General features: G+C 66.6%; 53 protein-coding genes, 1 other RNA gene and 1 pseudogene (1 of these 55 only partly in view). 38 read left to right on the top strand and 17 right to left on the bottom strand.

Annotation, left to right across the window (positions count from 1 at the left end):
• From N5D30_RS21265 to N5D30_RS21250, 4 genes are all read left to right on the top strand, one after another.
• Positions 1–350, top strand: the 3' end of a protein-coding gene (locus N5D30_RS21265) for a cytochrome bc complex cytochrome b subunit (protein ID WP_220813972.1). The gene continues 862 nt to the left of window position 1, outside the view; 350 of the gene's 1,212 nt are visible here — the last part of the coding sequence; the start codon falls outside the window, past its left edge; it ends in the stop codon at positions 348–350.
• Positions 350–1,132, top strand: a complete 783-nt coding sequence (locus tag N5D30_RS21260) for a cytochrome c1 (RefSeq protein WP_220813918.1) — start codon at positions 350–352, stop codon at positions 1,130–1,132. The genes N5D30_RS21265 and N5D30_RS21260 overlap by 1 nt, the downstream gene beginning before the upstream one ends.
• A gap of 89 nt (positions 1,133–1,221) precedes the next feature.
• Positions 1,222–1,839, top strand: a complete 618-nt coding sequence (locus N5D30_RS21255; RefSeq protein WP_220813919.1) for a glutathione S-transferase N-terminal domain-containing protein — start codon at positions 1,222–1,224, stop codon at positions 1,837–1,839.
• Between the two features lie 16 nt (positions 1,840–1,855).
• Positions 1,856–2,275, top strand: a complete 420-nt coding sequence (locus N5D30_RS21250) for a ClpXP protease specificity-enhancing factor (protein WP_220813920.1) — start codon at positions 1,856–1,858, stop codon at positions 2,273–2,275.
• A 246-nt stretch (positions 2,276–2,521) separates the two neighbouring features.
• On the opposite strand, the gene N5D30_RS21245 is transcribed toward N5D30_RS21250, so the two are convergent.
• The 4 genes from N5D30_RS21245 to N5D30_RS21230 all read right to left on the bottom strand — a co-directional run bounded on the left by N5D30_RS21245 (position 2,522) and on the right by N5D30_RS21230 (position 5,933).
• On the bottom strand, positions 2,522–3,055 hold the full coding sequence (locus N5D30_RS21245; RefSeq protein WP_279904711.1) for a BON domain-containing protein: 534 nt from the start codon (positions 3,053–3,055) through the stop codon (positions 2,522–2,524).
• Positions 3,052–3,645: a phosphoheptose isomerase gene (locus N5D30_RS21240; protein WP_220813922.1), complete on the bottom strand. Its 594-nt coding sequence runs from the start codon at positions 3,643–3,645 to the stop codon at positions 3,052–3,054. The genes N5D30_RS21245 and N5D30_RS21240 overlap by 4 nt, the downstream gene beginning before the upstream one ends.
• 124 nt (positions 3,646–3,769) lie before the next feature.
• Entirely contained in the window at positions 3,770–4,135 is a 366-nt protein-coding gene (locus tag N5D30_RS21235) for a YraN family protein (protein ID WP_279910604.1), read from the bottom strand.
• Positions 4,122–5,933, bottom strand: a complete 1,812-nt coding sequence (locus tag N5D30_RS21230; protein WP_279910595.1) for a penicillin-binding protein activator — start codon at positions 5,931–5,933, stop codon at positions 4,122–4,124. The genes N5D30_RS21235 and N5D30_RS21230 overlap by 14 nt, the downstream gene beginning before the upstream one ends.
• Before the next feature lie 92 nt (positions 5,934–6,025).
• Between N5D30_RS21230 and rsmI the strand changes: the two genes are divergently transcribed.
• The 18 genes from rsmI to lpxC all read left to right on the top strand — a co-directional run bounded on the left by rsmI (position 6,026) and on the right by lpxC (position 25,382).
• The gene (gene rsmI / locus N5D30_RS21225; protein ID WP_279910593.1) at positions 6,026–6,922 is read left to right on the top strand and encodes a 16S rRNA (cytidine(1402)-2'-O)-methyltransferase; all 897 of its coding nucleotides are present in this window, start codon (positions 6,026–6,028) and stop codon (positions 6,920–6,922) included.
• A 40-nt stretch (positions 6,923–6,962) separates the two neighbouring features.
• An RNA gene (rnpB, locus tag N5D30_RS21220) (RNase P RNA component class A) lies at positions 6,963–7,310 on the top strand.
• Between the two features lie 297 nt (positions 7,311–7,607).
• On the top strand, positions 7,608–8,063 hold the full coding sequence (gene mraZ / locus N5D30_RS21215; RefSeq protein ID WP_220813925.1) for a division/cell wall cluster transcriptional repressor MraZ: 456 nt from the start codon (positions 7,608–7,610) through the stop codon (positions 8,061–8,063).
• Between the two features lie 2 nt (positions 8,064–8,065).
• A complete protein-coding gene (gene rsmH / locus N5D30_RS21210) occupies positions 8,066–9,007 on the top strand; it encodes a 16S rRNA (cytosine(1402)-N(4))-methyltransferase RsmH (protein WP_279910592.1) in 942 nt (313 codons plus the stop codon).
• The gene (ftsL, locus tag N5D30_RS21205) at positions 9,004–9,297 is read left to right on the top strand and encodes a cell division protein FtsL (protein ID WP_220813927.1); all 294 of its coding nucleotides are present in this window, start codon (positions 9,004–9,006) and stop codon (positions 9,295–9,297) included. Before rsmH ends, ftsL begins: the two co-directional genes overlap by 4 nt.
• On the top strand, positions 9,294–11,045 hold the full coding sequence (locus N5D30_RS21200) for a penicillin-binding transpeptidase domain-containing protein (protein WP_220813928.1): 1,752 nt from the start codon (positions 9,294–9,296) through the stop codon (positions 11,043–11,045). The genes ftsL and N5D30_RS21200 overlap by 4 nt, the downstream gene beginning before the upstream one ends.
• Complete coding sequence (murE, locus tag N5D30_RS21195; protein ID WP_279910591.1) at positions 11,045–12,508, top strand: UDP-N-acetylmuramoyl-L-alanyl-D-glutamate--2,6-diaminopimelate ligase; 1,464 nt, start codon at positions 11,045–11,047, stop codon at positions 12,506–12,508. Before N5D30_RS21200 ends, murE begins: the two co-directional genes overlap by 1 nt.
• Positions 12,501–13,874, top strand: a complete 1,374-nt coding sequence (gene murF / locus N5D30_RS21190) for a UDP-N-acetylmuramoyl-tripeptide--D-alanyl-D-alanine ligase (RefSeq protein WP_279910589.1) — start codon at positions 12,501–12,503, stop codon at positions 13,872–13,874. Before murE ends, murF begins: the two co-directional genes overlap by 8 nt.
• Positions 13,875–13,876: 2 nt before the next feature.
• Positions 13,877–14,959, top strand: coding sequence for a phospho-N-acetylmuramoyl-pentapeptide-transferase (gene mraY / locus N5D30_RS21185; RefSeq protein ID WP_220813931.1), 1,083 nt, complete (start codon positions 13,877–13,879; stop codon positions 14,957–14,959).
• A 6-nt stretch (positions 14,960–14,965) separates the two neighbouring features.
• On the top strand, positions 14,966–16,312 hold the full coding sequence (murD, locus tag N5D30_RS21180) for a UDP-N-acetylmuramoyl-L-alanine--D-glutamate ligase (RefSeq protein WP_279910588.1): 1,347 nt from the start codon (positions 14,966–14,968) through the stop codon (positions 16,310–16,312).
• Between the two features lie 2 nt (positions 16,313–16,314).
• Complete coding sequence (ftsW, locus tag N5D30_RS21175) at positions 16,315–17,532, top strand: putative lipid II flippase FtsW (protein WP_279904751.1); 1,218 nt, start codon at positions 16,315–16,317, stop codon at positions 17,530–17,532.
• Positions 17,522–18,592 carry an undecaprenyldiphospho-muramoylpentapeptide beta-N-acetylglucosaminyltransferase gene (gene murG / locus N5D30_RS21170; protein ID WP_279910587.1) on the top strand — a complete coding sequence of 357 codons (1,071 nt, stop codon included), beginning with the start codon at positions 17,522–17,524 and terminating at the stop codon, positions 18,590–18,592. Before ftsW ends, murG begins: the two co-directional genes overlap by 11 nt.
• Before the next feature lie 34 nt (positions 18,593–18,626).
• Positions 18,627–20,033: a UDP-N-acetylmuramate--L-alanine ligase gene (murC, locus tag N5D30_RS21165; protein ID WP_279910602.1), complete on the top strand. Its 1,407-nt coding sequence runs from the start codon at positions 18,627–18,629 to the stop codon at positions 20,031–20,033.
• The gene (locus tag N5D30_RS21160; RefSeq protein ID WP_279910586.1) at positions 20,030–20,971 is read left to right on the top strand and encodes a D-alanine--D-alanine ligase; all 942 of its coding nucleotides are present in this window, start codon (positions 20,030–20,032) and stop codon (positions 20,969–20,971) included. Before murC ends, N5D30_RS21160 begins: the two co-directional genes overlap by 4 nt.
• A gap of 3 nt (positions 20,972–20,974) precedes the next feature.
• Positions 20,975–21,847, top strand: a complete 873-nt coding sequence (locus tag N5D30_RS21155; protein ID WP_220813935.1) for a cell division protein FtsQ/DivIB — start codon at positions 20,975–20,977, stop codon at positions 21,845–21,847.
• Between the two features lie 22 nt (positions 21,848–21,869).
• Positions 21,870–23,114, top strand: a complete 1,245-nt coding sequence (ftsA, locus tag N5D30_RS21150; RefSeq protein WP_220813936.1) for a cell division protein FtsA — start codon at positions 21,870–21,872, stop codon at positions 23,112–23,114.
• 53 nt (positions 23,115–23,167) lie between these two features.
• Entirely contained in the window at positions 23,168–24,364 is a 1,197-nt protein-coding gene (ftsZ, locus tag N5D30_RS21145; protein WP_279910585.1) for a cell division protein FtsZ, read from the top strand.
• A 106-nt stretch (positions 24,365–24,470) separates the two neighbouring features.
• On the top strand, positions 24,471–25,382 hold the full coding sequence (lpxC, locus tag N5D30_RS21140) for a UDP-3-O-acyl-N-acetylglucosamine deacetylase (RefSeq protein WP_220813938.1): 912 nt from the start codon (positions 24,471–24,473) through the stop codon (positions 25,380–25,382).
• Positions 25,383–25,444: 62 nt separating this feature from the next.
• Here the strand turns inward: lpxC and N5D30_RS21135 are convergent, their stop codons facing one another.
• Positions 25,445–25,897, bottom strand: coding sequence for a DciA family protein (locus N5D30_RS21135; protein ID WP_279910584.1), 453 nt, complete (start codon positions 25,895–25,897; stop codon positions 25,445–25,447).
• A 247-nt stretch (positions 25,898–26,144) separates the two neighbouring features.
• Here N5D30_RS21135 and secA point away from each other — a divergent pair, with 247 nt between their 5' ends.
• From secA to N5D30_RS21115, 4 genes are all read left to right on the top strand, one after another.
• A complete protein-coding gene (secA, locus tag N5D30_RS21130) occupies positions 26,145–28,886 on the top strand; it encodes a preprotein translocase subunit SecA (RefSeq protein WP_279910583.1) in 2,742 nt (913 codons plus the stop codon).
• Positions 28,887–28,984: 98 nt separating this feature from the next.
• Positions 28,985–30,202 (top strand): bifunctional glutamate N-acetyltransferase/amino-acid acetyltransferase ArgJ, encoded by a 1,218-nt coding sequence (gene argJ / locus N5D30_RS21125; RefSeq protein WP_279910582.1) that lies wholly within the window; start codon positions 28,985–28,987, stop codon positions 30,200–30,202.
• A 130-nt stretch (positions 30,203–30,332) separates the two neighbouring features.
• The gene (locus N5D30_RS21120) at positions 30,333–30,965 is read left to right on the top strand and encodes a glutathione S-transferase family protein (RefSeq protein WP_279910580.1); all 633 of its coding nucleotides are present in this window, start codon (positions 30,333–30,335) and stop codon (positions 30,963–30,965) included.
• On the top strand, positions 30,962–31,903 hold the full coding sequence (locus N5D30_RS21115; protein ID WP_279910578.1) for a Nudix family hydrolase: 942 nt from the start codon (positions 30,962–30,964) through the stop codon (positions 31,901–31,903). The genes N5D30_RS21120 and N5D30_RS21115 overlap by 4 nt, the downstream gene beginning before the upstream one ends.
• 59 nt (positions 31,904–31,962) lie before the next feature.
• Here the strand turns inward: N5D30_RS21115 and N5D30_RS21110 are convergent, their stop codons facing one another.
• The 4 genes and pseudogenes from N5D30_RS21110 to N5D30_RS21095 all read right to left on the bottom strand — a co-directional run.
• A complete protein-coding gene (locus tag N5D30_RS21110; protein WP_279910576.1) occupies positions 31,963–32,544 on the bottom strand; it encodes a cob(I)yrinic acid a,c-diamide adenosyltransferase in 582 nt (193 codons plus the stop codon).
• Entirely contained in the window at positions 32,544–34,565 is a 2,022-nt protein-coding gene (locus N5D30_RS21105; RefSeq protein ID WP_220813946.1) for an ATP-binding protein, read from the bottom strand. The genes N5D30_RS21110 and N5D30_RS21105 overlap by 1 nt, the downstream gene beginning before the upstream one ends.
• Before the next feature lie 43 nt (positions 34,566–34,608).
• Positions 34,609–35,520, bottom strand: coding sequence for a putative 2-dehydropantoate 2-reductase (locus N5D30_RS21100; RefSeq protein WP_279910575.1), 912 nt, complete (start codon positions 35,518–35,520; stop codon positions 34,609–34,611).
• Positions 35,517–36,494: pseudogene (locus N5D30_RS21095) on the bottom strand (response regulator); the annotation flags it as partial. The gene N5D30_RS21100 and the pseudogene N5D30_RS21095, both read right to left, overlap by 4 nt.
• A 139-nt stretch (positions 36,495–36,633) precedes the next feature.
• Here N5D30_RS21095 and N5D30_RS21090 point away from each other — a divergent pair.
• Both N5D30_RS21090 and N5D30_RS21085 read left to right on the top strand, forming a co-directional pair.
• Positions 36,634–37,113 (top strand): YajQ family cyclic di-GMP-binding protein, encoded by a 480-nt coding sequence (locus tag N5D30_RS21090; RefSeq protein WP_220813949.1) that lies wholly within the window; start codon positions 36,634–36,636, stop codon positions 37,111–37,113.
• A gap of 122 nt (positions 37,114–37,235) precedes the next feature.
• Positions 37,236–38,081 carry a mechanosensitive ion channel family protein gene (locus N5D30_RS21085; protein ID WP_220813950.1) on the top strand — a complete coding sequence of 282 codons (846 nt, stop codon included), beginning with the start codon at positions 37,236–37,238 and terminating at the stop codon, positions 38,079–38,081.
• On the opposite strand, the gene N5D30_RS21080 is transcribed toward N5D30_RS21085, so the two are convergent.
• Both N5D30_RS21080 and N5D30_RS21075 read right to left on the bottom strand, forming a co-directional pair.
• Positions 38,082–39,698: an AmpG family muropeptide MFS transporter gene (locus tag N5D30_RS21080; protein ID WP_279910574.1), complete on the bottom strand. Its 1,617-nt coding sequence runs from the start codon at positions 39,696–39,698 to the stop codon at positions 38,082–38,084.
• Between the two features lie 140 nt (positions 39,699–39,838).
• Positions 39,839–40,210, bottom strand: coding sequence for an MGMT family protein (locus N5D30_RS21075; protein ID WP_279910573.1), 372 nt, complete (start codon positions 40,208–40,210; stop codon positions 39,839–39,841).
• A gap of 196 nt (positions 40,211–40,406) precedes the next feature.
• On the opposite strand from N5D30_RS21075, the gene N5D30_RS21070 reads away from it, so the two are divergent.
• A complete protein-coding gene (locus N5D30_RS21070; RefSeq protein ID WP_279910572.1) occupies positions 40,407–41,414 on the top strand; it encodes a DUF481 domain-containing protein in 1,008 nt (335 codons plus the stop codon).
• Positions 41,415–41,914: 500 nt separating this feature from the next.
• Here N5D30_RS21070 and N5D30_RS21065 read toward each other — a convergent pair whose 3' ends face one another.
• From N5D30_RS21065 to N5D30_RS21045, 5 genes are all read right to left on the bottom strand, one after another.
• A complete protein-coding gene (locus tag N5D30_RS21065) occupies positions 41,915–42,715 on the bottom strand; it encodes a cyclic nucleotide-binding domain-containing protein (RefSeq protein WP_279910570.1) in 801 nt (266 codons plus the stop codon).
• A 105-nt stretch (positions 42,716–42,820) separates the two neighbouring features.
• Positions 42,821–43,093, bottom strand: coding sequence for a TfoX/Sxy family protein (locus N5D30_RS21060; RefSeq protein ID WP_279910569.1), 273 nt, complete (start codon positions 43,091–43,093; stop codon positions 42,821–42,823).
• 25 nt (positions 43,094–43,118) lie between these two features.
• A complete protein-coding gene (locus N5D30_RS21055; protein ID WP_279910568.1) occupies positions 43,119–43,880 on the bottom strand; it encodes a class I SAM-dependent methyltransferase in 762 nt (253 codons plus the stop codon).
• Positions 43,881–43,891: 11 nt separating this feature from the next.
• Complete coding sequence (locus tag N5D30_RS21050) at positions 43,892–44,236, bottom strand: pentapeptide repeat-containing protein (protein WP_279910567.1); 345 nt, start codon at positions 44,234–44,236, stop codon at positions 43,892–43,894.
• Positions 44,237–44,291: 55 nt separating this feature from the next.
• A complete protein-coding gene (locus N5D30_RS21045) occupies positions 44,292–45,854 on the bottom strand; it encodes a bifunctional aminoglycoside phosphotransferase/ATP-binding protein (RefSeq protein WP_279910565.1) in 1,563 nt (520 codons plus the stop codon).
• A gap of 118 nt (positions 45,855–45,972) precedes the next feature.
• Here N5D30_RS21045 and mrcB point away from each other — a divergent pair, with 118 nt between their 5' ends.
• Genes mrcB through N5D30_RS21030 form a run of 3 tightly spaced genes read left to right on the top strand, consistent with a single transcriptional unit; the run spans position 45,973 to position 49,368 of the window.
• Positions 45,973–48,291 carry a penicillin-binding protein 1B gene (gene mrcB, locus N5D30_RS21040; RefSeq protein ID WP_279910563.1) on the top strand — a complete coding sequence of 773 codons (2,319 nt, stop codon included), beginning with the start codon at positions 45,973–45,975 and terminating at the stop codon, positions 48,289–48,291.
• 22 nt (positions 48,292–48,313) lie between these two features.
• Positions 48,314–49,039: a tetratricopeptide repeat protein gene (locus N5D30_RS21035; RefSeq protein ID WP_279910561.1), complete on the top strand. Its 726-nt coding sequence runs from the start codon at positions 48,314–48,316 to the stop codon at positions 49,037–49,039.
• On the top strand, positions 49,039–49,368 hold the full coding sequence (locus N5D30_RS21030) for a YqcC family protein (protein ID WP_279910559.1): 330 nt from the start codon (positions 49,039–49,041) through the stop codon (positions 49,366–49,368). The genes N5D30_RS21035 and N5D30_RS21030 overlap by 1 nt, the downstream gene beginning before the upstream one ends.
• 20 nt (positions 49,369–49,388) lie before the next feature.
• Here N5D30_RS21030 and N5D30_RS21025 read toward each other — a convergent pair whose 3' ends face one another.
• Entirely contained in the window at positions 49,389–49,829 is a 441-nt protein-coding gene (locus N5D30_RS21025) for a DUF4124 domain-containing protein (protein ID WP_279904742.1), read from the bottom strand.
• A gap of 409 nt (positions 49,830–50,238) precedes the next feature.
• Between N5D30_RS21025 and N5D30_RS21020 the strand changes: the two genes are divergently transcribed.
• The 6 genes from N5D30_RS21020 to msrQ all read left to right on the top strand — a co-directional run.
• The gene (locus N5D30_RS21020; protein WP_220813962.1) at positions 50,239–51,969 is read left to right on the top strand and encodes an acetolactate synthase 3 large subunit; all 1,731 of its coding nucleotides are present in this window, start codon (positions 50,239–50,241) and stop codon (positions 51,967–51,969) included.
• Between the two features lie 2 nt (positions 51,970–51,971).
• Entirely contained in the window at positions 51,972–52,463 is a 492-nt protein-coding gene (gene ilvN / locus N5D30_RS21015) for an acetolactate synthase small subunit (protein WP_220813963.1), read from the top strand.
• A gap of 48 nt (positions 52,464–52,511) precedes the next feature.
• Positions 52,512–53,528, top strand: a complete 1,017-nt coding sequence (ilvC, locus tag N5D30_RS21010) for a ketol-acid reductoisomerase (protein WP_279904743.1) — start codon at positions 52,512–52,514, stop codon at positions 53,526–53,528.
• 159 nt (positions 53,529–53,687) lie between these two features.
• Positions 53,688–54,503 carry a CDP-diacylglycerol--serine O-phosphatidyltransferase gene (gene pssA / locus N5D30_RS21005; protein ID WP_220813965.1) on the top strand — a complete coding sequence of 272 codons (816 nt, stop codon included), beginning with the start codon at positions 53,688–53,690 and terminating at the stop codon, positions 54,501–54,503.
• 63 nt (positions 54,504–54,566) lie between these two features.
• Positions 54,567–55,568, top strand: coding sequence for a protein-methionine-sulfoxide reductase catalytic subunit MsrP (gene msrP / locus N5D30_RS21000; protein WP_279910557.1), 1,002 nt, complete (start codon positions 54,567–54,569; stop codon positions 55,566–55,568).
• The coding region (msrQ, locus tag N5D30_RS20995) for a protein-methionine-sulfoxide reductase heme-binding subunit MsrQ (protein WP_279910555.1) at positions 55,568–56,199 on the top strand (632 nt) is incomplete at its 3' end. The genes msrP and msrQ, both read left to right, overlap by 1 nt.

Raw genomic sequence — 56,199 nt, 5'->3', positions numbered from 1 at the left:
CTCCGGTGTGGTACTTCACCCCGTTCTACGCCATCCTGCGCGCCGTTCCGGACAAGCTGCTGGGCGTGATCGCCATGGGCGCCGCCATCGCCGTGCTGTTCGTGCTGCCGTGGCTCGACCGTAGCCCGGTCAAGTCCATGCGCTACAAGGGCTGGCTGAGCAAGATCTGGCTGCTGGTGTTCTGCGTGTCCTTCGTGATCCTCGGCGTGCTGGGCGTACTGGCACCGACTCCGGGCCGTACCCTGCTGTCGCAGATCTGCACCGCGCTGTATTTCGCCTACTTCATCCTGATGCCGTTCTACACCCGGATGGAGAAGACTAAACCGGTTCCGGAAAGGGTGACTGGCTGATGAAAAAGCTATTTGCTGCATTTGTTTTCGCTGTTCTGCCGGCCTTCTCCTTTGCTGCCGGCGGCCACGGCGTCGAGCTGGACAAGGTCGACATCGACCTGACCGACAAGGCCGCCCTGCAGGACGGCGCGCGTACCTTCGCCAACTACTGCATGGGCTGCCACAGCGCCAAGTTCCAGCGTTACGAGCGCGTTGCCGATGACATCGGCATCCCGCACGAGCTGATGCTGGAGAACCTGGTGTTCACCGGCGCCAAGATCGGCGACCACATGAAGATCGGCATGAAGCCGGAAGACGCCAAGGCCTGGTTCGGCGCCGCACCGCCCGACCTGACCCTGGTCGCCCGCGTACGTGGCACCGACTGGCTGTACACCTACCTGCGCACCTTCTACGAGGACCCGACCCGTCCGCTGGGCGCCAACAACAAGGTGTTCCCGAACGTCGGCATGCCCAACGTGCTGGTCGGCCTGCAGGGCCGCCAGGTAGTCGGTTGCAAGCAGGTGCAGGTGGTCGAGAACGGCAAGAAGCAGTACGACCCGCTGACCGGCGCGCCGATCACCCATGAAGCCTGCGACCAGCTGACCATCGTGCCGAACACTGGCAAGCTGACCGAGGCCGAGTTCGACGAGAAGGTGCACAACCTGGTGACCTTCCTGGCCTACTCCGCCAACCCGGTCAAGCTGGAGAGCCAGCGCATCGGTACCTACGTGCTGCTGTACCTGGCCTTCTTCTTCGTGTTCGCCTATCTGCTGAAGCGCGAATACTGGAAGGACGTGCACTGATACACTGCGTCACCGCTGTCAACGCACGCGCCCCTCAAGGGCGCGTGCGTTTTTCTGCTTCTGCCATTTCGAAAAACGAGGAGGGCGCTATGGCCGCGACCAATAAGCTGGCCTGTTATTCCGACCCTGCCGACCACTATTCCCATCGTGTGCGTCTCGTGCTGGCCGAGAAGGGCGTCAATGCCGAGATCATCGACGTCCAGGCCGGGCGCTGCCCGCCCAGGCTGGCCGAGGCCAATCCCTACGGCGGCGTGCCGACCCTGGTCGACCGTGACTTGGCCCTGTACGAGTCGACCGTGGTGATGGAGTATCTCGACGAGCGCTACCCCCATCCGCCGCTGCTGCCGGTGTATCCGGTCGACCGCGCCAAGAGCCGCCTGCTGATGCACCGCATCCAGCGCGACTGGTGCAAGCTGGTCGACCTGATCCTTGATCCGCGCACCAAGGAGGCGGACAAGGCCGTGGCGCGCAAGGAGCTGCGCGAGAGCCTGACCGGCGTATCGCCGCTGTTCGCCGACAAGTCCTTTTTCCTCAGCGACGATATGAGCCTGGTGGATTGCTGCCTGTTGCCGATCCTCTGGCGCCTGCCGAAGCTGGGTATCGAGCTGCCACGCCCGGCCAAGCCGTTGCTGGACTATATGGATAGGGCGTTCGCCCGCGAGGCCTTCCAGGCCAGTCTGTCCACCGTCGAGCGCGACATGCGCTGAGCCGAAGGAGGCCAAGATGAATTCCAGCCGTCCCTACCTGGTACGCGCCCTGTACGAGTGGATCGTCGACAACGACTGCACGCCGCACCTGCTGGTCAATGCCGAGTTCGCCGGTGTGCGCGTGCCGCCCGGCTACGCCAACGACGGGCAGATCGTCCTCAACGTCTCGCCCGGTGCCGTGCGCAACCTGCACATGGACAACGAGGCCGTGAGCTTCGAAGGGCGCTTCGGCGGGGTCGCCCACGTCCTGTACATCCCGACCGGCGCCATGCTGGCGATCTACGCCCGGGAGAACGGCCAGGGCATGGTCTTCGAACTGGAGCCGCCGGTGGACGACGAAGAGGCCGATGCCGGTCCGGAAGACGATGGCCCCGATGGTGGTGGCGACGAGCCGCCGCGACCGAGCGGGCGGCCGAGCCTGAAGGTGGTCAAGTAGCTGCAGTCATAGGCTCGGGGCAGTCGGGCGAAGCAGGGTTTTACGCCCCTGTCGTCCCCGCGAAGGCGGGGGCCCAGAAACGCGATGTTCTGACCTGCTGATGGATTCCCGTCTGCGCGGGAATGACGGGGTTCCCCAGGGGGCTTCACCTGATCGTCCCGGCCATGAGTGACAAACCGCAAGTAACGGCAACAACAAAAACGGGCGCCCTTGGGCGCCCGTTTTTTTCTTGCGGCTCGCGACGCTTCAGTTGGTGTACTGGTAAAGGGTCACGATCTTCTGTACGCCGGACACGCTCGACACCAAGCTGGTGGCCGCGGCGCCCTCGGCGCGGCTGACCAGGCCCAGCAGGTAGACGATGCCGTTCTCCGTCACCACCTTGATCTTGGCGCTGGGCACATTGCTGTCGGCCAGCATCAGGGTCTTGATCTTGCTGGTGATCAGCGCGTCGTTGCTGCGCGCCAGGGCGCTGGTGGGTTTCATCACCTGGATTTCGTTGTGCAGCTTCTTCACGCCCTGCACGCCGTTGGCCACCTGGCCGGCCTGCTCCTTCAGGTCGGCGCGCGGAGTCTGCCCGGCCAGCAGGATCACGCCGTTGTAGGCGGTGACCACGATGTGCGAGGTGGGGCCGGTCAGGTCCGCGTGCGCGCGGGACACGGCGCTGGACACATTCGGCTCGAGGAACTGGTCATCGATCTTGTTGCCGATGCTGCGGTTGCTGCAGCCGCCCAGAACCAGGCTCAGGGCGAGGGTGGCGAGGATCAGTGGATTGCGGGTCATTCTTCACTCCCGAACAGTTGACGATCAATCAGGTCGCACAGGCAGTGGATGGCGAGCAGGTGCACTTCCTGGATGCGCGCGGTGACCTTGGATGGCACGCGGATCTCCACGTCTTCCGGCAGCAGCAGCGAGGCCATGCCGCCGCCGTCGCGGCCGGTCAGGGCGACCACCACCATCTCGCGGTCGTGGGCGGCCTGGATGGCCTGGATCACGTTGGCCGAGTTGCCGCTGGTGGAGATCGCCAGCAGCACGTCGCCGGGCTGGCCGAGGGCGCGGATCTGCTTGGAGAACACCTCGTTGTAGCTGTAGTCGTTGGCGATCGAGGTGATGGTCGAGCTGTCGGTGGTCAGGGCGACGGCCGGCAGGCTGGGGCGCTCGCGCTCGAAGCGGTTGAGCAGCTCGGAGGAGAAGTGCTGGGCGTCGCCGGCCGAGCCGCCGTTGCCGCAGGTGAGGATCTTGCCCTCGTTCAGCAGCGAATGGACCATCACCTGGCTGGCGTGCTCGATGAAGGGAACCAGCACTTCCATGGCTTGCTGCTTGGTATCGATGCTGGCCTGGAACATCTGGCGAATGCGGGACTGCATATCCATGGGACGAAACCTTAGGTGTGCTGGCTGAGACAGCCGGAAATGTCGAAAGTCGCCGAAGCGCGGTGAGCGGGGTTGTACATGACGGGGCGCTGGAGGTCGACTGGAAATACTTGATCGGGCCTATTCACGTTTCGAAAGCGTTGCGCAGCCAGCTCAATCCGGCGTCGCCGGGACCTATCGCGACCACGTCGAAGCGGCAGGGCTGCCTGCCCCAGCGGCTCTCGCGCTGCAAGAACAGCTCGGCGGCGAGAACCAGGCGCTGGCGCTTGCGCCCGTCGACGCTTTCCAGCGCGCCGCCCCAGGCGGCGTGCTTGCGATAGCGGACTTCGACGAATACTACTGTATCGCCGTCCAGCATGACCAGATCGAGCTCGCCGCCGCGGCAGGTCCAGTTCTGCGCCAGCAGGCGCAGGCCGTGCTGCTGCAGGTGGTCGCGCGCCAGGTGTTCGGCGGCGCGGCCACTGTCGCGGCTGCTCTTAATTGAAGGTATCCGGCAGGCGCTGGACCTGGCCGTTGCGGAACTCGGCCCAGGGCAGCTGGCGCTCGATGCGCTGGGACTGGTTGAGGGTCAGGTTGCCGGACAGGCCTTCGACCTGGCTGTCCGGCAGTGCCTGCAGCTGGCCCAGGCGCGGGGCCAGGCGGAAGGCGTCCACGCCCATGGCGTAGAGCCGGCCGAGGCTGCCCGCGGCCTGCGGCCACTGCTGGTCGACCTGCTGGCGCAGCGGGTCGTTGGCTTCCAGCAGCCAGGGGGTCTCGCAGAAGCGGATGCCTTCCAGGTCGCGATACTGCGCCGGGTTCTGGCCGCCGGTGTAGAGGTGCGAAGTCGCGTACACCGGCAGGTCGCCGGCGTACTGGAAGGCCAGGGTCGGCTTGATCTGCTGGGCCTGCTGCGGGGTGGCGGCGAGGAAGATGAAGTCGATGTCCTGGCGGCGCGCCGGCAGGGCGGCCAGCTGGGTGCCCAGGGTGCTCTGCAGGCGCTTGGCGCGGGCTTCGCTCTGGCGCAGTTGCAGCAGGTCGGCGATCTGCCGGGCCAGCTCCACCGGCTGGTCGACATGCTCGGCGGCGATCAGGTTGCCACCGGCCGCCTGCCAGCTCTGCTGGAAGGCGGCCAGCACGCGGTTGCCCCATTCGCCGCTCGGCACCAGCGCCACGGCGCTGCGCATGCCGTCGGCCCAGGCGCGACGGGCCACCTCGCGGGCCTCGTCCTCGGCGGCCAGGCCGAACTGGAACAGCTGGGCGGGCGCTTCGCGGCCGGCGTCGCTGTAGTTCAGGGCGAGGGTGGTCAGCGGCAGTTGCGGGCGCTCGCTGAGCTGTTTGACCAGCGGCTTCTCCAGCGGGCCGACCACCAGTTGCGCGCCATCGGCCTGGGCCTGGCGGTAGAAATCGTCCAGCGAGGACAGGCGCGAGCTGTCGTACAGCAGGATTTCCGGCGGATTCTCTCCCGCCTGCTGCGCCTGGTAGTGGGCGGCGAGGAAACCGTCGCGCAAGGCGCGGGCCACCGATGCCAGCTGGCCTTCGTGGGGCAGCAGCAGGGCGATCTTCTGCAGCGGCTGGCCGGCCAGTTCCTTCAGCTTGCTCAACGGCTGAGGCAGCTGCTCGGCGGCGGGATGCTGGGGATGCTGGCTCTTCCACTGTTCGATGGCGGCCAGCTGCTGGTCGGGCGTGCCGGCACTCTTGCTGGCCAGGGCCAGGCTCATCCAGCCATCCAGGTCGCTGTCGCCGGAGCCGACCAGCTGGCTCTTCGGCAGGCTGGAGACCAGGCTCCAGATGGCCTCGTGGTTGGCGGTGGCGGCGTTGCCGCTGAGCAGCGGGGCGATGAATACCCGCTCGCGGGCAGCGGCCAGGGCCTGGCCGTCGGCTTCCAGCGCGCGGGCGCGGACCAGCTGGGTGCGGATCTGCTGCTCTACCGGCAGCTCGCCCAGGCGCTCCAGGCTGGGGTGCTGCAGGGCCTTGAGGGCGCTCTTCGGCTTGTTGCGGGCCATGGCCAGTTCCGCCTCCAGGGTGGCGGCGAACACCTGCTGGGCGGGCTTCAGGCTATCCCGGGGGATTTCGCCGATGATGCGTGTGGCGCGGCCGAAGTCCTGTTGGCGGTACGCCTGCTCGGCGGCCGAAAGGCGCAGCACGGCAGCCTGCTCCGGCTTGCTCTGGCTGGCCTGCTGCAGCAGTTGGTCGATGCTGGCCTGGGGCGTGCGGGGCAGTTCGCCGAGGCTGTTCGAAGGCGTGCTGCCGCAAGCGACGAGCAGGCCGGCGAGGCAGAGTGCGGAGAGCGGGCGCAGGCAGGCGATCATCTGGGGCGTTCCTGATACGGGTCACGAAGGAAGCCGGGATTGTACCCAAGGCCCGCGGCAGGCGCGATGCCGCTGCCCTGAAACGGGCTACAATGCGCGTTTTCCGCAACCGAGGTGCGACCGTGAGCGCTTCCGCTGTTCCCTCCGCCGGCACGCTGTACGTGGTCGCCACGCCGATCGGCAACCTGGACGACATCAGTGCCCGGGCGCTGCGCACCCTGGGCGAGGTGGCATTGATCGCCGCCGAGGACACCCGTCACTCCGCGCGCCTGCTGCAGCACTTCGGTATCGCCACGCCGCTGGCAGCCTGCCACGAACACAACGAGCGCGAGCAGGGCGGGCGCTTCCTCACGCGCCTGCAGGCCGGCGAGGACGTGGCACTGATTTCCGATGCCGGTACGCCGCTGATCTCCGACCCCGGCTTTCATCTGGTGCGGGCTGCGCGTGCCGCCGGCATTCGCGTGGTGCCGGTGCCTGGAGCGTGCGCACTGATTGCTGCGTTGTCGGCGGCGGGGTTGCCGTCCGATCGTTTTGGTTTCGAAGGCTTCCTGCCAGCCAAGACGGTCGGGCGCCGTAGTCGTCTGGAGCAGGTCAGGGAAGATGGTCGCACCCTTATCTATTATGAGGCGCCGCATCGCCTGCTCGAATCCCTCGCCGATATGCGCGACATCTTCGGTGCGGGCCGGCTGGCGGTGCTGGGGCGCGAACTGACCAAGACCTTCGAGACGCTCAAGGGGTTGCCGCTGGGTGAGCTGCACGACTGGGTGGCCGCCGATAGCAACCAGCAGCGGGGCGAGTGCGTGATCCTGGTCGCCGGCTGGCAGGCGCCCGAGGGCGACGAGGCGGTGAGCGTCGAGGCGCTGCGCGTGCTCGACCTGCTGCTGGCCGAACTGCCGCTCAAGCGCGCGGCGGCGCTGGCGGCCGAGATCACCGGCGTGCGCAAGAATCTGCTGTACCAGGCCGCGCTGGACCGACAGAAATCGTCCTGAGCTTGTTCTTGATCGCGCGCCTCGCTACCCTTGCCGGCGGAGAGTCGATCGGACAGTCGCTGCCTTCGCAAGAAGGGGGAGGAAAGTCCGGGCTCCATAGGGCGGAGTGCCAGGTAACGCCTGGGAGGCGCGAGCCTACGGAAAGTGCCACAGAAAACAACCGCCTAAGCACGCAAGTGCCGGTAAGGGTGAAAAGGTGTGGTAAGAGCGCACCGCGCGGCTGGTAACAGTCCGTGGCTAGGCAAACCCCACTCGGAGCAAGACCAAATAGGGTTCCATCGGCGTGGCCCGCGCTGGAACCGGGTAGGTTGCTAGAGGCGTGCAGCGATGTACGTCGTAGAGGAATGACTGTCCTCGACAGAACCCGGCTTACAGATCGACTCTCCTCTTTTCCCTTCTATACGCTTCGCTTTCCAATACCGAAAAAATCTTACTCTTGAGAAATTACTTTAAGTTCGAGGCTTAGCCTTCTGAGCTTGAAGAAATTCGTCCCCGAAAAGCCTTCATTTTTCCCTCCTCGAAGCCCCTCTTGGTTCGCTAAATCTCCGTCCCATAAGGATTTTTCCCCATTTCCGCGCCTTGACGCTGGGCTATGCGCATTCCTATAGTGTGCCGAAGTGGCACAAAGTGGAAAAAAGTGGGTCAAAGGGGCACGGAAAGCTAATAACAGTGGGGAAACGCAGCCTTGTTTCGCGGAGCTAACGCCATCAGTCTCGACGCCAAAGGGCGACTCGCGATGCCGAGCCGGTATCGTGACGAGCTCGTTTCGCGTTGCGAAGGCCAGCTCATCGTGACCATCGATGCCGTGGACCCCTGCCTGTGCGTCTACCCCCTGCCGGAGTGGGAGCTGATCGAAGCCAAGCTCCGCGACCTGCCTTCCCTGCGTGAAGAGACCCGCCGCCTGCAGCGCCTGCTGATCGGTAATGCCGTGGATATCGAGCTGGATGGCAGTGGCCGCTTCCTCGTGCCGCCGCGCCTGCGCGCGCATGCGGGCCTGGACAAGCACGCGATGCTGGTCGGCCAGCTGAACAAATTCCAACTGTGGAACGAAGATGCCTGGAACGCGCTTGCCGATGCGGACCTAGCGGCCATCAAACAACCCGGCGCACTGCCGGACGACCTGCGCGACCTGATCCTGTGACCATGACCAGCAGCTACCGCCACATCACCGTGCTGCTCGACGAGGCCGTCGAGGCCCTCGCCGTGCGCGCGGGCGGCTGCTACCTGGACGGCACCTTCGGGAGGGGTGGGCACAGCCGGCTGATCCTCGAAAGGCTCGGGCCAGACGGTCGGCTGCTCGGGTTCGACAAGGACCCACAGGCGATCGCGACGGGGAACGCACTGGCGGCCGAAGACGGCCGCTTCGTCGTTGTGCAGCGCAGCTTCGCCGAGCTGGGCGAAGAGGCGGCCGCGCGTGGACTGGCCGGCAAGGTCGATGGCGTGCTGCTCGACCTTGGCGTGTCCTCGCCGCAGCTGGACGATGCCGAGCGCGGTTTCAGCTTCCTCAACGACGGCCCCCTGGACATGCGCATGAACCCGGACGCGGGCACCAGTGCCGCGCAGTTCATCGCCACCGCCAGCGCCGACGAGATCGCCCGGGTATTCAAGGACTATGGTGAAGAGCGCTTCGCCAAGCGCATGGCGCGTGCGGTGGTCGAGCGGCGCGAGCAGAAACCGTTCGAGCGTACCGCCGACCTGGCCGCCGTGCTGACCGAGGCCAATCCGGCTTGGGAGAAGGGCAAGAACCCGGCGACCCGTGCCTTCCAGGGCCTGCGCATCCACGTCAATAACGAGCTGGGCGATCTGGAGCGTGGTCTCGATGCCGCGCTGGAGACCCTGGCCGTCGGCGGCCGCCTGGTGGTGATCAGCTTCCACTCCCTGGAAGACCGCATCGTCAAGCAGTTCATGAAGCGCCAGGCCAAGGGCGAGGCGGACAAACTGCCGCGCGACCTGCCGATCATCCCCAAGGCCTTCGAGCCGCGCCTGAAACTGCTGGGCAAGCCGATCTATGCCGGCGACGCCGAGCTCAAGGCCAACCCGCGCTCGCGCAGCGCGGTGATGCGCGTGGCGGAGAAGCTGCGATGAGCCGCCAGTACGCCAAGCCCCTGCCACCCGGCAGCCTGCTGCTGGCGCTGCTGTTCGGCGGCGTGCTGCTGTCGGCCATCGCCGTGTCCTACAGCGCGCACTGGAATCGCCAGCTGCTCAATGCTCTCTATACCGAGCTCAGCGTGCGCGACAAGATCCAGGCCGAATGGGGGCGCCTGGTGCTGGAGCAGAGCACCTGGACCGCCCACAGCCGTATCGAGACCCTGGCCGCCGGCCAGTTGAAGATGCGTATTCCCGAGCCGACCGAAGTCCGGATGGTGGCGCCATGATCGGCCTCGAAGGCGCGCTCTATCCCTGGCGCTTCCGCCTGGTGCTGGCCCTGCTCGCCCTGATGGTCGGCGCCATCGCCTGGCGCATCGTCGACCTGCACGTGATCGACCATGATTTCCTCAAGGCCCACGGCGACGCGCGCAGCGTGCGGCACATCCCGATTCCGGCGCACCGCGGCCTGATCACCGACCGCAACGGCGAGCCGCTGGCCGTCAGTACCCCGGTGACCACCCTGTGGGCCAACGGCAAGGAGCTGTTCCGGGCCCAGGACCGCTGGGCCGATCTCGCCGCCGCTCTCGGCCAGGAGCCCAAGTCCTTCGCCCAGCGCCTGAGCCAGGCCCAGGAGCGCGAGTTCATGTACCTGGTGCGCGGCCTGACGCCCGAGCAGGGTCAGCGCATCCTCGATCTCAAGGTGCCGGGCGTGTATGGCCTGGAAGAATTCCGCCGCTTCTACCCGGCCGGCGAAGTGACCGCCCACGTGGTCGGCTTCACCGATGTCGACGACCGTGGCCGCGAGGGCGTGGAGCTGGCGTTCGAGGAATGGCTGGCGGGCGTGCCGGGCAAGCGCCAGGTGCTCAAGGACCGCCGTGGCCGCCTGATCAAGGACGTGCAGGTGGCGCAGAATGCCAAGGCCGGCAAGACCCTGGCCCTGTCCATCGACCTGCGCCTGCAGTACCTGGCCCACCGCGAGCTGCGCAACGCGCTGATCGAGCAGGGCGCCAAGGCCGGCAGCCTGGTGATGATCGACGTGAAGACCGGCGAGATCCTCGCCATGGTCAACCAGCCGTCCTACAACCCGAACAACCGCCGCAGCCTGCAGCCGGCCGCCATGCGCAACCGCGCCATGATCGACGTGTTCGAGCCGGGCTCGACGATCAAGCCGATCTCCATGGCCGCCGCCCTGCAGAGCGGGCGCTGGAAGCCCGAGGACAAGGTCGAGGTCGGCGGCGGTTCGCTGCAGATCGGCCGCTACACCATCAAGGACGTGTCCCGGACCCAGGGTCCGATCCTCGACCTGACCGGCATCCTGATCAACTCCAGCAACGTCGGCATGAGCAAGATCGCCTTCGACATCGGCGGCGAATCGATCCACGACATGATGGGCAAACTCGGCTTCGGCCAGGACACCGGCCTGGGCTTCCCTGGCGAGCGCGTAGGCGAGCTGCCCAACCACCGCGAGTGGCGCAAGGCCGAGACCGCGACCCTGTCCTATGGCTACGGCGTGTCGGTGACAGCCATCCAGCTGGCCCACGCCTACGCCACCCTGGCGAACAACGGTCAGGTGCTGCCGCTGTCCATGACCCGTGTCGACCGCAAGCCGGTCGGCGCCCAGGTGGTGCCGGAAGACGTGGCCAAGACCCTGCAGGGCATGTTGCAGCAGGTGGTCGAGGCGCCGCGTGGCGTATTCCGCGCCCAGGTGCCGGGCTACCACGTGTCCGGCAAGAGCGGCACGGCGCGCAAGGCCAGTGTCGGCACCAAGGGCTACACCGCCAACGCCTATCGCTCGATGTTCGCCGGCTTCGCGCCGAGCGCGAACCCGCGCATCGCCCTGATGGTGGTGATCGACGAACCGAGCAAGGGCGGCTACTACGGCGGCCTGGTGTCTGCGCCGGTGTTCAGCAAGGTGATGGCCGGTTCCCTGCGCCTGATGAACATCACCCCGGACAACCTGCCGCCGGTCGATCCGGCCGCAGCGCCGCAGCCGCAGACCGCCGACGCCGCGGCCAATCCGGGAGGGCGCATCTGATGCCCATGCCCCTCAATCAACTGCTGCCGCAGGCAAGCGGCGCCACGCTGATCCGCGAACTGACCCTGGACAGCCGCAAGGTGCGCCCGGGTGATCTGTTCCTCGCCGTGCCGGGCCTGGCCCAGGACGGCCGCGCGCATATCGCCGACGCCATCGCCCGTGGTGCCGCCGCCGTGGCCTACGAGGCCGAAGGCGCCGCCGCGATGAGCGCGCAGAGCGCCGAGCTGGTGCCGATCAAGGGGCTGGCCGGCCAGCTGTCCGCCATCGCCGGGCGCTTCTATGGCGAGCCCAGCCGTGGCTTGCGCCTGGTCGGCGTCACCGGCACCAATGGCAAGACCAGTGTCAGCCAGCTGGTAGCCCAGGCCCTGGACCTGCTGGGCGAGCGCTGCGGCATCGTCGGCACGCTGGGCACCGGTTTCTTCGACGCGCTGCAGAGCGGCCGCCACACCACGCCGGACCCGGTCGCCGTGCAGGCCACCCTGGCCGACCTGAAGCAGGCCGGCGCCCGCGCCGTGGCCATGGAGGTCTCTTCCCACGGCCTGGATCAGGGCCGCGTGGCGGGCCTGGACTTCGACGTGGCGGTGTACACCAACCTGTCCCGCGACCACCTGGACTATCACGGCTCGATGGAGGCCTACGGCGCGGCCAAGGCGCGGCTGTTCGCCTGGCCGGAGCTGAAGTGCCGGGTGATTAACCTAGACGACGACTTCGGTCGTCAGCTGGCTACCCAGTCCCAGGAATCCCGTCTGATCGGCTACAGTCTCAGCGATGCGTCTGCCTACCTGTTCTGCCGCGAAGCCCGTTTCGACGACCATGGCGTGCAGGCCCAACTGGTCTCGCCCCAGGGCGAAGGCCTGCTGCGCAGCCCGCTGCTCGGTCGCTTCAATCTGAGCAACCTGCTGGCCGTGGTCGGCGCGCTGCTCGGTCTCGGCTACCCGCTGGACGAAGTGCTGCAGGTGCTGCCGCGCCTGCACGGGCCGGTCGGGCGCATGCAGCGCTTCGGCGGCGAGCGCCTGCCGCTGGTGGTGGTCGATTACGCCCACACCCCGGATGCCCTGGAGAAGGTGCTGGAGGCCCTGCGCCCGCACGTCACCGGCCGCCTGCTGTGCCTGTTCGGCTGTGGCGGCGATCGCGACCGCGGCAAGCGCCCGCTGATGGCCCAAGTGGCCGAGCGCCTGGCCGATGCGGTGCTGGTCACCGACGACAATCCGCGCAGCGAAGACCCGGCGCAGATCCTAGCCGATATCCGTGCCGGTTTCGCCAGCCCGGAGGCTGCCGAGTTCGTCCACGGCCGTGGCGAGGCCATTGCCCGCCTGATCGCCTCCGCTCAGCTCGGCGACGTGGTGCTGCTGGCCGGCAAGGGCCACGAGGATTACCAGGAGATCGGCGGCGTGCGTCATCCGTTCTCCGACCTGGACGAGACCACGAAGGCCCTGCAGGCCTGGGAGGTCGCCCATGCTTAAGCCGTGGCTGCTGAGCGAGGTGGTCCAGGCGCTGGAGGGCCGCGTGGTGGGTGCCGACGTGGCGTTCTCGGCTGTCTCCACCGACAGCCGCAGGATCGAGGCCGGCCAGCTGTTCATCGCCCTGGTCGGGCCGAACTTCGACGGCCACGACTACCTGGGCGAAGTCGCCGCCAAGGGCGCCGTCGCCGCCCTGGTGCAGCGCGAAGTGCCGGGCGCGCCGCTGCCACAGCTGGTGGTGGCCGACACCCGCATCGCTCTCGGTCAGCTCGGCGCGTTGAATCGCGCTGCCTTCGCCAAGCCGCTGGTCGCCGTCACCGGCTCCAGCGGCAAGACCACGGTCAAGGAGATGCTCGCCAGCATCCTGCGTGCCGGCCTCGGCGGCCCGGTACTGGCCACCCGTGGCAACCTGAACAACGACCTTGGCGCGCCGCTGACCCTGCTGGAGCTGGCGCCCGAGCATGTCGGCGCTGTGATCGAGCTGGGTGCCAACCACATCGGCGAGATCGCCTACACCGTCGGTCTGACCCGCCCGGACGTGGCCATCATCAACAATGCCGGGCTGGCCCATGTAGGCGAGTTCGGCGGGCCGGAGAAGATCGTCGAGGCCAAGGGCGAAATCCTCGAAGGCCTGGGCGAGCAGGGCATCGCCGTACTCAACCGCGACGACAAGGCCTTCGCCACTTGGCAGGCCCGTGCCAACGGCAGGAAGGTGCTGAGCTTCGCCCTGCGCGACCAGGCTGCCGACCTGCATGCCAGCGAACTGTGGCGCGACGCCCGTGGCTGCGCCGGCTTCGCCCTGGCCGGCAGCGCCGGCGAGGCGCGCATCCAGCTCAACCTGCTGGGCGAACACAGCGTGGCCAACGCCCTGGCCGCCGCCGCCGCCGCGCATGCCCTCGGCGTGCCGCTGGTCGGGATCAGGGCCGGCCTGGAAAGCCTGCAACCGGTCACCGGCCGCGCCGTGGCTGAGCTGGCGCCGAACGGCGTGAGGGTGATCGACGACAGCTACAACGCCAACCCGCTGTCCATGTGCGCGGCAGTGGATATACTCGCCGCCTTCTCCGGCCGCACCGTCCTGGTGCTGGGAGACATGGGCGAACTGGGCGAATGGGCCGAGCAGGGCCATCGCGACGTCGGCGTCCATGCCGCCGGCAAGGTCGATGCGCTCTATGCCGTGGGGCCGCTGATGGCGCATGCCGTCGCGGCTTTCGGTGCCGATGGCCGCCATTTCGCCGATCAAGCCAGTCTGATCGAGGCGCTTCGCGCCGAATCGGGCGACACCACCATTCTGATCAAAGGCTCGCGCAGCGCGGCGATGGACAAGGTCGTCGACGCGTTGCTGGATCGGGCATCCGGGGAGGCTCACTAATCATGCTGCTGCTGCTGGCCGAGTACCTGCAACAGTTCCACACCGGCTTCGGGGTCTTCCAGTACCTGACCCTGCGCGGCATCCTCGGCGTGCTCACCGCCCTGGCCCTGTCGCTGTGGCTCGGGCCGTGGATGATCCGCACCCTGCAGATCCGCCAGATCGGCCAGGCCGTGCGCAACGATGGCCCGCAGTCGCACCTGTCGAAGAAAGGCACGCCGACCATGGGTGGCGCGCTGATCATCACCGCCATCGCCGTCAGCACCCTGCTCTGGGCCGACCTGACCAACCGCTACGTGTGGACCGTGCTGGCCGTGACCCTGCTGTTCGGCGCCATCGGCTGGGTCGACGACTACCGCAAGGTGATCGAGAAGAACTCGCGCGGCCTGCCGAGCCGCTGGAAGTATTTCTGGCAATCGGTGTTCGGTCTGGCCGCCGCCATCTTCCTTTATATGACCGCGCAGAGCCCGGTGGAGACCACCCTGATCGTGCCGGTGCTCAAGGACGTCGCGATTCCCCTGGGCGTGGGCTTCGTGGTGCTGACCTACTTCGTCATCGTCGGCACCAGCAACGCGGTGAACCTGACCGACGGCCTGGACGGCCTGGCCATCCTGCCGACCGTGATGGTGGCCGGCGCGCTGGCGATCTTCTGCTATTTGTCGGGCAACATCAAATTCGCCGAATACCTGCTGATCCCCTACGTGCCGGGCGCAGGTGAGCTGATCGTGTTCTGCGCCGCGCTGGTCGGCGCCGGCCTCGGCTTCCTGTGGTTCAACACCTACCCGGCCCAGGTCTTCATGGGCGACGTCGGCGCGCTGGCCCTCGGCGCCGCGCTGGGCACCATCGCCGTGATCGTCCGCCAGGAGATCGTGCTGTTCATCATGGGCGGCGTGTTCGTCATGGAAACCCTGTCGGTGATGATCCAGGTCGCCAGCTTCAAGCTGACCGGCAAGCGCGTGTTCCGCATGGCGCCGATCCACCACCACTTCGAACTCAAGGGCTGGCCGGAGCCGCGCGTGATCGTGCGCTTCTGGATCATCACGGTGATCCTAGTGCTGGTCGGCCTTGCCACCCTGAAACTGAGGTAACAGAGCGTGTCGCTGATCGCTTCCGACCAGTTCCGCATCGTTGTCGGCCTCGGCAAGAGCGGCATGTCCCTGGTGCGCTTCCTCGCGCAGCAGGGTGTGCGCTTCGCCGTGGCCGACACGCGCGCGAACCCGCCGGAGCTGGCGACCCTGCAACGCGACTATCCCGAAGTGGAAGTGCGCTGCGGCGAGCTGGACGTGGACTTCCTGTGCCGCGCCTCGGAGCTGTACGTGAGCCCCGGCCTGGCCCTGGCCACCCCGGCGCTGCGCGAAGCGGCCGAGCGCGGAGTGAAGATGTCCGGTGACATCGACCTGTTCACCCGCCATGCCAAGGCGCCGATCATCGCCATCACCGGCTCCAACGCCAAGAGCACTGTCACCACACTGGTGGGCGAGATGGCGGCAGCGGCCGGTCGTCGCGTGGCCGTAGGCGGCAATATCGGCACCCCGGCGCTGGACCTGCTGGCCGACGATGTCGAGCTGTACGTACTGGAGCTGTCCAGCTTCCAGCTGGAGACCACCGAGCGCCTGAATGCCGAGGTCGCCACCTGCCTGAACGTCAGCGAAGACCACATGGACCGCTACGCCGGCATGCAGCACTACCACCTGGCCAAGCACCGCATCTTCCGCGGCGCCCGGCAGGTGGTGGTCAACCGTGACGACGCCCTGTCGCGGCCGCTGATCGCCGACCAGGTGCCGTGCTGGTCGTTCGGCCTGGGCAAGCCCGACTTCAAGCGCTTCGGCCTGGTCGAAGAGAACGGCGAGAAGTACCTGGCCTTCCAGTTCGAGACGCTGATGCCGACCGCCGAACTGAAGATCCGTGGCGCACACAACCAGTCCAACGCGCTGGCAGCTTTGGCTCTCGGCCATGCCGTCGGCCTGCCGTTCGAGGCCATGCTCGACACCCTGCGCTGTTTCGCCGGCCTGCCGCACCGCTGCCAGTGGGTGCGCGAGCTGCGTGGCGTGGGTTACTACGACGACTCCAAGGCGACCAACGTCGGCGCCGCCCTGGCCGCCATCGAGGGCCTGGGCGCGGACATCGCCGGCAAGCTGGTGCTGATCGCCGGCGGCGATGGCAAGGGCGCCGACTTCTCCGCCCTGAAGGCGCCGGTGGCCAGGTTCTGCCGCGCCGTGGTGCTGCTCGGCCGCGATGCCGAGCTGCTTGCCGCCGCCATGGGCGACGCCGCGCCGCTGGTGCGGGTGGCGACCCTGGACGAGGCCGTGCGCTGCAGCGCCGAACTGGCCCAACCGGGCGACGCGGTGCTGCTGTCGCCGGCCTGCGCCAGCCTCGACATGTTCAAGAACTTCGAAGAGCGCGGACGCCTGTTCGCCCAGGCAGCGGAGGCACTGGCATGAGCCTGCTCGCCCGACTGCTCGCCGCCCCGTCGCCGCTGCGCACCCGTCGCGGCATCGACCTCGACTTCCCGCTGCTGGCCGGTTGCCTGGCGCTGCTCGGCCTGGGCCTGGTGATGATCACCTCGGCCAGTTCGGAAGTGGCCGCGGCCATGTCCGGCAACCCGCTGTACCACATGATCCGCCACCTGATCTATCTCGGCCTGGGCATCTCTGCCGCGCTGCTCACGCTGCTGATTCCCATGGCCATGTGGCAGCGCTTCGGCGCCACTTTGCTGCTGGTCGCCTTCGTCCTGCTGATCCTGGTGCTGCTGCCGGGCATCGGCCGCGAAGTGAACGGCGCCAAGCGCTGGATCGGCTTCGGCATGTTCAACGTGCAGCCGTCCGAACTGGCAAAGCTGTTCACCGTGGTGTTCATCGCCGGCTACCTGGTGCGCCGCCAGGAAGAGGTGCGCGAGAAGCTCTCCGGCTTCCTCAAGCCGATGCTGGTGCTGGCGCCCATGGCCGCTCTGCTGCTGGCCGAACCGGACTTCGGCGCCACCGTGGTGCTGGTCGGCTCCTGCATCGCCATGCTGTTCCTCGGCGGTATCAACCTGGTGCGCTTCATCCCGCTGGCCGCCGCCGTGCTCGGCGCCGGGGTGCTGGTGATGACCGCGCAGAGCTACCGGATGGAGCGCCTGACCAACTTCGTCGATCCCTGGGCCGACCAGTTCGGCGCCGGCTACCAGCTGAGCCAGGCGCTGATCGCCTTCGGCCGTGGCGAGTGGTTCGGTGTGGGCCTGGGCAACAGCGTGCAGAAGCAGTTCTACTTGCCGGAGGCGCATACCGACTTCGTGTTCGCCGTGCTGGCCGAGGAACTGGGCATGGTCGGTGCGCTGGTCACCGTCGGCCTGTTCGTCTTCGTCGCCGTGCGCGCCCTGTACATCGGCCTGTGGGCGGAGAAGGCCAAGCAGCTGTTCTCGGCCTACGTCGCCTACGGCATCGCCATGCAGTGGATCGGCCAGGTGCTGATCAACATCGGTGTGAACGTCGGCCTGCTGCCGACCAAGGGCCTGACCCTGCCGTTCCTCAGCTACGGCGGCAGCTCGCTGATCATCTGCTGCGTCAGCCTGGCCATGCTCCTGCGCATCGAATGGGAACGGCGCACCTCGCTGGGCAGCGAGGAGGTCGAGTTCAGCGAAGCGGACTTCTTCGACAACGAGGAGGTCAAGCATGCGCGGTAACGTCCTGATCATGGCCGGCGGCACCGGCGGCCACGTATTCCCGGCCCTGGCCTGCGCCCGCGAGTTCAAGGCGCGCGGCTACAGCGTGCACTGGCTGGGCACGCCGCGCGGCATCGAGAACGAACTGGTGCCGGCGGCCGAGCTGCCGTTGCACCTGATCCAGGTCAGCGGCCTGCGCGGCAAGGGCAGGTTGTCCCTGCTCAAGGCGCCGTTCCAGCTGGTCCGCGCCCTGTTCCAGGCGCGCAAGGTGATGCGTGAGCTGCAGCCGGTCTGCGTGCTGGGCATGGGTGGCTATGTCACCGGCCCGGGAGGCCTGGCGGCCAGGCTCGACGGCGCGCCGCTGATCATCCAGGAGCAGAACGCCGTGGCCGGCACTGCCAACCGCAGCCTGGTGCCGTTCGCCCAGCGCGTGTGCGAAGGCTTCCCCAACACCTTCGGCGACAGCGCCAAGCGCCGTACAACCGGCAACCCGGTGCGCGAGGAGCTGTTCCTGGAAACCCCGCGCGACACCCTCGCGGGCCGCAAGCCGCGCCTGCTGGTGCTGGGCGGCAGCCTGGGCGCCGAGCCGCTGAACAAACTGCTGCCCGCGGCCCTGGCCAAAGTGCCGGCCGAGCTGCGCCCGCAGGTGTTCCACCAGGCCGGCAAGCAGCACGATCAAGTCACAGCGGAGCGTTATCGCGAAGTTGCGGTCGAAGCCGAGGTCGCGCCCTTCATCAAGGACATGGCCCGGGCCTATGCCTGGGCCGATCTGGTGATCTGCCGCGCCGGCGCGCTGACCGTCAGCGAGCTGGCCGCCGCTGGCCTGCCGTCGTTCCTCGTGCCGCTGCCGCACGCGATCGACGACCACCAGACCCGCAATGCCGAATATCTGGCGAAGGAGGGCGCCGCCATCCTTCTGCCGCAACATGCAACCGACGCGGACAAGCTCGCCGCGCAGTTGACCGAGGTTCTGATGCACCCTGAAAAACTCGAGGCCATGGGCCGCACCGCGCGCAGCCTGGCCAGGCCGGACGCCACCCGCACGGTGGTCGACATCTGTCTGGAGGTGGCCCGTGGCTAAGTCTCCCGCCGCCGCCCGTTCGGAAATCCGCCGCATGCGCCGCATCCGTCGCATCCACTTCGTCGGTATCGGCGGCGCCGGCATGTGCGGCATCGCCGAGGTGCTGCTGAACCTGGGCTACGAAGTCTCCGGTTCCGACCTCAAGGCCTCGGCCGTGACCGAGCGCCTGGAAAGCTTCGGCGCCATCGTCTACATCGGCCACCGCGCCGAGAACGCCGAGCAAGCCGACGTGCTGGTGGTGTCCAGCGCGATCAATACCTCCAACCCGGAAGTCGCCACCGCCCTGGAGCGCCGCATTCCGGTGGTGCCGCGCGCCGAGATGCTCGCCGAGCTGATGCGCTACCGCCACGGCATCGCCGTGGCCGGCACCCATGGCAAGACCACCACCACCAGCCTGCTGGCCTCGGTATTCGCCGCCGGTGGCCTGGACCCGACCTTCGTCATCGGCGGCCGCCTCAATGCCGCCGGTACCAACGCCCAGCTCGGCGGCAGCCGCTACCTGATCGCCGAGGCGGACGAGAGCGACGCCAGCTTCCTGCACCTGCAGCCGATGGTCTCGGTGGTCACCAACATCGACGCCGACCACATGAGCACCTACGGCGGCGACTTCAACGTCCTCAAGAAGACCTTCATCGAGTTCCTCCACAACCTGCCGTTCTACGGCCTGGCCGTGCTCTGCGTGGACGACCCGGTGGTGCGCGAGCTGCTGCCCCAGGTGGCCCGCCCGACCGTGACCTACGGCTTTGCCGAGGACGCCGACGTGCGCGCCATCAACGTGCGCCAGGACGGCATGCGCACCTACTTCACCGCCCTGCGCCCGGGCCGCGAGCCGCTGGACGTCTCGGTCAACATGCCGGGCAACCACAACGTGCTGAACGCGCTGGCGACCATCGCCATCGCCGCCGACGAGGGCATCGAGGATGCCGCCATCGTCCAGGGCCTGTCCGGCTTCCAGGGCGTCGGCCGGCGCTTCCAAGTCTACGGCGAACTGCCGGTAGGCGACGGCAGCGTGATGCTGGTGGACGACTACGGCCACCACCCGCGCGAAGTGGCCGCGGTGATCAAGGCCGTGCGCGGTGGCTGGCCGGAGCGCCGCCTGGTGATCCTGTACCAGCCGCACCGCTACAGCCGTACCCGCGACCTGTACGAAGACTTCGTCCAGGTGCTCGGCGACGCCAACGTGCTGCTGCTGATGGAGGTGTACCCGGCCGGCGAGGAGCCGGTGCCCGGCGCCGACAGCCGTCACCTGTGCCACAGCATTCGCCAGCGCGGCCAGCTCGACCCGATCTACGTCGAGCGCGGCGCCGACCTGGCACCGATCATCAAGCCGCTGCTGCGTGCCGGCGACATCCTGTTGTGCCAGGGCGCCGGCGATATCGGCGGGGTGGCCCCGCAACTGATCAAGCACCCGCTGTTTGCTGTTCAAGGTGAGTCGAAATGAGCCTGCATTCCACCCTCGATCCCAAGGCCTTCGGTCGCGTCGCCGTGCTGTTCGGCGGCAAGAGCGCCGAGCGCGAGGTGTCGCTGAAGTCTGGCGCCGCCGTGCTCGAGGCCCTGCGGAGTGCCGGCGTGGACGCCTTCGGCATCGACGTGGGCGACGATTTCCTGCAGCGCCTGACCAGCGAGAAGATCGACCGCGCCTTCATCGTGCTGCACGGCCGTGGCGGCGAGGACGGCTCCATGCAGGGCCTGCTGGAGTGCGCCGGTATCCCCTATACCGGCAGCGGTATCCTCGCCTCCGCCCTGGCCATGGACAAGCTGCGCACCAAGCGCGTGTGGTTGAGCCTGGGCCTGCCGACGCCGAACCACGCGGTGCTGGCCAGCGAGGCGGACTGCCGCGCGGCCGCCGATGAGCTGGGCTTCCCGCTGTTCGTCAAACCGGCCCACGAAGGCTCCAGCATCGGCATGGCCAAGGTCGCCGATGTCGATGCACTAATTGCTGCCTGGAAGGATGCCGGTCGCTACGACTCGCAGGTGCTGGTCGAGCAGATGATCGACGGCCCCGAGTACACCATCGCCATGCTGCGCGGCCAGGTGCTGCCGCCCATCGGCCTGGGCACCCCGCACACCTTCTACGACTACGACGCCAAGTACCTGGCCAGCGATACCCAGTACCGCATCCCCTGCGGCCTCGCGGCCGACAAGGAAGCCGAGCTGAAGGAGCTGACCGCACGCGCCTGCGAGGCCGTGGGCACCCAGGGCTGGGCGCGCGCCGACGTGATGCAGGACGCCAGCGGCAAGTTCTGGCTGCTGGAAGTGAACACCGTACCGGGCATGACCGATCACAGCCTGGTGCCGATGGCCGCGCGCGCCGCCGGCCTGGATTTCCAGCAACTGGTGCTGGCGATCCTGGCCGACAGCGTCGAGGCGAGGGGCTGAGCCATGGTCGCCACTCTCCGTCATCCGCAGCCCCTGGGGGGCGCCACCCGGCGCCAGCCCCCGGCTGCGCGCGGAGCGAGCCGGATGGTGGCCAGGGAACCGCTGGCGGCGCGCCTGCCGAAGCCGGATTTCAGCGGCCTGGCGCGCGCCATCAAGCGCCTGGGCTGGCCGCTGATGCTGATCGCCCTCGGCCTGGGCACCTACGAGGGCGCCCAGCGCCTGCTGCCCTACGCCGACCGGCCTATCGCCCGGGTCAGCGTGCAGGGCGAGCTGAGCTACATCAGCCAGCAGGCGGTGCAGGAGCGCATCGCGCCCTACGTCTCGGCCAGCTTCTTCACCATCGACCTGGCCAGCCTGCGCGCCGAGCTGGAGCACATGCCCTGGATCGCCCATGCGGAAGTGCGCCGGGTATGGCCGGACCAGGTCTCCATCACCCTGGAGGAGCAACTGCCGGTGGCCCGCTGGGGCGACGGCGCGCTGCTCAACAACCAGGGCGAGGCCTTCGCCCCGCGCGAGGCGGCCAATTACGAACACCTGCCGCTGCTGTCCGGGCCGAAGCGCGCCCAGCAGCAGGTGATGCAGCAGTACCAGGTGCTCAGCCAGCTGCTGCGGCCGATGGGCTTCACCATCAGCAGCCTGGAGCTGCGCGAGCACGGCAGCTGGTTCATCAGCAGTGCCCAGGGCGTGGAAATCCTCCTGGGCCGGGATCACCTGGTCGACAAGATGCGCCGGTTCGCCAGCATCCACGACAAGGTGCTCAAGCAGCAGATCGCGAATATCGCGCGCATCGACCTGCGCTACGCCAACGGCCTGGCCGTGGCCTGGCGCGAGCCGGTGGCGCCGGCGGCGACCGAAACGACGGTCGCCGTCCAGTGAATCGAGGAGAACAGTAGAGACCATGGCAAGCGTGCAGAGCGGCAAGATGATCGTCGGCCTGGATATCGGCACCGCCAAGGTGGTGGCGCTGGTGGGCGAGGTGACCGCCGATGGCGAGCTGGAGATCGTCGGGATCGGCACCAGCCCGTCGCGCGGCCTGAAGAAGGGCGTGGTGGTGAACATCGAGTCCACCGTGCAGTCGATCCAGCGTGCCATCGAGGAGGCGCAGCTGATGGCCGGCTGCCGCATCCACTCGGCCTTCGTCGGCATCGCCGGTAACCACATCCGCAGCCTGAACAGCCACGGCATCGTCGCCATCCGCGACCGCGAAGTGAGCCCGGCCGACCTGGAGCGCGTGCTCGACGCCGCCCAGGCGGTGGCCATCCCGGCCGACCAGCGGGTACTGCACACCCTGGCCCAAGACTACGTGATCGACAACCAGGAGGGTGTGCGCGAGCCGCTGGGCATGTCCGGCGTGCGCCTGGAGGCCAAGGTGCACGTGGTCACCTGCGCCACCAACGCCGCACAGAACATCGAGAAATGCGTGCGCCGCTGCGGCCTGGAAGTGGACGACATTATTCTGGAGCAGCTGGCTTCCGCCTACTCGGTGCTGACCGAGGACGAGAAGGAGCTGGGCGTGTGCCTGGTCGACATCGGTGGCGGCACCACCGACATCGCCATCTTCACGGAAGGTGCGATCCGTCACACGGCGGTGATTCCGATCGCCGGCGACCAGGTCACCAATGATATTGCAATGGCATTACGCACCCCGACCCAGTATGCCGAGGAAATCAAGATTCGATATGCTTGCGCCCTAGCCAAACTGGCCGGTCCCGGGGAAACCATCAAGGTTCCCAGCGTGGGCGACCGGCCACCGCGGGAGCTGTCCCGCCAGGCGCTGGCCGAGGTCGTGGAGCCCCGTTACGACGAGCTCTTCACGTTGATCCAGGCCGAGCTGCGGCGCAGCGGCTACGAGGACATGATCCCGGCCGGGATCGTCCTCACCGGCGGCACCTCCAAGATGGAAGGCGCCGTCGAACTGGCCGAAGAGATCTTTCACATGCCGGTACGGCTGGGCGTGCCCCACAGCGTCAAGGGACTGACCGACGTCGTGCGTAATCCGATCTATTCCACGGGCGTGGGCCTGCTGATGTATGGGCTGCGCAAGCAGTCCGACGGCTACCACGCGCCTGGAATTCAATATGGCGATGAGCCCCGAACACCGGTACTGGAACGGCTGAAACGCTGGGTCCAGGGCAATTTCTGATGTGAAACCCGCGGTAGCTGTAGGCGATAACTAAAAAAGGAAGGAGAGGGGAAATGTTCGAACTGGTAGATAACGTCCCGCAAAGTGCAGTCATCAAGGTGATCGGCGTGGGTGGCGGCGGTGGCAACGCCGTGAACCACATGATCAAGAACAACATCGAAGGCGTGGAATTCATCTGCGCCAACACCGACGCGCAGGCGCTGAAGAACATTGGCGCGCGCACCGTGCTGCAGCTCGGCCCGGGCGTGACCAAGGGCCTGGGCGCCGGCACCAATCCGGAAATCGGCCGTCAGGCCGCCATGGAAGACCGTGAGCGCATCGCCGAGGTGCTGAACGGCGCCGACATGGTCTTCATCACCACCGGCATGGGTGGCGGCACCGGTACCGGTGCGGCGCCGATCATCGCCGAAGTGGCGAAGGAAATGGGCATCCTCACCGTTGCTGTGGTGACCCGTCCGTTCCCGTTCGAGGGCCGCAAGCGCATGCAGGTCGCCGACGATGGCATCCGTGCACTGTCCGAGTGCGTCGACTCACTGATCACCATCCCCAACGAGAAGCTGCTGACCATCCTCGGCAAGGACGCCAGCCTGCTGTCCGCCTTCGCCAAGGCCGACGACGTGCTGTCCGGTGCCGTGCGTGGCATCTCCGACATCATGCAGCGTCCGGGCCTGATGAACGTCGACTTCGCCGACGTGAAGACCGTGATGGGCGAAATGGGTATGGCGATGATGGGTACCGGCTGCGCCAGCGGTCCGAACCGTGCCCGCGAGGCTACCGAGGCGGCCATCCGCAACCCGCTGCTGGAAGACGTCAACCTGCAGGGCGCGCGCGGCATCCTGGTCAACATCACCGCCGGTCTCGATCTGTCGCTGGGCGAGTACGCCGCCGTGGGCGAGATCATCGAGGCCTTCGCCTCCGAGGCGGCTACCGTCAAGGTGGGCGCGGTGATCGACGCCGACATGCGTGACGAGCTGCACGTGACCGTGGTTGCCACCGGCCTGGGCGCGCGCATCGAGAAGCCGGTCAAGGTGATCGACAACACCGTGCCGACCGCCGTGGCCACGCCGTCCACCACCGTCAGCGCCGCGCCGCGCGCCGCCGAGCAGCCGGCCGTCAACTACAAGGAGTACGAGCGCCCGACCGTTCAGCGCCAGAGCCTCGCCGGCAGTGCCGCCGCGGCCAAGCTGAACACCCAGGACGACCTGGATTATCTGGATATCCCGGCCTTCCTGCGTCGTCAGGCTGATTGAGGCAATTTATCAGGAGTATGAAGGTGATTGGTGTTCAGCAAAGGGCGGTTCTGCTAACATTGCCGCCCATTGTTGAAAACAGTTCGCAACAAGCGCAGCCAAAACCATGATCAGACAACGCACCCTGAAGAACATCATCCGAGCCACCGGCGTTGGCCTGCACTCGGGGGAGAAGGTTTACCTGACCCTCAAGCCGGCTCCGGTGGATACGGGTATCGTGTTCCGTCGCACCGATCTGGATCCGGTCGTGGAAATCCCCGCCCGCGCCGAGAATGTCGGTGAGACCACCATGTCGACCACCCTGGTCAATGGTGACGTCAAGGTGGACACCGTCGAGCACTTGCTTTCGGCCATGGCAGGCCTGGGCATCGACAACGCCTACGTCGAGCTGTCGGCGTCCGAAGTCCCGATCATGGATGGCAGCGCTGGTCCCTTCGTGTTCCTGATTCAGTCTGCTGGCCTGGAAGAGCAGGAAGCACCCAAGCAGTTCATCCGCGTACTGCGCGAAGTGACGGTGGAGGAGGGCGACAAGCGCGCCACCTTCCTGCCCTTCGACGGTTTCAAGGTGAGCTTCGAGATCGATTTCGATCACCCGGTGTTTCGTGGTCGCACCCAGACCGCCAGCGTCGACTTCTCCAGCACTTCCTTCGTCAAGGAAGTGAGCCGCGCACGGACCTTCGGGTTCATGCGCGACATCGAGTTCCTGCGTTCGCAGAACCTGGCACTCGGCGGCAGCGTGGAAAACGCCATCGTGGTGGACGAGTTCCGCGTGCTCAACGAAGACGGCCTCCGTTACGAGGACGAGTTCGTCAAGCACAAGATCCTCGATGCCATCGGCGATCTCTACCTGCTGGGCAACAGCCTGATCGGCGAGTTCCGTGGCTTCAAGTCGGGCCACGCGCTGAACAATCGTCTGCTGCGCACCCTGATCGAGCAGAAAGATGCTTGGGAAGTGGTGGTCTTCGACGATGCCAGCACCGCACCGATCTCCTACATGCGCCCGGTCGCGGCCGTGTAAGCAATACCCCTTCCTTCTGTTGTATTCAGGCCACCCTCGGGTGGCCTGTTTTTTGGGGCTATCTATTCGCGCCGGGCATTTCGCGCCAGGCGCTCCAGGGCGGCGCGCAGCTTCGGGTCGCCGATGCCTTCGGCGGCGCTGCACAGGCTGTCGGCGGCGGCCTCCGACAGCTCGACCCGGTTCGCCTCATAAGCCACCTGGCCGCTGGGCGGGCGTACCTTGATCTGGATCTTCTCCAGCCCGGCGAACTCCGGCAGCACCTGCAGCAAGCGCTGCAGACGACGCTGCTGGTAGTGCAGCCGGGTTGCCCAGTGACCGTTGCTGGTCACCAGCAGCAGGCGGCCCTCGCTCCAGCTCGCCACCTGGCAGTGCTCGCGGGCGGCCGGCTCCAGCTGCGCCTCCACCAGCGCCTGCAGTCTGCCCAGGCGCTGTGCCGCGCTGAACAGCGCCTGCAGAGGCTTGTGCTCGCGCAGCAAGGCGTTTGGGGTCTTGGCGAAGGGGGGGCGAAAGCTCATGGGAAAGGATTCGTGCGGTTGTGCGCAGCATGTTAGCAAAGGGCCTTGCAGCTGTCGGCGGTCGTCCCCATATAGGGGCGAGCGGTCTGTGGATGCGTGTGTCAGGCACATCCGGCCGGTACGCGGGAGTTCGCCCTTTTCTCGCCTACGTTTCCGAGTAGAATGCCCCCTTTGCATGCAGCCGAGTGGCTGCCGGGCTGGCCTTCTGCGCTGCCCCCCATCCCCCAGAGTGGAAGAATCTGCCGATATGTTTGCGCCACTGTTGAAGAAAATCTTTGGAAGCAAGAACGAGCGTGACGTCAAGCGCATGCTCAAGACAGTGAGCGCGATCAACGCCCTGGAAGAGCAGATGCTTGCCCTTTCCGACGAGCAACTGCGGGGCAAGACGGAAGAGTTCAAGTCCCGGGTGGCCAAGGGCGAGACGCTCGATCAGCTTCTTCCCGAAGCCTTCGCCGTGGCCCGCGAGGCCGGCAAACGGGTGATGGGCATGCGTCACTTCGACGTGCAGCTGATCGGCGGCATGACCCTCCACGAAGGCAAGATCGCCGAGATGCGCACCGGCGAGGGCAAGACCCTGGTGGGCACCCTGGCGGTGTACCTCAACGCGCTGTCCGGCAAGGGCGTGCACGTGGTCACGGTGAACGACTACCTGGCCCGCCGCGATGCCAACTGGATGCGCCCGCTGTACGAATTCCTCGGCCTGTCGGTCGGCGTGGTGATCCCGTTCATGGGCCCGGAAGACAAGCGCGCCGCCTATGCCGCCGACATCACCTACGGCACCAACAACGAGTTCGGCTTCGACTACCTGCGCGACAACATGGCCTTCGCCCAGGAAGAGAAGTTCCAGCGCGAACTGAATTTCGCCGTGATCGACGAAGTGGACTCCATCCTCATCGACGAAGCCCGTACCCCGCTGATCATCTCCGGCCAGGCCGAGGACAGCTCCAAGCTGTACAAGCAGATCAACCAGCTGATCCCGCGCCTCAAGCAGCACATCGAGGAAGAGGAAGGCGTGGTCACCCAGGAAGGCCACTACAAGGTCGACGAGAAGACCCGCCAGGTCGAACTCAACGAGGCCGGCCACCAGTACGTCGAGGAAATGCTCGCCGCCGCCGGCCTGCTGGCCGAGAACGAGAGCCTCTACGCCGCGCACAACCTGGGCCTGCTGACCCACGTTTACGCCGGCCTGCGTGCGCACAAGCTGTTCCACCGCAACGTCGAATACATCGTGCAGAACGATCAGGTCATCCTGATCGACGAGCACACCGGCCGTACCATGCAGGGCCGCCGCCTGTCCGAGGGCCTGCACCAGGCCATCGAGGCCAAGGAGGGAGTGAACATCCAGGCCGAGAGCCAGACCCTCGCCTCGACCACCTTCCAGAACTACTTCCGCCTGTACAAGAAGCTCTCCGGCATGACCGGCACCGCCGACACCGAGGCCTTCGAGTTCCGCCAGATCTACGGCTTGGACGTGGTGGTGATCCCGACCCACCGCCCGGTCGCGCGCAAGGACTACAACGACCTGGTCTACCTGACCCAGGAAGAGAAGTACCAGGCGATCATCACCGACATCCGCGAATGCCAGGCCCAGGGCCGGCCGATCCTGGTCGGTACCGCCTCCATCGAGACCTCCGAATACGTCTCCAGGCTGCTCGAGGAAGCCGGCATCGAGCACAAGGTGCTCAACGCCAAGTACCACGAGAAGGAAGCCGAGATCATCGCCCAGGCCGGTCGCCCGGGCGCCGTGACCCTGGCCACCAACATGGCCGGCCGCGGTACCGACATCCTGCTGGGCGGCAACTGGGAGGCCGAGGTGGCTGCCCTGGAAGCGCCTACCGAAGAGCAGATCGCCCAGATCAAGGCCGACTGGCAGAAGCGCCACCAGCAGGTGATCGAGTCCGGCGGCCTGCATGTGATCGCCTCCGAGCGTCACGAATCCCGCCGTATCGACAACCAGCTGCGCGGCCGTGCTGGCCGTCAGGGCGACCCGGGCTCCAGCCGCTTCTACCTGTCGCTGGAAGACAGCCTGATGCGCATCTTCGCCTCCGACCGGGTGAAGAACTTCATGAAGGCCCTCGGCATGCAGGCTGGCGAGGCCATCGAGCATCGCATGGTGACCAACGCCATCGAGAAGGCCCAGCGCAAGGTCGAAGGCCGCAACTTCGACATGCGCAAGCAGCTGCTTGAGTACGACGACGTGGCCAACGAGCAGCGCAAGGTGATCTACCACATGCGCAACAGCCTGCTGGCCGCCGACAACATCGGCGACACCATCGTCGAGTTCCGCGAGGAAATGCTCAACGCCACCATCAATACCCACCTGCCGCCGCAGTCGCTGCCCGAGCAGTGGGACATCGCCGGCCTGGAGGCCGCGCTGCACAGCGACTTCGGTCTGCGCCTGCCGATCCAGCAGTGGCTCGACGAAGACGAGAAGCTGTACGAGGAAACCCTGCGCGAGAAGATCCTGGCCGAACTGACCGCGGCCTATGCCGAGAAGGAAGAGCTGGCCGGCGCCGAGGCCCTGCGTACCTTCGAGAAGCAGATGCTGCTGCGCGTGCTGGACGACTTGTGGAAAGACCACCTGGCGACCATGGATCACCTGCGCCACGGCATCCACCTGCGCGGTTACGCGCAGAAGAATCCGAAACAGGAATACAAGCGCGAGTCCTTCACCCTGTTCCAGGAGCTGCTCGACTCGATCAAGCGCGACACCATCCGCGTGCTGTCCCACGTCCAGGTACGCCGCGAGGACCCGGCCGAAGAAGAGGCCCGCCAGCGCCGCGAGGCCGAGGCCATGGCCCAGCGCATGCAGTTCCAGCATGCCGAGGCCTCCGCCATGCCGACCGCCGAGGCGGAGGGCGAGGGCGCCGAAGGCGACCTGGCGATGGTGGCGGCACCGGTGCGCAGCGAGCCGAAGATCGGCCGCAACGAGCCGTGCCCCTGCGGGTCCGGCAAGAAGTACAAGCATTGCCATGGCCAGGTGAGCTGACCCGCTTCCGGCCTGCTATATAGACGACGCCGCGACCGGTCCTGCCGCTCGCGGCGTTTTTCCAATCTTCGCTTCACTGCCCAACAAGGAGCGTTCCCATGGCCGTCGGTCTTGGTCCCCTGTCCAAGCTGCACCCTGTTCCCGGTTTCGAACTCGGCATCGCTTCCGCCGGCATCAAGCGCCCGGGGCGCAAGGATGTGGTGGTGATGCGCTGCGCCGAGGGCTCGCGCATCGCTGGTGTGACCACCACCAACGCCTTCTGCGCGGCCCCGGTAGTCGTCACCCGCGAGCGCGTGACCGGCGACGTGCGCTACCTGCTGACCAACACTGGCAACGCCAACGCCGGCACCGGCCCGGATGGCCTGGCCAACGCCCGCCGCACCTGCGCCGCCCTGGCCGCGCTGACCGGCGTGGCCGAGACGGCCGTGCTGCCGTTCTCCACGGGGGTGATCGGCGAGCCGCTACCCGTCGAGAAGATCGAAGGTGCCCTGCAGGCCGCGCTGGACGATCTCGACGAAGACCATTGGGCCGAAGCCGCCACCGGCATCATGACCACCGATACACTGCCCAAGGGCGCCAGCCGGCAGTTCCAGCACGATGGCGTGACCGTCACCGTGACCGGCATCAGCAAGGGCGCCGGCATGATCCGGCCGAACATGGCGACCATGCTCGGCTACATCGCCACCGACGCCAAGGTGGCGCGTGGCGTGCTGCAGGACCTGGTGCGCGACGCCGCCAACAAGTCGTTCAACCGCATCACCATCGACGGCGATACCTCGACCAACGACTGCTGCATGCTGATTGCCACCGGCCAGGCGCCGTTGCCGGAGATCGCCTCGGCCTCCGGCGAGCTGTTCGCCAAGCTGCGCCAGGCGGTATTCGAGGTGTTCATGGAAGTGGCCCAGGCCATCGTCCGCGACGGCGAGGGCGCCACCAAGTTCGTCACCGTCCAGGTCAACGGCGGCGGTACCCACCAGGAGTGCCTGGACGTGGCCTACGCCGTGGCCCACTCGCCGCTGATCAAGACCGCGCTGTTCGCCTCCGACCCCAACTGGGGCCGCATCCTCGCCGCCGTCGGCTACGCCGGCGTGCCGAACCTGGACGTCAGCAGGATCGACGTGTTCCTCGGCGAAGTCTGCATCGCCAGCAAGGGCGCCCGCGCCGCCAGCTACACCGAGGCCCAGGGCGCGGCGGTGATGGCCCGCGAGGAGATCACCATCCGCATCGAACTGGGTCGCGGCGGCTGCAGCGAAACCATCTGGACCACCGATCTGTCCCACGACTACGTGAAGATCAACGCCGAATACCGCACTTAAGCGGGTCCCCCTCTCCCCTTGGGAGAGGGGCCAAGGGTGAGGGTCTTCCAGACGGTTCGTGGCTGCCAATGGCTCCCTCATCCCGGCCCTCTCCCTGAGGGTGTCAAAGCAACGCCACAAGGAGACTGCCATGCCCCTCAAACTGGTGATCGGCGACAAGAACTATTCCTCCTGGTCGCTGCGCGGGGCGCTGGCCCTGGATCTGACCGGCGCGCCCTATGAAGAGGTCGCGGTGCGCCTGTTCCAGCCGGATAGCCGCAGCCAGCTGCTGGCCCATTCGCCGGCCGGCAAGGTGCCGGTGCTGCTGACCGAGGAAGGGCCGGTGTGGGATTCGCTGGCCATCGCCGAATATCTCGCCGAGCGCTTCCCCGAGGCGCACCTGTGGCCGCGCGGCCAGTACGCCCGTGCCCTGGCGCGCAGCGTCTGCGCGGAGATGCACAGCGGCTTCGTCGCTCTGCGCAGCCACATGTCCATGGACCTGGCGCGCGACCAGGCGCTGGCCGGGATTCCCGCCGAGGCCCAGGCCGATATCGACCGGGTGAGCCGCCTGTGGGCCGACTGTCGCCAGCGCTTTGGTCAGGACGGCCCCTTCCTGTTCGGCCACGCCAGCATCGCCGACGCCTTCTTCGCCCCGGTGGCGGCGCGCCTGCGCAGCTACCGGGTGGCCCTGCCGGACGAGGCCGCCGCCTACGTCGAGACCATCTACCAGTGGCCGGCCTTCCAGCGCTGGTACCAGGCCGCGTTGCAGGAGGTCGGTGCGTGAAGCGCATTCATGTAGCCGCCGCGGTGATCCGTGGTGCCGATGGCCGGGTGTTGATCGCCAAGCGACCGCAGGACAAGCACCAGGGCGGCCTGTGGGAGTTTCCCGGGGGCAAGGTGGAGGAGGGCGAGGCCGTCGAGCTGGCCCTGGCCCGCGAGCTGGAAGAGGAACTGGGTATCCGCGTCGGTGCCGCCCGGCCGTTGATCCAGGTGCACCACGACTATCCGGACAAGCAGGTGCTGCTGGATGTCTGGGAAGTCTCCGCCTTCACCGGCGAGCCTCATGGCGCCGAGGGCCAGGCGCTGGCCTGGGCCACCGAGCGCGAGCTGCTCGACTACGAATTCCCGGCGGCCAACCAGCCGATCGTTGCGGCGGCGCGCCTGCCCGATACCTACCTGATCACCCCCGAAGGCCTGGAGCCCGGCGAGCTGCTGCGCGGGGTGCGGGTCGCCCTGGCCAGCGGCGCCAGACTGATCCAGCTGCGCGCGCCAAACATGTTCGATCCCCAGTATCGCGACCTGGCGGTAGACATCCTGGGCCTCTGCGCCGGTAAGGCGCAGGTGATGCTCAAGGGCCCGCTGGAGTGGCTGGGCGACTTCCCGGCCGCCGGTTGGCACCTGAGCGCCGAGCAGCTGCGCAAATACGCCGCCAATGGCCGGCCCTTCCCCGGCCAGCGCTGGCTGGCGGCTTCCTGCCATGACGCCGAGGAGCTGGCCCTGGCCGTGCGCATGGGGGTGGATTTCGTCACCCTGTCGCCGGTGCAGGCCACCCAGACCCACCCGGACGCCGCGCCGCTGGGCTGGGAGGCCGCGACCGACCTGCTGCGTACCCTCAACCTGCCGGCCTTCCTGCTCGGCGGCGTCGGCCCGCAGGACCGCGAACGCGCCTGGCAGGCCGGCGCCCAGGGCGTGGCCGGTATCCGTGCGTTCTGGCCGGTGTGACGACTGCGTAGGGTGCGCCGTGCGCACCGGAAGACTCGCAGCGGTGCGCGTGGCGCACCCTACGGGGCGGGCTTCTCCGCCGCCTGCCAGAGCACTTCGCTGATCTGCGTGCGGCGGGCGATCAGGCGGGCGGCGACGAACAGCAGGTCGGACAGCCGGTTGACGTAGGCCATGCCCACTGGGCGGACCGGTTCCTCGGCGTTGAGCTGCTGGCAGCGACGTTCGGCAGTGCGGGCCAGGCTCCGGCAGACGTGTGCCTGGGCTACCAGGCGGGAGCCGCCGGGCAGGATGAAGTTCTCCAGCGGCCCCACTTCCTCGTTCCAGCGGTCGATGGCCGCTTCCAGGCGCTCCACTTCGCCTTCCTGCAGGGCCTGGTAGGCCGGCATCGCCAGTTCTCCGCCGAGGTCGAACAGGCGGTGCTGGCAGGGCGCCAGGACCTCGATGACCTCATTCAGGCCCGGCCACCGGGTCGTCTGCTCGGCGAGGTCCGCCAGCAGCAGGCCGAGCTGGCTGTTGAGGGTGTCCAGCTCGCCCATGGCCTCCACCCGCGGATGGTTCTTGGCCACCCGGCGGCCGTCGGCCAGGCCGGTTTCGCCCTTGTCGCCGGTCTTCGTGTAGATCTTGCTCAGTCGGTAGCCCATCAGTTGCTCGCGTTCTCGCCGGGGGCGGTCAGTGGCAGGCGCAGGGTGAAGCAGGTGCCCTGCCCCTGGGTGGACTGCACTTCCATCTGCCCCTTGTGGTTGTTGGTGACGATGAAATAGGAGACGGATAGGCCCAGGCCGGTGCCCTGGCCGACTTCCTTGGTGGTGAAGAAGGGCTCGAAGATGCGCTTGCGCACCAGTTCGGGCATGCCGATGCCGTTGTCCTCCACCTGGATTTCCGCCCACGGCGGGTTGAGCCGGGTGCGCAGGACGATGCGCCCGGGCTCGCTGTCGTCGTCGCGCAGGTGGATGGCCTGGGCGGCGTTCTTCAGCAGGTTGAGCAGCACCTGTTCCATCTCGTTGGCGGTGGCCGGGATGGGGCCCAGGTTCGGGTCGAAGTCGCGCTCGATGGCGATGGCCTTGAAGTCGAAGCTCTCGGTCAGGTCGAAGTCGTTGCCGGCGATCTCCAGCGCCTGGTCGATCAGCACAGGCAGCTGGCAGGGCGCCAGCTGCCGGTTGCTGCGCCGGCTGAAGGCGAGCATGTGGCTGACGATCTTGGCCGCCCGCGAGCCGGCCTGGGCGATGCCTTCGAGCAGCTGGGGGATTTCCCGGGCGTCCAGGTAGGCGGTGACGTCGTCCAGCGCGATGCCCACTTCCACGGCAATATCCTGGTTCTTCGCCAGCTCCGGCGACAGGCGCCGGCGGATGTTCTGCACGTTGTGCAGGATGGCGCCCAGCGGGTTGTTGATCTCGTGCGCCATGCCGGCGGCCAGGCCGCCCACCGAGAGCATCTTCTCCGACTGCACCATCATTTCCTCCAGCGACAGGCGCTGGGTGATGTCGTCGATGCGGATCACCACGCCGCGGCCGCCGGCGCCCATCAGCGGGTAGAAGGTCAGCGCGTAGTGGTGGGCCTCCTCGCCCTTGCGCCAGGTCACCCGCTCGATCTTCTCCACCCGGTGGTGGTCGGCGGTGCGCTTGAGCTGAGCGAGGAACGGCTTGAGCGGCGGGAAGGCGAGGAACACCGGCTGGTTCAGCGCCTCGTCCAGCGGCGTGCCGGAGAGGGCGCTGGCCTCCTGGTTCCACTGGGTGACGTAGAGCTGGTCGTCGAGGGCGATCAGCGCCGAGGGCATGGAGTCGATGATGTTGTTCAGGTAGTTCTGGAAGCCGGTGAGCTTCTTCTCGATCTTGCTGCGCACCTGCACTTCCAGCTCCAGCTTGCGGTTGGAGTGGCGGGTTTCCTCGGCCAGGCTCTGGGCCTGGGAGAAGGCGCTCTCGGCGTCGTCGCGGGCGCGCTTGAGCTGCTGCTCGCGGGCTTCGATGCGGCTGAGCATGGTGTTGAAGGCGTCGGCCAGGCTGCCGATCTCGTCGCGGTTGCCGCGGGCGGCGCGCAGCGAGTAGTTCTCCTCGCGGGTGACCTGGCGCGACAGTTCTTCCAGGCGGCGGATCGGCCGGGTGATCAGGCGCCGCACCTGGCGCGCGATCAGCGCCCAGAGCACCACGCTGAAGGCGAGGATCACGGCGCTGGCGGTGAGGGTGCCGGTATAGAACGCGCCGGGCAGCTCGCTGGAGGCGACCAGCAGCAGCCGCCCCGGGGCCTTGCCCGGTTGCGGCAGGTCGATCAGCTGGGTGGCGCGGAATTCGGCCAGGCGCCAGTGGGCCAGTTCGTCGCTGCGCGAGGGCAGGTTCAGCGGCTGGCCCAGCTGCAGTTCGGCCAGGCGCACTCCGGTGCTGTTGTAGAGCGCGGCGGCGCGCAGCGGCGCATAGCCTTCCAGGCGCTCCAGCACCTTGCGCGCGGCTTCGGGGGATGACAGCGCGTGGCGGCTCAGCTCGGGAGTGGCGATCAGCTTGCCGAGGGTCTGCAGGGCTTGCGGCGCGACGCTTTCCTGGGAGATCCAGTAGGCGGCACTGATGAAGGCCAGGTTGGCCACCAGCATCACGGTCGCCAGCAGTATCAGCAGCGCGGCGAGCAGCTTGCGGCCCACGGGCAGGTTGTCGAGGCGCTGACGCAGGCTGGTCAAGGAGGGGATTCCGTTCGGGACGAGAGGGCAGGGTAGCGCTCGTTCAGGTCACGGGCAATCCGCGTGCGGTCAGGTGCTCTCGCAGCCGTTGCAGCAGGTCGTCCAGCGCGGAAAGCGTCAGGCCCAGGCGTTCGGCCTGGGCGCAGGCATGGCCGAGCAGGTAGGCGATCTCGGTGCGCCGGCCCCGTGCCACGTCCTGGTGCATGGACGAGTAGTTCGCCGCGGTGCCGTCGATCACCCGCAGCACTTCACCGTGCAGATCCTCGGCGGCTTCGGCCTGGCCGGCACGCTCCAGCAACACCGACAGTTCCTCGCAGAGCTCGGCGACTTCCCCGGGCCAGGCGCGCAGGCCGCCGTTGCGGCAGTCGTGCAGGACGGTCAGCGGGTTGATCGCGCAGTTCAGGGCCAGTTTGCGCCAGAGCTTGGCGAGGATGTCCGCCGTCCACTGGTGGGGAATGCCGGCGGCGCGCAGGTCGTCCAGCCAGGCCGGCACTTGCTCTTTGCCCTGAATGCCGAGCCAGGTGTGGCCGCGGCCGGCGTAGACCACGCGGAAGTCGGCCTCGCGGAACGCGCCTTCGGTGCTGGAGGCGAAGATGCAGCGGGTGTGGGGCAGGCGTGCGGCGACCGCATCCTGGCTGCCCAGGCCGTTCTGCAGCAGGACGATCTCGGCGCCCGGGGCCAGGCGCGGCGCCAGAGCGGCGGCGGCTTCCTCCGCGTCGTAGGCCTTGCAGGCCAGCAGCAGGCGCTGGATCGGCGTATCGGTGGCGTGGGTTTCCGCGGGGATCGGGTAGAGGTGGCTGTCGCCGTCCTCCACCAGGGTCAGCCCACCCAGGGCGTGGTAGCGGGCCAGGGCGGCCGGGTCACGCAACACCAGCCGGACCGGCACGCCGGCCCGGGCCAGGCGAGCCGCCCACAGGCCGCCGAGGCTGCCGGCGCCGAGGATGTGCCAGGTCACTGTGACAGCGGCAGGCGCACCGCGCTGACCCGGCCACTGGCGTAGGATTCCGGCAGCACTCGCGCCGCTTCGGCGAACAGGTACTGCGGCTCGACCGGCAGTGCCTTGCTGTCCAGGCCGACCAGGGCGATGCCGGCCTTGAGGCTGATGAAGCCCTCGCTGGTCTTGAACGCCTTGAGATTGAGCCCGTCATGCACCCGCTTGAAGCTGCTGGGCGAGCATTCCTGCAGGTCTTCGAGCATGGCGATCATGCCGAAGTGGGTGTCGTCCACCCGGATCAGCACGTCGAGAGGGCGCACCAGCTGCTGCAGGCGGCGGGCCACGCCGTGCAGCACCTCGTTCCAGAAGGCGCCGCCGTACTGGCGGCTGAGGGCCTGGCCTTCCTGCAGGCCGATCAGCAGGTAGCACACGGCGCCGCCGCGGGACTCCACCTGGCGCAGGCAGTCGTGCATCTTCTGCTGCAGGTAGCGCGGGTTGCCCAGGCCGGTCAGCGGGTCGACCAGGTTGCGCTGCTCCAGGCTGGCGATGTTCTGGGTCAGCATGCGGTTTTCGTTGAGCAGGCGGTGCAGGGTGTTGCACAGGCGATCGGCAGCGTAAACGCGTGGCACCAGCTGTTCGTTCATCGCGGCCTTGCTGATGAAGTCGTCGACGCCGCGGTCGAAGGCCTCCACCAGCACGTTCTCGCCTTCCTTGCCGGTGAGCAGGATGACGTAGGTGTAGTGTTCGGCCGTCTCGTCCAGCTGGCGTACCCGGGCGGTCAGTTCGAGACCGTCCATCTCCGGCATCAGCCAGTCGGCCAGCAGCACGCTGGCGGGGCGTTTTTCCAGTTGCTGCAGGGCCTCGGCGGCGCTGCTGGCAAAACGCACGTCCTGGTAGCCGGCCTGGCTCAGGGCACGGCCGATCATGGCGCTGGAGAATTTGGCGTCGTCCACCACCAGGATGCTGAGATGGGGGTTGGGCATTGAGGGGCTCGCTGGCAGAGGAAGGAGGGGACGCCGCAGCTTGGCCGAGCGGCGTGTATCAGACTGGTTATAATGAGCGCGCCATTTTTATCGTCAAGTCAGGCGCGTTCAGTCCGTGAGGGGGATCGCGCCGTCCATCAGGAGCAAGCCCATGCCTTCGTTCGACGTGGTGTCGGAACTGGACAAGCACGAACTCACCAACGCGGTCGACAACGCCATCAAGGAACTCGACCGCCGCTTCGATCTGCGCGGCAAGTGCAGCATCGAGAGCAAGGACAAGACCATCACCCTGACCGCCGAGGCCGAGTTCATGCTCGAGCAGGTGCTCGACATCGTTCGCGCCAGCCTGATCAAGCGCAAGATCGACAGCCAGTGCATGGAGGCCAAGGACCCCTACGCCTCCGGCAAGGTGATGAAGCAGGAAGTGACCTTCCGCGAAGGCATCGACAAGGAGCTGGCGAAGAAGATCGTCGCCCTGATCAAGGACGCCAAGCTCAAGGTGCAGGCCGCCATCCAGGGCGAGCAGGTGCGCATCACCGGCAAGAAGCGCGACGACCTGCAGGAGGCCATCGCCCTGCTGCGTGGCCAGGACCTGGGCATGCCGCTGCAGTACAACAACTTCCGCGACTGAGCGAACGCACCAGAGCCGGAGGAGGAACCTCCCCGGCCTTTTTCCCGTCGCACAAGAAGCACCATCGTGACGCCATGGCTTGCCATGGCGTTGTTGTTTCCGGCGAGAAGAGGAGTGCGGGCATGGACCTGACCGATATCAACATGAATCAGCTGGTGACGGCTTCGGAGGCCTGGTTCCCGGTCGTCATCGCGTATGGCAGCCGGCTGTTGCTGGCCTTCGTCACCCTGCTGATCGGCTGGTGGCTGATCAACCGGCTGACTGCGCGGGTCGGCGCCCTGATCGCCATGCGCCACACCGACAAGGCCCTGCAGGGCTTCATCGAGAACCTGGCGAACATCGTGCTCAAGGTGCTGCTGGTGATCAGCGTGGCCTCCATGGTCGGCATCGAGACCACCTCGTTCATCGCCGCGATCGGCGCCGCCGGCCTGGCCATCGGCCTGGCGCTGCAGGGCAGCCTGGCGAACTTCGCCGGCGGGGTGCTGATCCTGCTGTTCCGCCCGTTCCGCATCGGCGACTGGATCGAGGCGCAGGGCGTCAGCGGCACCGTCGACAGCATCCAGATCTTCCATACCGTGCTGCGCACCGGCGACAACAGGACGGTGATCGTGCCCAACGGCGCGCTGTCCAACGGCACCATCACCAACACCTCGCGCCAGGCCACCCGCCAGGTGGTGTTCGACGTCAAGGTCGACTACGACAGCGATCTGCAGAAGGCGCAGCAGGTGCTACGCGAGATGGCTGAGGACCCGCGGGTGCTCAAGAATCCCGCGCCGGCGGTGGTGGTGGCGGGCCTCGGCGAGACTGCCATCACCCTGTCGCTGCGGGTGTGGACGGCCAACTCGGACTACTGGCCGGTGACCTTCAGGTTCAACGAGGAAATCCGCGACCGCCTGCGCCAGGTCGGCGTCGACATCGCCACACCGGGGCTGCTGGCGCGGGGCCTGAAGGTGCCCGAGCCGAGCTGATCAGGGCTCGCTGCGCGGCACCGCGGCGGCGGGTTCCGGCGCCGGCAGCGGCTGGCGCCCCTGGCGGCTCCACTGCACGACGATCAGGATCAGCGTGGGCACGCCCAGCAGCGCGGTGGCGATGAAGAACTGGGCGTAGCCGGCATTTTCCACCATCACCCCCGAATAGCCGCCGACCAGGCGTGGCAGCAGCAGCATGATGGAACTGAGCAGGGCGTACTGGGTGGCGGAGAACTGCAGGTTTGTCAGGCTCGACAAATAGGCCACGAAGGCGGCGGTGGCCAGGCCCGAACTCAGGTTGTCGAGGGCGATGGTCACCACCAGCATCAGCATGTGCGGGTCCAGCGCCCATAGCAGATGGCTCACCGTCTGCTCGGCGTAGAGCGCGGGCTGGGTGACCGCGCCGAACCCGGACAGGGTGGCGAACAGCAGGTTGGTGCCCGCCGAGGCCACGCCGCCGAGGAGCAGGATCGGCAGGATGCCGAAGCGCACGATGAGCAGGCCGCCGAGGGCCGCGCCGAGCAGCGTCATGATCAGGCCGAACAGCTTGCTGACGCTGGCGATCTGGCTCTTGGCGAAGCCCATGTCGATGTAGAAGACGTTGGCCATCACGCCCATCACCGTGTCCGACATGCGATAAGTGGCGATCAAGCCGAGCAGCAGCAGCGCCTGCCAGCGGTAGCGCAGGATGAAGTCGTTGACCGGGGTCAGCACCGGCGCCAGGCCGCGTCGGCCCATGCGCGACAGGCACACGGCGGTGAGGATGGCGTAGAGGCCGAAGCGCATGAAGGCGCGATCCTCGCGGGCCAGTTCGGTGAAGCTGATCTCGCCGCTCAGCATCAGGAACACGTCGCTGCGGAAGAACTGGGTGAACATGGCCGGCATGGACACCAGCAGCACGATCAGTACCAGCACCGAGGCCAGCTGGCGGTACAGGCCGTAGCGCGCGGCGGCGATCTGGGTGCGCAGCGGCACCGGCGGCTCGCGCATCCACAGCGTGGTGATCAGCCCGGGCAGCATCAGCATGGCGAACAGCAGGTAGGTGCTGGCCCAGGCGCCATGCTGGTAGCCGGCCCCGGGAGTGCCGAACCAGCCGGCGAAATACAGGGCGCCGGCGGTGGCCAGCAGCGCGGCGACCCGGTAGCCGGCCATGTAGCTGGCGGCCAGTGCGGCCTGGCGGGTGTCGTCGACGATCTCAAGGCGGTAGGCGTCCACCGCGATGTCCTGGGTGGCGGAGGCGAAGGCCACCACCACGGCCACGCCGATCAGCCAGGACAGGTGTTGCTGCGGGTCGCACAGGGCCATGCCGATCAGGCCGAGGGCTACCAGTCCCTGGGACAGTACCAGCCAGGAACGGCGCCGGCCGAGGCGGCCGAGCAGGGGCAGGCGCCACTGGTCGAGCATCGGCGCCCACACCCACTTGAAGGCGTAGGCCAGGCCGATCAGGCTGGCGTAGCCGATCGTCTGGTGGGTCACCCCCGCCTCGCGCAGCCACACCGAGAGGGTGGAGAACACCAGCATGTACGGCAGCCCGGCGGCGAAACCCAGCAGGAGCAGGGCCAGTGCGGCCGGGTGGGCATAGGTGGCGAGGGCTGCGCGCCAGGTTTTACGGGGCATGTGTGGTGTTTTCGGCTGCTAGCACGGGCAAAGGGCGCACTCTAGGGGCTGTTGCCGTTCCGGCGCAAGCCGCGTTCGGCGGCATGTCGCGGGAAGGACGGTATTTCCGCCCGTGTCAGACGCGGATCGTGGCCGTCCGTTCACTCCGACGGGTGCCAGGCGTGGCGACGCATGTCGACACGGTCGTTGCGGATGGTCAGTCCTTCGGCGCGCAGGCGCGCGCGTTGCTCCTCGCCAGAGGGCGTTCCGGCCGCCAGGCTGAGGCGGCCACCCGCGCCGAGCACGCGATGCCAGGGAAGGCGGGTGTCCGGCGGCAACTGGCTGAGGGTGCGGCCCACCCAGCGCGCTGCCCGGCCCAGACCGGCCAGCGCTGCCAGTTCACCGTAGCTGACCACCTTGCCTTCGGGGATCGCCGCCAGCACCAGGTAGAGCGCGGCGCGGCGTGCTTCGGCGCTGTCCGTGGCCTCCAGGGTTGGCGTGGGGGCTGGCGCCTTCTTCGGTGCTCTGGCCATGTGCTGGTGTCCCTTCGGGCTGACTCCGGTCGAGGAGAGCATATCGGCACCCCTGGCGGCGAGTCGATGGCCGCGAGAGGCCACGATAGAGCACCGCGGCTGAACTTCGAGGGGGATTCTCGGGTCTGTGCTTGCTCAACGGGTGTGCATCCGGATAATGCGCGCCATTCCATGAGTCAGCCTGTCGTCGATACCCATGAAGCCCTCCCGTTCACTGCTCTGCCTGGCGCTCGCCGCCACTCCCATGCCGCTGCTGGCCGATACCGTCTGGCTCAAGAACGGTGACAAGCTCACCGGCACCATCCAGCTGTTCGACGGCGGCAAGCTGCTGCTGAAGACCGAGTACGCCGGCAGCATCACCCTCGACATGAAGAAGGTCGCCACCCTGGAGACCGACCGCGAGTTGCTGGTGAAGCAGGACGACTTCACCGGCGAGCACGCCAAGGCGCTGCGGCCGGCCGGGCAGGGCCAGGTCGAACTGGTCAACGGCGAGACCCCGCGCGTGGTGGAGCTGGCCTCGATCAGCCAGATGATGCCGCCCAAGCCGCTGGTGCAGGACCTGACCTGGACCGGCACCCTGGACTTCTCGGCCGACTACAAGAAGGCCGAGAACGACATCAAGGACTACGACATCGACCTCGACACAAAGGCGCGCCACGGCGCTTGGCGTCACAGCATCTCGGCCGAGTACGACCACGAGACCAAGGACGACGAGCGCAAGACCGACCGGATCGAGTTCGACTACGACCTGGATCGCTTCTTCACCCAGCACTTCTTCTGGCAGGGCCAGCTCAAGTACACCCACGACCGCATCGAGGAGCTGGAGACCCAGCGCACCATCGGTACCGGCCCCGGCTACCAGTTCTGGGACAACGAGCTGGGCGCTTTCTCCGTGGCCGGCCTGCTCAACCGTAACGACTACGTCTTCGCCGATGGCACCAGCGAGCACTTCAACTCCGGCTCGCTGGAGTGGGACTACAAGCGTTACCTGTACGGCAAGAACCTGGAGCTTTACACCCAGGGCGAGCTGGGCGCGCCCTTCGTCGATGCGATCGAGTACGTCATCGATACCGAGGCCGGCCTGCGCTACAAGCTCAACAGCTGGGCGGCGCTGAGCCTGAAGGCCGAGTGGGACAAGGTCACCAGCGAGCACGGCGACACCAACGAGCGCCGCTACATGATCGGCCTGGGCGTGGGCTGGTAACGCCTCGATAGTATCCAGCCTCGGTATGATCGCCCGGCAACCCGCGCTGGCGCGGTCGCGCAGGTGGCCAGCACCCTAGTCCCCCATTCCATGATCTCAGGGCGTCGATGGCGTCGCGATCTGCGCCGTTGAACCCCCTCGTGCAACAGAAAGAACCCTTGCCGGTGCGTAGTCTGCCGATGCTGTGCGGTGGGCTCGTGCACGTCTGGCAGGAGCCGAGTTCCAGGCGATAGGGCGGCGATCCCAAAAAATCACGGGCAAAAAAAGACCCGGCAAAGTGCCGGGTCAATAACCGTGATTAGCCTGATGAGGAGATAATCTGAAGAGTCCGACTGCGTGGTCTCTTGAGCTTATCGGCTGATCTCGCGACCAGTTGGGGTAATAATAACAATTCTCATTTTCTAGTCAACACCTGGATGAGAATTATTTTCGACTGGTTGGCAAAACCCCTGAAAAGCAAACCCCGGCCTGGGCTGGGGTCCTGTTTCACGCCGGGCCGTTCAGACCGGCTGTGGCTGGCTGCGCAACTGGGTGACCTCCTTGTTCAGCAGGTCGATGCGCCGGGCCATGCTCTCGATCAGGCTGTGGGCGATACGCGGGTTGCTCTGCATCAGGCTGAGGAACTGGTCCTTGGGGATCACCATCACTGTGCAGGGCTCGCTGGCGATCACCGTGGCGCTGCGCTTCTCGCGGGTGAACACGGCCATGGCGCCGAAGATCTCGTCCTTCTGCACGTCACCGACCTTCAGACCGTCCACGTGGGCTTCGGCGTGGCCTTCGATGATCACGAACACGTGGTCGGCGTCGTCGCCCTGCTGGATCAGCTCCTCGCCGGCGGCGAAGTGCTGGAAACCGGTGGCGGGGCGGATTTCCGGCTGCTTGAGACGGGCCAGGGCGTCGGACAGCAGGGCGGTGTGGCCGATCAGGTACTGGATGAACAGCTCCTGCCGCTGTTCGCTGGCGTAGATGTGTTTGAACACGTCGCTGCGCGCATAGGGCACCAGGGTCAGGTGCTCCTCGCTGCTGTAGCGGCAGCTGGGCAGGTCGATGCCCTGGCGCAGGCCCACCAGGTCGCCTTCCTGCAGGTAGAACAGCGGGCGGTTGTCCACCAGCGCATGCAGCAGGCCGTGCTCGATGACGTACAGCTGATTGCCGGGCAGGATCTGCGCCAGATCGTCGACCTGCTCCAAGCGTAGGGGGGCACCGCTGGGCTGCAGCCCTTCCAGCAACTGCGTGGGAATGCTCTGCAGGCGTTGGATCAACTGATCGGCGTAGGCCGGTTGCTCCCCGAGTAGGTACATGACGGTAATTCCTTGGACTGGCTGGCTGACGATAAGGCACGCAGGTACTGGCAACAATAGGTGGCGGCGCTGCCCAGGTAAATGCCGCCGCTCGGAGGTTGTGAGCTAGCTCTTGTTGCTCGTTCCGTGTTCGTCCAACTGGACGTTGAGGCTGTCCTTCAGGCCGGGGGGCAGATCGCTCCAGTGGACGTCGAGCAGCGCGCCCTCGATGGCGTAGAGCAGGACCTTGGAGGCACGGAAGCCGCGGGCGCGCACCGCCCGGTAGGCATCCACCGAGCCGAGGCGACGCAGGTCGCTGGCGTTGTGGATGCCCACGGCGTGCAGCCACTGTGCGGAGGTCTTGCCCAGGTTCTTCATGTGTTGCAGTTCGTCGTTCATGGCGCCTCCTTGCCTTGCTGCGCGGTCACGGTCGGGGCGGTGTCGGGAAGCCTGCGAGGAAGTGTAGCGGCCAGCGCACAAAACGCTTCCGCTGCCCGTCGCCCCAGGCCTGGCGCAGCCGTGGCAGGAGTTCCGGCAGCGGGTCGCGGCCGCTGGCCTGTTCGAGCTTCTGCACGGCGGACCAGGTGCCGAGGTAGCCCAGCAACTGCTCTAGGTCCCACTCCTGCTCGATGGCGAAGGCGGGCACTTCGATCCGGGCGAAGGGCGGCTGGATGTCCTGATAGCCGGCGTCGACGCTGGCGCGCCCAGATGGCCAGTAGCCGTCCAGGGTGTTGCGGTAGAAGTCGCCGATCACCGCGTCCAGGGCCTCGTCGATGCTGAGCAGGCTGTAGCACCAGGCACAGAACAGCCCACCCGGCCTGAGCAGGCGGCTCGTTTCGGCGAAGAAGGCGGGGGTGGCGAACCAGTGCAGCGCCTGGGCCACGATGATCAGGTCGAGGCTGGCGTCCGCCAGCGGCTGTTCGGTGGCATCCGAGGCGAAGCAGTCGATGCCCTGCAGGTCGGGCGCGGCCCGCAGTTGCTCCGGGCTGGCGTCGCAGGCGAGAACCTGGCGGAAATGCTTGAGCAGGGGGCGGCTGGCCTGGCCGTTGCCGCAGGCGATGTCCAGTGCCCGGTCCTGCCCCGGGCTGTTGGCGGCCAACCAGTCGAACAGCGTGTCGGGGTATTGCGGGCGAAAGCTGGCATAGGCGCCGGCGCGGTTGCCGAACAGGCGGGCGATCTCGCTCATGCAGCCTCGGATCAGGTGGGACGGTAGCGCATACGCGTGCCGAACTGCATGGACAGGAGGATTTCGTCGGCGCACAGCTCAGTCGGGAAGTAGGCGCCTGATATCTGGGCGTGAGCGATGCTGGCACCTGCCAGGTTGGCATCACGCAGGTCGACGCCGCGTAGATCGGCGCCGCGGAAATAGGCATCGGTGAAGTCGATGCTCCCGGCATCCAGGTGACGCAGGTCGAGCCCGCGCAGGTCGGCGCCGCGCAGGTCGATGCGGCCTTCCTTGGGCTTCTGCTTGTTGAACTCGCTGATCTTCTCGTCGCGCAGCAGGCGGTAGAGAGGGCTATCCAGTTGGCGGGGTTGGCTCATGGCTGCCTCCGTTCAGGGCCTGCCCGCAGTATAGACAGGCCCTGGGCGGGGCGGGTTACAGGCCGGGCAGGCGCTGGCGGATGCTGCCGATCAGGCCGTCCAGGCTGGCGGCCTGGTGGGTGTCGATGCGCCGGCTGTGGGCCTGCTCGTCGGCATCCAGCTCGTCGCGGCCGGCCTGCTGGGCCTGGATCACTTCCAGGGTGGCGTCGGACGGGTCGCTGCCTTCGGCCTGGCGCTGCTGCAGCCAGGCGGCGATCACTTCCTCGGGGGCCTGACAGTCGAGAATCAGGAACGGCGCGCCGTTCTGCTCGGCGACCTGCCACGCCGCGCTGCGCTGGTCGCGCTTGAGGTAGGCGGCGTCCAGCACCACCGGGAAGCCGGCGTGCAGGGCGCTTTCCGCCAATTGGTGCAGACGTTCGTAAGTGGCGGCGCTGGCCTCGGCGCTGTAGATGCCGCCATCGAGCGTGCCCTTGGCGTCGTCCGGCTGTTCGCCGAACAGGCGCTTGCGCTCCACGTCCGAGCGCAGGCGGATGGCGCCGAGAGATTCCACCAGGCGCAGGGCGACCTGGCTCTTGCCGACGGCGGAGACGCCGCTGGTGATGGCCAGGAAGGGCGTCGGGATGGCGCTGTAGCTTTCCGCCAGGTTGGCGTAGTTGCGGTACTGGCGAAGGGTAGCGGCCTTCTGCACGGCATCGTTCTGGTGGGCCAGGCTGAACAGGGCGATCTTGGCCCGCACCAGGGCGCGGTAGGCCTTGTAGAAGTTGAACAGCTCCAGCGACGCATAGTCGCCGCAGTGTTCGAGCCAGGCGCTGAGGAAGCGCCGGGCCAGCGACTTGAGGCCGCGGTCCTCGAGGTCCATGGCGAGGAAGGCGGAGTCCGAGGCGATGTCGATCAGGCGGAAGGGTTCGTTGAACTCGATGCAGTCGAACAGCACCACCTGGCCGTCCAGCAGGGTGGCGTTACCCAGGTGGATGTCGCCATGGCATTCGCGGATCGAACCGCTGGCGGCGCGCTGGGCCAGCAGGGGTTCCAGGCGGCTGATGTTGGCCTCGGTCCAGGCCTCCAGGGCTTCCAGCTGCTGCAGGTCGGCGGCGTCCGACAGCAGCGGGCGGATCTGCTCGAAGTTCTGCCGCATCGGCGCGACGATGACCTGCGGCGAGCACAGCGGGTGTTCCACGGGCACGGCGGGCGTACGGCCGTGGAAGTCGGCGATCTGCCGGGCCAGCGCGTCGATGTGCGCCGGGGTCAGCTCGCCACGCGCCTGGACGGTGCTGAGCAGCTGGCTCTGCGGGAACTGGCGCATCTTCAGCACGTATTCGATGGCCGGGCCTTCGCCGGCGAGCTGCGGCGCGTTCTCGCTGCCGGTGACGGGCAGCACTTCCAGGTACAGGCCATCGGTCAGGCGTGCGTTGAGCCGCAGCTCCTCGGCGCAGAAGTGCCGACGTTGTTCCAGGTCGGTGAAGTCGAGGAAGCCGAAATTCACCGGTTTCTTGATCTTGTAAGCGAAGGGGCCGGTGAGCAGCACCCAGGAGATGTGCGTCTCGATGACCTGGAAACCTTCCACCGGATGAGGGTAGAGGTCCGGGTTCTGCAGGGCGGCGATCAGGGCTTGGCTCACGGTCTTTCCTTGCGTTCTGGTCTTGAAGAAGAGGCGGCATTATGGCGGCTGTGGCGTGCTCTGCAAACCGCCGGCGTGCGCCTGTTGGGCCTTGGCAAAGTGCGTATAATGCCGCGCCATGACTCGTTCCCGTACTCCCCGCAAAGGCGCTAGGCGCCGCGCCGGCAGCCGATCCTGGCTGGGCTGGCTGCTCAAGCTGTCGCTGGTCGGCCTGGTGATCCTGGCCGGTTTCGCCGTGTATCTCGACGCCGTGGTGCAGGAGAAATTCTCCGGCAAGCGCTGGACGGTGCCGGCCAAGGTCTATGCCCGGCCGCTGGAGCTGTTCGTCGGCCAGAAGCTGAGCCGGGACGACTTTCTCACCGAGCTGGATGCCCTCGGCTATCGCCGCGAAGGCGCCGCCAACGGCCCGGGCGCGGCGGCGGTGAACGGCAATCTGGTCGACCTGCACACTCGTGGCTTCCAGTTCTACGAAGGCAACGAGCCTGCCCAGCGGGTGCGGGTCAAGTTCTCCGGCGACTACGTGGCCGGCCTGACCCAGGGCAACGGCGCCGCGCTGGCGGTGGCCCGCATGGAGCCGCTGCTGATCGGCGGGCTGTACCCGGCGCACCATGAGGACCGCATCCTGATCAAGCTGGATCAGGTGCCGCCGTATCTGGTCGAGACCCTGGTGGCGGTGGAGGACCGCGAATTCTTCAACCACTTCGGCGTTTCGCCCAAGGGCATCGCCCGCGCCGTGTGGATCAACGCCACCGCGGGCCAGCTGCGCCAGGGCGGCAGTACCCTGACCCAGCAGCTGGTGAAGAACTTCTATCTCACCAGCGAGCGCAGCCTGACCCGCAAGCTCACCGAAGCCATGATGGCGGTGCTGCTGGAACTGCATTACGACAAGAACGAGATCCTCGAGGCCTACCTCAACGAGGTGTTCCTCGGCCAGGATGGCCAGCGCGCCGTGCACGGCTTCGGCCTGGCCAGCCAGTACTTCTTCAGCCAGCCGCTGGGCGAGCTGAAGCTGGAGCAGGTGGCGCTGCTGGTCGGCATGGTCAAGGGGCCGACCTACTACAACCCGCGGCGCAACCCCGAGCGGGCGCTGGAGCGACGCAACCTGGTGCTGGACCTGCTGGTCGAGCAGGGCGTGGTCACCGCCGAAGTCGCCGAGGCGGCGAAGAGCAAGCCGCTGGGCGTTACCAAGCGCGGCAGCCTGGCCGACAGTTCCTTCCCCGCCTTCCTCGACCTGGTCAAGCGCCAGTTGCGCGAGGACTACCGCGAGGAAGACCTGACCGAGGAAGGCCTGCGCATCTTCACCAGCTTCGATCCGATCCTTCAGCTCAAGGCCGAGTCCGCTCTGAGCGAGACCTTCAAGCGCCTCTCCGGCCGGCAGGGGGTGGACGAGGTGGAGGCGGCGATGGTGGTGACCAATCCGGAGACGGGCGAGGTCCAGGCGCTGATCGGCAGTCGCCAGCCGCGCTTCGCTGGTTTCAATCGCTCGCTGGATGCCAATCGTCCGATCGGCTCTCTGATCAAGCCCGCTATCTATCTCACCGCTCTGGAGCGGCCGAGCCAGTACACGCTGACCAGCTGGCTGGAGGACACGCCGTTCTCGGTGAAGGGGCAGGACGGCCAGATCTGGCGTCCGCAGAACTATGATCGCAAGGCCCACGGCACCATCTACCTCTATCAGGGGCTGGCCAACTCCTACAACCTGTCGACCGCCAAGCTCGGTCTGGAACTGGGCGTGCCCAATGTGCTCAAAACCCTCGAACGCCTGGGGGTGGATCGCAAATGGCCGGCCTACCCCTCGATGCTGCTGGGCGCCGGGGCGTTGAGCCCGATAGAAGTGGCGACCATGTACCAGACCCTGGCCAACGGCGGCTTCAACACGCCGCTGCGCGGCATCCGCAGCGTACTGGCCGCCGGCGGCGAGCCGCTCAAGCGCTATCCCTTCAAGATCCAGCAGCGCTTCGATCCGGGGGCCATCTACCTGGTGCAGAACGCCATGCAGCGGGTGATGCGCGAAGGCACCGGGCGCTCGGTTTACAGTCAGTTGCCGACGTCCCTGACGCTGGCGGGCAAGACCGGCACCAGCAACGATTCACGGGACAGCTGGTTCGCCGGCTTCAGCCAGGACCTGCTGGCTGTGGTCTGGATGGGCCGTGACGATAACGGCAAGACGCCGCTGACCGGCGCCACCGGTGCGTTGCAGGTTTGGGCGGGATTCATGAAGAAGGCCGATCCGCTGCCGCTGGACATGCCCATGCCGGACAACGTCGCGCCGGCCTGGGTGGATGCGGGGAGCGGCCAGGGTTCCGCGGCGGGTTGCCCCAACGCCGTGGAAATACCCTACATCCGCGGCAGCGAGCCGGCGCCCGGGCAGGCCTGCGGAGTGCTGGAAGCGCCGGCGGAAAACGTGATGGACTGGGTGCGCGGCTGGCTCAACTGATTCGCTTCGAGTGAGGATATGCATGGCTAAGTGGTGGGTTTCCGTGATGCTGGTGTCGGCGGTTCTGTCCGGCTGTACCAGCGTGCCCAGGGGTTCCATTCCGGTGCAGGATTCGTCCGGCCGCCTGATGGAAGACGAGCAGGGCGCTTTCGCCGGTCGTGGCGGGGTGGCCACGCCGTCCCAGCCGCAGGCGCAGAGTCAGAGTCTTCCCGAAGATTCCGGCGTGGTGGTGATGGTGCCGGGTGGTGTGTCTTCCGCGCCGCTGGAGTCCTATCCGGATGGCAGCAGCTCCACCCCCTCCACCTACAACCCCGCGCCGTTTAGCACGGGGCCGATCTCCAGCCAGGGCTCGTATTCGCAGCCGAGTGCACCGAGCATGCCCAGTGGCATTCCTTCAGGTGGCAGCCTGGCCGGTGACGAGCAACTGGACGGTCCGGTGCTGGCGCTGCTGACCAGTGCCCAGCAACAGCAAGGCAGTGGCGATTTGGATGGCGCCTCTTCCAGCCTGGAGCGGGCCCAGCGCATCGCGCCGCGGGAGCCGCAGGTGCTCTATCGGCTGGCCGAGGTACGTCTGGCGCAAGGCGACGCCGCTCAGGCGGAGCAACTGGCTCGCCGTGGACTGACCTATGCCAGCGGCCGTCCGGCCTTGCAGGCCAGCCTCTGGGGGCTCATCGCACAGGCGCGGGAGCGCCAGGGCGACCCGTCCGGCGCCGCTCAGGCCCGCGAGAAGGCCCGGGTCAACATCTAATGGATGCCCGTTTCTCCGCGCTGGCGGATCAACTGCTGCATGTGGAGCGGGAGTTGCGCATGCTCGGCCTGTGGGCGGCCGAGTCGCCTTCGGCGGAGGCGCTCGCCAGCCAGCAGCCGTTCTGCGTCGATACGCTGGATTTCGAGGCCTGGCTGCAGTGGATCTTCCTGCCCCGGATGAAACAGCTGCTGGAGGCGGGTGGGCCATTGCCGACGGCGTCGGGCATCCGGCCCATGGCGGAAGAGCGTTTTCGTGGTCGAGAGACTGAGATGAGGGCGCTGCTGGCGGCGCTTGAGGATTTTGACCGGTTGATCGTCGAGGCAGGCTGAGCGCCTGCCTCTTCATCCCGCTATTTCTTGCAGGTGGTCTCGATAGCCTTTTCGCTTTCCGCGATGCGGCTCTGACGCTCTTCTTCGGTCAGGCGACGCGTCTGGCCATTCTCTTCCGTGAGCACGCGAGGGTTGTTCTTCAACTGGGCGAGGTTGTTGCGTACGGTCTCGCAGTACTTTTTGCGCTCGGCTTCCTGCTTGGCGACGTCCTTCTTCACCTTCTCGTCGATGGCTTTCTGCTCGGCGTCTTCCGCTCCTTCTTCCACTGCGGTCGGGGCCGGTGCCGGAGGCGTCTTGGGGTGTGAAATGTTCGGATTCACCTGTGTGCTGTTCTGCCCCTCCGGTGGCTGCGAACCGAAGTGGACATTCCCCTGGTCATCTACCCATTTGTAAATCTGGCCGGCGGTGGCACCGGTGCTCAGGGCGAGCAGCACACTGCACGCGAGAATCATGCGACGCATGTCGTTTCCTTTTTATCGGCAGCAAAACCTGCCCGTTACTATAACCAAAACCGGCGAATCTTCATCCTGCACCGCGTCACAAGCCGGCGGCGCAAGATTCTGCAATGAACGGCTTGACTTGGCGTTCGGTAATCCGAACAATCGGCAGCTCCTACTGCTGTGAGGTCCGCCGCAAGCGTCCCTCAGCTCAGTGGAAAAAGGCGCTACCCGTGCCGACCCCCGTTACACCCGCAACGCGTTACCTCGCGCTGGGAAGGAAAGGCTCCGCAAGATTGGGCTCTTCCGCTACTCGTCAGGCAGACCCCTGCATCATCAGCGACCACAGTCGCGCTTGTCCGCTGACCGGTAAGACCTACTCAAAGGACCACTCGTTGTCGGGTGGTGATCTGGCGTTCTAGAGGTGAACAACGTGGAGCTTTTATCCGGCGCTGAAATGGTCGTCCGCTCGCTGCGTGACGAAGGCGTTAAGTATATCTACGGGTACCCGGGCGGTGCCCTCCTGCATATCTACGATGCCCTGTTCAAGGAACCGGAAGTTACCCACATCCTGGTTCGTCACGAGCAGGCCGCCACTCACATGGCCGACGGCTACGCCCGCGCCACCGGCAAGGCCGGTGTCGTGCTGGTGACTTCCGGCCCGGGGGCGACCAATGCCATCACCGGCATTGCCACCGCCTACATGGACTCGATCCCGATGGTGATCATCTCCGGCCAGGTGCCCAGCACCGTGGTCGGTACCGACGCCTTCCAGGAAACCGACATGGTCGGCATCTCGCGTCCGATCGTGAAACACAGCTTCATCATCAAGCATCCTTCGGAAATCCCCGAAGTGATCAAGAAGGCTTTCTACCTGGCGGAATCCGGCCGTCCCGGCCCCGTGGTCGTGGATATTCCCAAGGACATGGGCGATCCGTCCCAGAAGTACGAGTACAGCTACCCGAAGAAGGTCAAGCTGCGCTCCTACAGCCCTGCCGCCCGTGGTCATTCCGGGCAGATCCGCAAGGCCGTCGAGACCCTGCTGGCAGCCAAGCGTCCGATCGTCTACTCCGGTGGCGGCGTGGTCATGGGCGGTGCTTCCGAGCCGCTGACCGAGCTGGCCCGGATGCTCAACGTTCCGGTGACCAACACCCTGATGGGTCTGGGCGCTTACCCGGGCACCGACCGCCAGTTCGTCGGCATGCTCGGCATGCACGGCAGCTACACCGCCAACCTGGCGATGCACCACGCCGATGTCATCCTGGCCGTCGGCGCGCGCTTCGACGACCGCGTCATCAATGGCGAGACTGCGGCGAAGTTCTGCCCGAACGCCAAGATCATCCATATCGACATCGACCCGGCCTCGATCTCCAAGACCGTCAAGGCCGACATCCCGATCGTCGGCCCGGTCGACAGCGTGCTGACCGAGATGGTCGCTATCCTCCGCGAAATCGGCGAGACCCCGAACAAGGAAACCGTCGCCAACTGGTGGAAGCAGATCGATGAGTGGCGCGGCGGCGGCCGCCTGTTCCCCTACAACGAGGGTGACGGCAGCATCATCAAGCCGCAGACCGTGATCGAGACCCTCAGCGAAGTGACCAAGGGCGACGCCTACATCACCTCCGACGTGGGCCAGCACCAGATGTTCGCGGCCCAGTACTACCGCTTCAACAAGCCCAATCGCTGGATCAACTCCGGTGGCCTGGGCACCATGGGCTTCGGCTTCCCGGCGGCCATGGGCGTCAAGCTGAACTTCCCGGAGGCCGACGTGGCCTGCGTGACCGGCGAGGGCAGCATCCAGATGAACATCCAGGAGCTGTCGACCTGCCTGCAGTACGACCTGCCGGTGAAGATCGTCAACCTGAACAACGGTGCGCTGGGCATGGTTCGCCAGTGGCAGGACATGCAGTACAGCAGCCGTTACTCTCATTCGTACATGGAATCGCTGCCTGACTTCGTCAAGCTGGCCGAGGCCTATGGGCACGTGGGCATCCGCATCACCGACCTGAAGGACCTCAAGCCGAAGATGGAAGAGGCCTTCGCCATGAAGAACCGCCTGGTATTCCTCGACATCGCCGTGGATACCAGCGAACACGTATACCCGATGCAGATTCGCGGCGGTGCCATGCGTGACATGTGGCTGAGCAAGACGGAGCGGACCTGAACATGCGCCATATCATCTCCCTGCTGCTGGAAAACGAGCCCGGCGCCCTGTCCCGCGTGGTCGGCCTGTTCTCCCAGCGCAACTACAACATCGAAAGCCTGACCGTGGCGGCGACCGAGGACCCGACCCTGTCGCGTCTGACCCTCACCACCGTCGGACATGACGACGTGATCGAGCAGATCACCAAGAACCTCAACAAGCTGATCGAAGTGGTCAAGCTGGTGAACCTGTCGGAAAGCGCCCACATCGAGCGCGAGCTGATGCTGGTGAAGGTCAAGGCCACCGGCGCCCAGCGCGCCGAGGTCAAGCGCACCACCGACATCTTCCGCGGGCAGATCGTCGACGTGACCAGCAGCGTCTACACCATCCAGCTCGCCGGCACCAGCGACAAGCTGGACAGCTTCATCCAGGCCATCGGCACCGCGTCGATCCTGGAGACCGTACGCAGCGGCGTCACCGGCATCGCCCGTGGCGACAAAGTGCTCAGCATCTAACTCTTTAGCGAAACGGCCCATAAGGCCAGACAAACCAGGGGAATTCCCATGAAAGTGTTCTACGACAAAGACTGTGACCTCTCGATCATCCAGGGCAAGAAAGTCGCCATCATCGGCTACGGCTCCCAGGGCCATGCCCAGGCGTGCAACCTGAAGGATTCCGGTGTGGACGTCACCGTCGGTCTGCGCAAGGGCTCGGCCACTGTCGCCAAGGCCGAGGCCCACGGCCTGAAAGTGGCCGACGTGGCCACTGCCGTCGCCGGTGCCGACCTGGTCATGGTGCTGACCCCCGACGAGTTCCAGGGCAAGCTGTACAAGGAAGAGCTGGAGCCGAACCTGAAGAAGGGCGCCACCCTGGCCTTCTCCCATGGTTTCGCCATCCACTACAACCAGGTCGTGCCGCGTGCCGACCTCGACGTGATCATGATCGCGCCGAAGGCCCCGGGCCACACCGTGCGCTCCGAGTTCGTCCGTGGCGGCGGTATTCCTGACCTGATCGCCATCTACCAGGACGCTTCCGGCAACGCCAAGAACGTCGCCTTGTCCTACGCCTGCGGTGTCGGCGGCGGCCGTACCGGCATCATCGAAACCACCTTCAAGGACGAGACCGAGACCGACCTGTTCGGTGAGCAGGCCGTTCTGTGCGGCGGTTGCGTCGAGCTGGTGAAAGCCGGTTTCGAAACCCTGGTCGAAGCCGGCTACGCCCCGGAAATGGCCTACTTCGAGTGCCTGCACGAACTGAAGCTGATCGTCGACCTGATGTTCGAAGGCGGCATCGCCAACATGAACTACTCGATCTCCAACAACGCCGAGTACGGCGAGTACGTGACCGGCCCGGAAGTGATCAACGCCGAGTCCCGCGCCGCCATGCGCAACGCCCTGAAGCGCATCCAGGACGGCGAATACGCCAAGATGTTCATCACCGAAGGCGCTGCCAACTACCCGTCCATGACTGCCTACCGCCGCAACAATGCCGCGCACGGCATCGAAGTGGTCGGTGAGAAGCTGCGCGCCATGATGCCGTGGATCGCTGCCAACAAGATCGTCGACAAGGCCAAGAACTAAGCTTCGTCGATGCTCGAAAGAAACGCGGCTCCGGCCGCGTTTTTTTATGCGCGTCCCGGGCTTCTGGTATAAAGCCCTCTCGTCTAGCCCGTGCTGCCGGCGAAACCCGCGCTGGCGCCAGGGGTCGAATTTCCAACCAATCGCTGCAAGGTGTTGTTCATGAACGAACGTCCCGAGGATTCCGGCAAGAGCCCCGAGCCCGAGAGCCTGTTGCCTATCGATGAGCATGTGGAGGAAGGCCGGGATGCCGAAGGCAGAAAGGTTCGCCACCGCGGCATCTACTTGCTGCCCAACCTGTTCACCACGGCGGCGTTGTTCTCCGGCTTCTACGCCATCATCAACGGCATGAGCGGCCAGTTCGACCATGCCGCTATTGCCATCTTCGTCGCCATGGTGCTGGACGGCCTCGACGGGCGCGTCGCTCGCCTGACCAATACCCAGAGCGCCTTCGGTGCTGAGTACGACTCCCTGTCCGACATGGTCGCCTTCGGCGTCGCGCCGGCTCTGGTCGCCTTCGAGTGGGCGCTGGGCAGCCTCGGCAAGGTCGGCTGGATGGTCGCCTTCATCTATGTGGCCGGCGCCGCGTTGCGTCTGGCGCGCTTCAACACCATGGTCGGCAAGGCCGACAAACGCTACTTCATCGGCCTGGCCAGCCCGGCCGCGGCGGCGGTGGTGGCCGGCACCGTCTGGGCCTTCAGCGACTTCGGCATCAAGGGCTCGAACATGGCCTTCGTGGTCGCGTTGCTGGTGGCCGCCGCCGGTACTCTGATGGTCAGCAACATCAAGTACCACAGCTTCAAGGACCTGGACCTCAAGGGGCGCGTGCCCTTCGTGGCCATCCTCATCGTGGTGCTGGTGTTCGCCGTGGTGTTCAGCGACCCGCCGCGCATCCTGCTGCTGATCTTCCTGGCCTACGCCGCCTCCGGTCCTGTGCAATATTTGTTGCAACTGCGCCGGCGTAAAGCGGCCGAGTGATGTAACGTCCTCGCGGCTCCGCAGTCTACTGGCGCATTCGATGTCCAGGCTGCGGAGCCCGCCATGCTGATCAAGACTCCTCCTGCATCCGCCTCGCGCGAATGCGACGTCACTCCCGAATCCGTCTATCTCTCTCGCCGCCGCTTCCTGGGCGCCGCGGGTGGTGCTCTGGCGCTCGCCGGATTGCCGGTGCGCGCCGAGAGCGAACGCTATGCCGGCGTCGAGCCAGGTCCCCAGCCTGCATGGTTCGCTGAAAAGCTGCCGGATGTGCGTTGGCAGGCGGTCACCGCGGGGAGCGAGGCGCTGACGCCCTACGAGGACGTCACTCACTACAACAACTTCTACGAGTTCGGCACCGGCAAGGGTGACCCAGCGCGCCATGCCGGTCGGATGGAAGTAGAGCCCTGGACTGTGCTGATCGACGGAGAGGTGGCCAAGCCAGGGCCGGTGTCGCTCGAACAACTGGTGCAACCCCATCGGCTCGAGGAGCGCATCTACCGGCTGCGTTGTGTGGAGGCCTGGTCGATGGTCATTCCCTGGCTGGGCTTTCCCCTGGCGGACCTGCTCAAGCGCGCCGAGCCGACGGGCAATGCCAGGTACGTGCGCTTCGAGACCAAGGTCGCGCCGGAGCAGATGCCGGGGGGGCGCTCGGGATTCTCGCTGATCGACTGGCCTTATATAGAAGGCTTGCGGATGGATGAGGCCATGCATCCGCTGACCCTCATGACGGTGGGGCTGTACGGTCGGGTACTGCCGAACCAGAATGGCGCGCCGCTGCGGCTGGTGGTGCCGTGGAAGTACGGCTTCAAGAGCATCAAGTCCATCGTGCGCATCAGCCTCGTCGCCGAGCAGCCCGGAACTACCTGGGAAAGGCTGGCGCCGGACGAGTATGGCTTCTATGCCAACGTCAATCCGCAGGTGGATCACCCGCGCTGGAGCCAGGCCACCGAGCGTCGGTTGCCGAACAGCCTGTTCAGCCCGAACGTGGTCGATACGCGCCTGTTCAACGGTTACGACGAAGTCGCCGGTCTCTACAGCGATCTCGATCTGCGGAAGCACTACTGATGCGCCATCCTTTATGGCGTGGCGCAGTGTTTCTGGTGGCGCTGGGATTCCTGTCCTGGTGGATCTACCAAGGAGCGACGGGGCTGAGTGGACCGGACCCGGGCAAGGTGTTGGTAGATAATCTGGGGCAGGGGGCTTTGATCCTGTTGCTCTGCACTCTGGCGATGACACCGCTGCGCCGCCTCACAGGCTGGAACGGCTGGATGGCGGTGCGCCGTCAGCTGGGGCTCTGGTGCTTCGCTTATGGCGTACTTCATCTATGCGGCTATCTATTGTTCATCCTCGGGCTGCGCTTTGACCGCCTGTTGGCCGATCTGCAGGAGCGGCCCTACATCATCGTCGGGGTCCTGGCCCTATTGTGTCTGCTGCCGCTGGCGCTGACCTCCAACCGCTATAGCCAGCGTCGCCTCGGCCGACGCTGGCGCCAGTTGCACCGATTGAGCTATGTGGTATTGGGGTTGGCGCTGTTGCACATGTTGTGGATCGTGCGCTCGGACATCGGCGAGTGGGCGCTCTATGCTGCGCTGGGAGCGCTGCTGATGCTGTTGCGCATCCCCTCGCTCGCGGGGGCTTTATCCGGTGTGCAGACGAAGATGACAAAAATCTTGCACAAGGGTGTTGACGGCCCAGA

This window comes from Pseudomonas sp. GD03875 (assembly GCF_029840585.1).
Taxonomy (GTDB): domain Bacteria; phylum Pseudomonadota; class Gammaproteobacteria; order Pseudomonadales; family Pseudomonadaceae; genus Aquipseudomonas; species Aquipseudomonas paralcaligenes.
Note: the sequence above shows the minus strand (reverse complement) of the source record. Positions and strands in the feature narration are given on the sequence as shown.

Excerpts from the sequence above, each read along its gene's own strand:
- N5D30_RS21230 (WP_279910595.1), bottom strand. The coding sequence starts at position 5,933 with ATGATCGCCTGCCTGCGCCCGCTCTCCGCACTCTGCCTCGCCGGCCTG.
- N5D30_RS21080 (WP_279910574.1), bottom strand. The coding sequence starts at position 39,698 with ATGCCCCGTAAAACCTGGCGCGCAGCCCTCGCCACCTATGCCCACCCG.
- secA (WP_279910583.1), top strand. The coding sequence starts at position 26,145 with ATGTTTGCGCCACTGTTGAAGAAAATCTTTGGAAGCAAGAACGAGCGT.
- ftsA (WP_220813936.1), top strand. The coding sequence starts at position 21,870 with ATGGCAAGCGTGCAGAGCGGCAAGATGATCGTCGGCCTGGATATCGGC.
- murE (WP_279910591.1), top strand. The coding sequence starts at position 11,045 with ATGCCCATGCCCCTCAATCAACTGCTGCCGCAGGCAAGCGGCGCCACG.
- ftsL (WP_220813927.1), top strand. The coding sequence starts at position 9,004 with ATGAGCCGCCAGTACGCCAAGCCCCTGCCACCCGGCAGCCTGCTGCTG.
- murF (WP_279910589.1), top strand. The coding sequence starts at position 12,501 with ATGCTTAAGCCGTGGCTGCTGAGCGAGGTGGTCCAGGCGCTGGAGGGC.
- N5D30_RS21250 (WP_220813920.1), top strand. The coding sequence starts at position 1,856 with ATGAATTCCAGCCGTCCCTACCTGGTACGCGCCCTGTACGAGTGGATC.
- N5D30_RS21260 (WP_220813918.1), top strand. The coding sequence starts at position 350 with ATGAAAAAGCTATTTGCTGCATTTGTTTTCGCTGTTCTGCCGGCCTTC.
- ilvC (WP_279904743.1), top strand. The coding sequence starts at position 52,512 with ATGAAAGTGTTCTACGACAAAGACTGTGACCTCTCGATCATCCAGGGC.
- N5D30_RS21075 (WP_279910573.1), bottom strand. The coding sequence starts at position 40,210 with ATGGCCAGAGCACCGAAGAAGGCGCCAGCCCCCACGCCAACCCTGGAG.
- ftsZ (WP_279910585.1), top strand. The coding sequence starts at position 23,168 with ATGTTCGAACTGGTAGATAACGTCCCGCAAAGTGCAGTCATCAAGGTG.
- ilvN (WP_220813963.1), top strand. The coding sequence starts at position 51,972 with ATGCGCCATATCATCTCCCTGCTGCTGGAAAACGAGCCCGGCGCCCTG.
- N5D30_RS21245 (WP_279904711.1), bottom strand. The coding sequence starts at position 3,055 with ATGACCCGCAATCCACTGATCCTCGCCACCCTCGCCCTGAGCCTGGTT.
- N5D30_RS21035 (WP_279910561.1), top strand. The coding sequence starts at position 48,314 with ATGGCTAAGTGGTGGGTTTCCGTGATGCTGGTGTCGGCGGTTCTGTCC.
- N5D30_RS21090 (WP_220813949.1), top strand. The coding sequence starts at position 36,634 with ATGCCTTCGTTCGACGTGGTGTCGGAACTGGACAAGCACGAACTCACC.
- N5D30_RS21135 (WP_279910584.1), bottom strand. The coding sequence starts at position 25,897 with ATGAGCTTTCGCCCCCCCTTCGCCAAGACCCCAAACGCCTTGCTGCGC.
- N5D30_RS21120 (WP_279910580.1), top strand. The coding sequence starts at position 30,333 with ATGCCCCTCAAACTGGTGATCGGCGACAAGAACTATTCCTCCTGGTCG.
- msrP (WP_279910557.1), top strand. The coding sequence starts at position 54,567 with ATGCTGATCAAGACTCCTCCTGCATCCGCCTCGCGCGAATGCGACGTC.
- N5D30_RS21065 (WP_279910570.1), bottom strand. The coding sequence starts at position 42,715 with ATGTACCTACTCGGGGAGCAACCGGCCTACGCCGATCAGTTGATCCAA.
- N5D30_RS21255 (WP_220813919.1), top strand. The coding sequence starts at position 1,222 with ATGGCCGCGACCAATAAGCTGGCCTGTTATTCCGACCCTGCCGACCAC.
- N5D30_RS21160 (WP_279910586.1), top strand. The coding sequence starts at position 20,030 with ATGAGCCTGCATTCCACCCTCGATCCCAAGGCCTTCGGTCGCGTCGCC.
- N5D30_RS21030 (WP_279910559.1), top strand. The coding sequence starts at position 49,039 with ATGGATGCCCGTTTCTCCGCGCTGGCGGATCAACTGCTGCATGTGGAG.
- N5D30_RS21070 (WP_279910572.1), top strand. The coding sequence starts at position 40,407 with ATGAAGCCCTCCCGTTCACTGCTCTGCCTGGCGCTCGCCGCCACTCCC.
- N5D30_RS21050 (WP_279910567.1), bottom strand. The coding sequence starts at position 44,236 with ATGAGCCAACCCCGCCAACTGGATAGCCCTCTCTACCGCCTGCTGCGC.
- N5D30_RS21060 (WP_279910569.1), bottom strand. The coding sequence starts at position 43,093 with ATGAACGACGAACTGCAACACATGAAGAACCTGGGCAAGACCTCCGCA.
- rsmI (WP_279910593.1), top strand. The coding sequence starts at position 6,026 with ATGCGCGTTTTCCGCAACCGAGGTGCGACCGTGAGCGCTTCCGCTGTT.
- lpxC (WP_220813938.1), top strand. The coding sequence starts at position 24,471 with ATGATCAGACAACGCACCCTGAAGAACATCATCCGAGCCACCGGCGTT.
- rsmH (WP_279910592.1), top strand. The coding sequence starts at position 8,066 with ATGACCAGCAGCTACCGCCACATCACCGTGCTGCTCGACGAGGCCGTC.
- N5D30_RS21200 (WP_220813928.1), top strand. The coding sequence starts at position 9,294 with ATGATCGGCCTCGAAGGCGCGCTCTATCCCTGGCGCTTCCGCCTGGTG.
- N5D30_RS21025 (WP_279904742.1), bottom strand. The coding sequence starts at position 49,829 with ATGCGTCGCATGATTCTCGCGTGCAGTGTGCTGCTCGCCCTGAGCACC.
- N5D30_RS21085 (WP_220813950.1), top strand. The coding sequence starts at position 37,236 with ATGGACCTGACCGATATCAACATGAATCAGCTGGTGACGGCTTCGGAG.
- mraY (WP_220813931.1), top strand. The coding sequence starts at position 13,877 with ATGCTGCTGCTGCTGGCCGAGTACCTGCAACAGTTCCACACCGGCTTC.
- N5D30_RS21240 (WP_220813922.1), bottom strand. The coding sequence starts at position 3,645 with ATGGATATGCAGTCCCGCATTCGCCAGATGTTCCAGGCCAGCATCGAT.
- argJ (WP_279910582.1), top strand. The coding sequence starts at position 28,985 with ATGGCCGTCGGTCTTGGTCCCCTGTCCAAGCTGCACCCTGTTCCCGGT.
- mrcB (WP_279910563.1), top strand. The coding sequence starts at position 45,973 with ATGACTCGTTCCCGTACTCCCCGCAAAGGCGCTAGGCGCCGCGCCGGC.
- murG (WP_279910587.1), top strand. The coding sequence starts at position 17,522 with ATGCGCGGTAACGTCCTGATCATGGCCGGCGGCACCGGCGGCCACGTA.
- N5D30_RS21155 (WP_220813935.1), top strand. The coding sequence starts at position 20,975 with ATGGTCGCCACTCTCCGTCATCCGCAGCCCCTGGGGGGCGCCACCCGG.
- N5D30_RS21055 (WP_279910568.1), bottom strand. The coding sequence starts at position 43,880 with ATGAGCGAGATCGCCCGCCTGTTCGGCAACCGCGCCGGCGCCTATGCC.
- murC (WP_279910602.1), top strand. The coding sequence starts at position 18,627 with ATGCGCCGCATCCGTCGCATCCACTTCGTCGGTATCGGCGGCGCCGGC.
- pssA (WP_220813965.1), top strand. The coding sequence starts at position 53,688 with ATGAACGAACGTCCCGAGGATTCCGGCAAGAGCCCCGAGCCCGAGAGC.
- N5D30_RS21110 (WP_279910576.1), bottom strand. The coding sequence starts at position 32,544 with ATGGGCTACCGACTGAGCAAGATCTACACGAAGACCGGCGACAAGGGC.